Annotated in this window: 58 protein-coding genes and 2 pseudogenes (1 of these 60 running past the window's edge); 35 read left to right on the forward strand and 25 right to left on the reverse strand. The window is 70.8% G+C overall.

Annotation, left to right across the window (positions count from 1 at the left end; genetic code table 11):
• Together LE548_RS22620 and LE548_RS22625 are read right to left on the reverse strand one after the other, a co-directional pair.
• Positions 1-357: pseudogene (locus tag LE548_RS22620) on the reverse strand (amino acid transporter); the annotation flags it as partial.
• 342 nt (positions 358-699) lie between these two features.
• Positions 700-1,230 (reverse strand): universal stress protein, encoded by a 531-nt coding sequence (locus LE548_RS22625; RefSeq protein WP_225098764.1) that lies wholly within the window; start codon positions 1,228-1,230, stop codon positions 700-702.
• 639 nt (positions 1,231-1,869) lie between these two features.
• Here LE548_RS22625 and LE548_RS22630 point away from each other — a divergent pair.
• From LE548_RS22630 to LE548_RS22645, 4 genes are read left to right on the forward strand one after another with little or no spacing between them, the layout of a single operon-like run.
• On the forward strand, positions 1,870-3,165 hold the full coding sequence (locus tag LE548_RS22630) for an extracellular solute-binding protein (protein ID WP_225098765.1): 1,296 nt from the start codon (positions 1,870-1,872) through the stop codon (positions 3,163-3,165).
• An 8-nt stretch (positions 3,166-3,173) separates the two neighbouring features.
• On the forward strand, positions 3,174-4,181 hold the full coding sequence (locus LE548_RS22635; protein ID WP_225098766.1) for a carbohydrate ABC transporter permease: 1,008 nt from the start codon (positions 3,174-3,176) through the stop codon (positions 4,179-4,181).
• A complete protein-coding gene (locus LE548_RS22640) occupies positions 4,178-5,026 on the forward strand; it encodes a carbohydrate ABC transporter permease (RefSeq protein ID WP_225098767.1) in 849 nt (282 codons plus the stop codon). The genes LE548_RS22635 and LE548_RS22640 overlap by 4 nt, the downstream gene beginning before the upstream one ends.
• A gap of 42 nt (positions 5,027-5,068) precedes the next feature.
• Positions 5,069-6,112, forward strand: a complete 1,044-nt coding sequence (locus LE548_RS22645; RefSeq protein ID WP_225098768.1) for an endo-1,4-beta-xylanase — start codon at positions 5,069-5,071, stop codon at positions 6,110-6,112.
• A gap of 100 nt (positions 6,113-6,212) precedes the next feature.
• Here LE548_RS22645 and LE548_RS22650 read toward each other — a convergent pair whose 3' ends face one another.
• Positions 6,213-6,419 (reverse strand): DUF5999 family protein, encoded by a 207-nt coding sequence (locus LE548_RS22650; protein WP_071377983.1) that lies wholly within the window; start codon positions 6,417-6,419, stop codon positions 6,213-6,215.
• 287 nt (positions 6,420-6,706) lie between these two features.
• A complete protein-coding gene (locus tag LE548_RS22655; RefSeq protein ID WP_225098769.1) occupies positions 6,707-7,309 on the reverse strand; it encodes a hypothetical protein in 603 nt (200 codons plus the stop codon).
• A gap of 570 nt (positions 7,310-7,879) precedes the next feature.
• Here LE548_RS22655 and LE548_RS22660 point away from each other — a divergent pair.
• Together LE548_RS22660 and LE548_RS22665 are read left to right on the forward strand one after the other, a co-directional pair.
• A complete protein-coding gene (locus LE548_RS22660; RefSeq protein WP_225098770.1) occupies positions 7,880-9,415 on the forward strand; it encodes a glutamate--cysteine ligase in 1,536 nt (511 codons plus the stop codon).
• A 162-nt stretch (positions 9,416-9,577) separates the two neighbouring features.
• On the forward strand, positions 9,578-10,381 hold the full coding sequence (locus LE548_RS22665; protein ID WP_225098771.1) for a CPBP family intramembrane glutamic endopeptidase: 804 nt from the start codon (positions 9,578-9,580) through the stop codon (positions 10,379-10,381).
• Between the two features lie 24 nt (positions 10,382-10,405).
• Here LE548_RS22665 and LE548_RS22670 read toward each other — a convergent pair whose 3' ends face one another.
• Both LE548_RS22670 and LE548_RS22675 read right to left on the reverse strand, forming a co-directional pair.
• Entirely contained in the window at positions 10,406-11,218 is an 813-nt protein-coding gene (locus LE548_RS22670) for a PhzF family phenazine biosynthesis protein (protein WP_225098772.1), read from the reverse strand.
• Positions 11,219-11,263: 45 nt separating this feature from the next.
• On the reverse strand, positions 11,264-11,722 hold the full coding sequence (locus LE548_RS22675) for a hypothetical protein (protein WP_225098773.1): 459 nt from the start codon (positions 11,720-11,722) through the stop codon (positions 11,264-11,266).
• Between the two features lie 94 nt (positions 11,723-11,816).
• Here LE548_RS22675 and LE548_RS22680 point away from each other — a divergent pair, with 94 nt between their 5' ends.
• The gene (locus LE548_RS22680) at positions 11,817-12,173 is read left to right on the forward strand and encodes a MerR family transcriptional regulator (RefSeq protein WP_225098774.1); all 357 of its coding nucleotides are present in this window, start codon (positions 11,817-11,819) and stop codon (positions 12,171-12,173) included.
• Positions 12,174-12,181: 8 nt separating this feature from the next.
• Here LE548_RS22680 and LE548_RS22685 read toward each other — a convergent pair whose 3' ends face one another.
• A complete protein-coding gene (locus tag LE548_RS22685) occupies positions 12,182-13,618 on the reverse strand; it encodes an amidase (RefSeq protein WP_225098775.1) in 1,437 nt (478 codons plus the stop codon).
• A 116-nt stretch (positions 13,619-13,734) separates the two neighbouring features.
• On the opposite strand from LE548_RS22685, the gene LE548_RS22690 reads away from it, so the two are divergent.
• The 3 genes from LE548_RS22690 to LE548_RS22700 all read left to right on the forward strand — a co-directional run bounded on the left by LE548_RS22690 (position 13,735) and on the right by LE548_RS22700 (position 16,209).
• On the forward strand, positions 13,735-14,586 hold the full coding sequence (locus LE548_RS22690; RefSeq protein ID WP_225098776.1) for an AraC family transcriptional regulator: 852 nt from the start codon (positions 13,735-13,737) through the stop codon (positions 14,584-14,586).
• Between the two features lie 94 nt (positions 14,587-14,680).
• Positions 14,681-15,415: a class I SAM-dependent methyltransferase gene (locus LE548_RS22695; RefSeq protein ID WP_225098777.1), complete on the forward strand. Its 735-nt coding sequence runs from the start codon at positions 14,681-14,683 to the stop codon at positions 15,413-15,415.
• Positions 15,416-15,564: 149 nt separating this feature from the next.
• Entirely contained in the window at positions 15,565-16,209 is a 645-nt protein-coding gene (locus tag LE548_RS22700) for a PadR family transcriptional regulator (RefSeq protein ID WP_225098778.1), read from the forward strand.
• Between the two features lie 85 nt (positions 16,210-16,294).
• On the opposite strand, the gene LE548_RS22705 is transcribed toward LE548_RS22700, so the two are convergent.
• Positions 16,295-16,723, reverse strand: a complete 429-nt coding sequence (locus LE548_RS22705; protein WP_225098779.1) for an SRPBCC family protein — start codon at positions 16,721-16,723, stop codon at positions 16,295-16,297.
• 61 nt (positions 16,724-16,784) lie between these two features.
• Entirely contained in the window at positions 16,785-16,991 is a 207-nt protein-coding gene (locus LE548_RS22710; RefSeq protein WP_225098780.1) for a hypothetical protein, read from the reverse strand.
• A gap of 174 nt (positions 16,992-17,165) precedes the next feature.
• Here LE548_RS22710 and LE548_RS22715 point away from each other — a divergent pair, with 174 nt between their 5' ends.
• The 3 genes from LE548_RS22715 (at position 17,166) to LE548_RS22725 (ending at position 19,971) form a co-directional block, all read left to right on the forward strand.
• Positions 17,166-17,726, forward strand: a complete 561-nt coding sequence (locus LE548_RS22715; protein WP_225098781.1) for a Clp protease N-terminal domain-containing protein — start codon at positions 17,166-17,168, stop codon at positions 17,724-17,726.
• Positions 17,727-17,830: 104 nt separating this feature from the next.
• Positions 17,831-18,823: an EamA family transporter gene (locus LE548_RS22720; protein WP_263636451.1), complete on the forward strand. Its 993-nt coding sequence runs from the start codon at positions 17,831-17,833 to the stop codon at positions 18,821-18,823.
• Positions 18,824-19,017: 194 nt separating this feature from the next.
• Entirely contained in the window at positions 19,018-19,971 is a 954-nt protein-coding gene (locus LE548_RS22725) for a DMT family transporter (protein WP_225098782.1), read from the forward strand.
• 25 nt (positions 19,972-19,996) lie between these two features.
• On the opposite strand, the gene LE548_RS22730 is transcribed toward LE548_RS22725, so the two are convergent.
• Positions 19,997-20,677, reverse strand: coding sequence for a pyridoxamine 5'-phosphate oxidase family protein (locus LE548_RS22730; protein ID WP_225098783.1), 681 nt, complete (start codon positions 20,675-20,677; stop codon positions 19,997-19,999).
• 73 nt (positions 20,678-20,750) lie between these two features.
• Here LE548_RS22730 and LE548_RS22735 point away from each other — a divergent pair, with 73 nt between their 5' ends.
• On the forward strand, positions 20,751-22,082 hold the full coding sequence (locus LE548_RS22735) for an aminotransferase class I/II-fold pyridoxal phosphate-dependent enzyme (RefSeq protein WP_225098784.1): 1,332 nt from the start codon (positions 20,751-20,753) through the stop codon (positions 22,080-22,082).
• A 262-nt stretch (positions 22,083-22,344) separates the two neighbouring features.
• Here LE548_RS22735 and LE548_RS22740 read toward each other — a convergent pair whose 3' ends face one another.
• On the reverse strand, positions 22,345-23,280 hold the full coding sequence (locus LE548_RS22740; protein ID WP_225098785.1) for a DMT family transporter: 936 nt from the start codon (positions 23,278-23,280) through the stop codon (positions 22,345-22,347).
• A gap of 74 nt (positions 23,281-23,354) precedes the next feature.
• Between LE548_RS22740 and LE548_RS22745 the strand changes: the two genes are divergently transcribed.
• Positions 23,355-24,257, forward strand: a complete 903-nt coding sequence (locus LE548_RS22745; RefSeq protein ID WP_225098786.1) for a LysR family transcriptional regulator — start codon at positions 23,355-23,357, stop codon at positions 24,255-24,257.
• 5 nt (positions 24,258-24,262) lie between these two features.
• Here LE548_RS22745 and LE548_RS22750 read toward each other — a convergent pair whose 3' ends face one another.
• On the reverse strand, positions 24,263-24,733 hold the full coding sequence (locus tag LE548_RS22750) for a pyridoxamine 5'-phosphate oxidase family protein (protein WP_225098787.1): 471 nt from the start codon (positions 24,731-24,733) through the stop codon (positions 24,263-24,265).
• A gap of 84 nt (positions 24,734-24,817) precedes the next feature.
• Here LE548_RS22750 and LE548_RS22755 point away from each other — a divergent pair, with 84 nt between their 5' ends.
• A complete protein-coding gene (locus LE548_RS22755; protein WP_225098788.1) occupies positions 24,818-25,462 on the forward strand; it encodes a cysteine hydrolase in 645 nt (214 codons plus the stop codon).
• Between the two features lie 6 nt (positions 25,463-25,468).
• Here LE548_RS22755 and LE548_RS22760 read toward each other — a convergent pair whose 3' ends face one another.
• On the reverse strand, positions 25,469-25,993 hold the full coding sequence (locus LE548_RS22760) for a Rieske (2Fe-2S) protein (RefSeq protein ID WP_225098789.1): 525 nt from the start codon (positions 25,991-25,993) through the stop codon (positions 25,469-25,471).
• Between the two features lie 162 nt (positions 25,994-26,155).
• Between LE548_RS22760 and LE548_RS22765 the strand changes: the two genes are divergently transcribed.
• The 7 genes from LE548_RS22765 to LE548_RS22795 all read left to right on the forward strand — a co-directional run bounded on the left by LE548_RS22765 (position 26,156) and on the right by LE548_RS22795 (position 32,183).
• Entirely contained in the window at positions 26,156-26,932 is a 777-nt protein-coding gene (locus tag LE548_RS22765; protein WP_225098790.1) for a HipA family kinase, read from the forward strand.
• Positions 26,929-27,378, forward strand: a complete 450-nt coding sequence (locus LE548_RS22770) for a DUF3037 domain-containing protein (RefSeq protein WP_225098791.1) — start codon at positions 26,929-26,931, stop codon at positions 27,376-27,378. Before LE548_RS22765 ends, LE548_RS22770 begins: the two co-directional genes overlap by 4 nt.
• Before the next feature lie 146 nt (positions 27,379-27,524).
• Positions 27,525-28,286: a 3-oxoacyl-ACP reductase FabG gene (fabG, locus tag LE548_RS22775; RefSeq protein ID WP_225098792.1), complete on the forward strand. Its 762-nt coding sequence runs from the start codon at positions 27,525-27,527 to the stop codon at positions 28,284-28,286.
• A gap of 22 nt (positions 28,287-28,308) precedes the next feature.
• Positions 28,309-29,070 (forward strand): SDR family oxidoreductase, encoded by a 762-nt coding sequence (locus LE548_RS22780; RefSeq protein ID WP_225098793.1) that lies wholly within the window; start codon positions 28,309-28,311, stop codon positions 29,068-29,070.
• Between the two features lie 197 nt (positions 29,071-29,267).
• A complete protein-coding gene (locus LE548_RS22785; RefSeq protein ID WP_225098794.1) occupies positions 29,268-30,848 on the forward strand; it encodes an ABC transporter substrate-binding protein in 1,581 nt (526 codons plus the stop codon).
• A 98-nt stretch (positions 30,849-30,946) separates the two neighbouring features.
• Positions 30,947-31,633: a uracil-DNA glycosylase gene (ung, locus tag LE548_RS22790; protein ID WP_225098795.1), complete on the forward strand. Its 687-nt coding sequence runs from the start codon at positions 30,947-30,949 to the stop codon at positions 31,631-31,633.
• Positions 31,634-31,739: 106 nt separating this feature from the next.
• On the forward strand, positions 31,740-32,183 hold the full coding sequence (locus LE548_RS22795) for a hypothetical protein (protein WP_225098796.1): 444 nt from the start codon (positions 31,740-31,742) through the stop codon (positions 32,181-32,183).
• A 22-nt stretch (positions 32,184-32,205) separates the two neighbouring features.
• Here LE548_RS22795 and LE548_RS22800 read toward each other — a convergent pair whose 3' ends face one another.
• The 3 genes from LE548_RS22800 to LE548_RS22810 form a co-directional block, all read right to left on the reverse strand.
• Complete coding sequence (locus tag LE548_RS22800; protein ID WP_225098797.1) at positions 32,206-32,676, reverse strand: hypothetical protein; 471 nt, start codon at positions 32,674-32,676, stop codon at positions 32,206-32,208.
• A 115-nt stretch (positions 32,677-32,791) separates the two neighbouring features.
• The gene (locus LE548_RS22805; protein ID WP_225098798.1) at positions 32,792-33,304 is read right to left on the reverse strand and encodes a DinB family protein; all 513 of its coding nucleotides are present in this window, start codon (positions 33,302-33,304) and stop codon (positions 32,792-32,794) included.
• Positions 33,305-33,369: 65 nt separating this feature from the next.
• A complete protein-coding gene (locus LE548_RS22810) occupies positions 33,370-33,960 on the reverse strand; it encodes a TetR/AcrR family transcriptional regulator (RefSeq protein WP_225098799.1) in 591 nt (196 codons plus the stop codon).
• Positions 33,961-34,039: 79 nt separating this feature from the next.
• Here LE548_RS22810 and LE548_RS22815 point away from each other — a divergent pair, with 79 nt between their 5' ends.
• Together LE548_RS22815 and LE548_RS22820 are read left to right on the forward strand one after the other, a co-directional pair.
• Complete coding sequence (locus LE548_RS22815; protein WP_225098800.1) at positions 34,040-35,209, forward strand: FAD-dependent monooxygenase; 1,170 nt, start codon at positions 34,040-34,042, stop codon at positions 35,207-35,209.
• A 10-nt stretch (positions 35,210-35,219) separates the two neighbouring features.
• The gene (locus LE548_RS22820; protein WP_225098801.1) at positions 35,220-36,131 is read left to right on the forward strand and encodes a Gfo/Idh/MocA family protein; all 912 of its coding nucleotides are present in this window, start codon (positions 35,220-35,222) and stop codon (positions 36,129-36,131) included.
• Here the strand turns inward: LE548_RS22820 and lnt are convergent.
• Complete coding sequence (gene lnt, locus LE548_RS22825) at positions 36,049-37,614, reverse strand: apolipoprotein N-acyltransferase (RefSeq protein WP_225098802.1); 1,566 nt, start codon at positions 37,612-37,614, stop codon at positions 36,049-36,051. The two genes, LE548_RS22820 and lnt, sit on opposite strands and share 83 nt — an antisense overlap.
• 51 nt (positions 37,615-37,665) lie before the next feature.
• Entirely contained in the window at positions 37,666-38,151 is a 486-nt protein-coding gene (locus LE548_RS22830; RefSeq protein ID WP_225098803.1) for a nuclear transport factor 2 family protein, read from the reverse strand.
• Positions 38,152-38,192: 41 nt separating this feature from the next.
• On the opposite strand from LE548_RS22830, the gene LE548_RS46555 reads away from it, so the two are divergent.
• The 4 genes from LE548_RS46555 to LE548_RS22850 all read left to right on the forward strand — a co-directional run bounded on the left by LE548_RS46555 (position 38,193) and on the right by LE548_RS22850 (position 43,253).
• Positions 38,193-38,453, forward strand: coding sequence for a DUF4291 family protein (locus LE548_RS46555; RefSeq protein ID WP_374116159.1), 261 nt, complete (start codon positions 38,193-38,195; stop codon positions 38,451-38,453).
• 408 nt (positions 38,454-38,861) lie between these two features.
• A complete protein-coding gene (locus LE548_RS22840) occupies positions 38,862-40,259 on the forward strand; it encodes an FAD-binding oxidoreductase (protein ID WP_225098804.1) in 1,398 nt (465 codons plus the stop codon).
• A gap of 844 nt (positions 40,260-41,103) precedes the next feature.
• The gene (locus LE548_RS22845) at positions 41,104-41,325 is read left to right on the forward strand and encodes a hypothetical protein (RefSeq protein ID WP_225098805.1); all 222 of its coding nucleotides are present in this window, start codon (positions 41,104-41,106) and stop codon (positions 41,323-41,325) included.
• Between the two features lie 56 nt (positions 41,326-41,381).
• Positions 41,382-43,253 carry an HEXXH motif domain-containing protein gene (locus LE548_RS22850; protein WP_225098806.1) on the forward strand — a complete coding sequence of 624 codons (1,872 nt, stop codon included), beginning with the start codon at positions 41,382-41,384 and terminating at the stop codon, positions 43,251-43,253.
• On the opposite strand, the gene LE548_RS22855 is transcribed toward LE548_RS22850, so the two are convergent.
• Positions 43,244-44,158 (reverse strand): hypothetical protein, encoded by a 915-nt coding sequence (locus LE548_RS22855; protein WP_225098807.1) that lies wholly within the window; start codon positions 44,156-44,158, stop codon positions 43,244-43,246. The two genes, LE548_RS22850 and LE548_RS22855, sit on opposite strands and share 10 nt — an antisense overlap.
• Before the next feature lie 460 nt (positions 44,159-44,618).
• Here LE548_RS22855 and LE548_RS22860 point away from each other — a divergent pair, with 460 nt between their 5' ends.
• The 3 genes and pseudogenes from LE548_RS22860 to LE548_RS22870 all read left to right on the forward strand — a co-directional run.
• On the forward strand, positions 44,619-45,116 hold the full coding sequence (locus LE548_RS22860) for a hypothetical protein (RefSeq protein ID WP_225098808.1): 498 nt from the start codon (positions 44,619-44,621) through the stop codon (positions 45,114-45,116).
• Between the two features lie 305 nt (positions 45,117-45,421).
• The gene (locus LE548_RS22865) at positions 45,422-45,997 is read left to right on the forward strand and encodes a hypothetical protein (RefSeq protein ID WP_225098809.1); all 576 of its coding nucleotides are present in this window, start codon (positions 45,422-45,424) and stop codon (positions 45,995-45,997) included.
• A gap of 149 nt (positions 45,998-46,146) precedes the next feature.
• A pseudogene (locus LE548_RS22870) lies at positions 46,147-46,236 on the forward strand (DUF4291 family protein); the annotation flags it as partial.
• Between the two features lie 174 nt (positions 46,237-46,410).
• Here LE548_RS22870 and LE548_RS22875 read toward each other — a convergent pair.
• The 3 genes from LE548_RS22875 to LE548_RS22885 all read right to left on the reverse strand — a co-directional run bounded on the left by LE548_RS22875 (position 46,411) and on the right by LE548_RS22885 (position 48,146).
• Entirely contained in the window at positions 46,411-46,590 is a 180-nt protein-coding gene (locus LE548_RS22875; RefSeq protein ID WP_225098810.1) for a hypothetical protein, read from the reverse strand.
• A gap of 109 nt (positions 46,591-46,699) precedes the next feature.
• Positions 46,700-47,575 carry an undecaprenyl-diphosphate phosphatase gene (locus tag LE548_RS22880; RefSeq protein ID WP_225098811.1) on the reverse strand — a complete coding sequence of 292 codons (876 nt, stop codon included), beginning with the start codon at positions 47,573-47,575 and terminating at the stop codon, positions 46,700-46,702.
• 91 nt (positions 47,576-47,666) lie between these two features.
• Entirely contained in the window at positions 47,667-48,146 is a 480-nt protein-coding gene (locus LE548_RS22885) for a helix-turn-helix domain-containing protein (protein WP_225098812.1), read from the reverse strand.
• A gap of 136 nt (positions 48,147-48,282) precedes the next feature.
• On the opposite strand from LE548_RS22885, the gene LE548_RS22890 reads away from it, so the two are divergent.
• Positions 48,283-49,452, forward strand: coding sequence for a thiolase family protein (locus LE548_RS22890; RefSeq protein ID WP_225098813.1), 1,170 nt, complete (start codon positions 48,283-48,285; stop codon positions 49,450-49,452).
• Between the two features lie 3 nt (positions 49,453-49,455).
• Here LE548_RS22890 and LE548_RS22895 read toward each other — a convergent pair whose 3' ends face one another.
• Both LE548_RS22895 and LE548_RS22900 read right to left on the reverse strand, forming a co-directional pair.
• The gene (locus tag LE548_RS22895) at positions 49,456-50,172 is read right to left on the reverse strand and encodes a TVP38/TMEM64 family protein (RefSeq protein WP_225098814.1); all 717 of its coding nucleotides are present in this window, start codon (positions 50,170-50,172) and stop codon (positions 49,456-49,458) included.
• A 70-nt stretch (positions 50,173-50,242) separates the two neighbouring features.
• Positions 50,243-51,394, reverse strand: a complete 1,152-nt coding sequence (locus LE548_RS22900) for a glutathione-independent formaldehyde dehydrogenase (protein WP_225098815.1) — start codon at positions 51,392-51,394, stop codon at positions 50,243-50,245.
• A gap of 327 nt (positions 51,395-51,721) precedes the next feature.
• On the opposite strand from LE548_RS22900, the gene tuf reads away from it, so the two are divergent.
• A complete protein-coding gene (gene tuf, locus LE548_RS22905) occupies positions 51,722-52,900 on the forward strand; it encodes an elongation factor Tu (RefSeq protein WP_225098816.1) in 1,179 nt (392 codons plus the stop codon).
• Entirely contained in the window at positions 52,901-53,746 is an 846-nt protein-coding gene (locus LE548_RS22910) for a spermidine synthase (RefSeq protein WP_225098817.1), read from the forward strand.
• 147 nt (positions 53,747-53,893) lie between these two features.
• Here the strand turns inward: LE548_RS22910 and LE548_RS22915 are convergent, their stop codons facing one another.
• On the reverse strand, positions 53,894-54,494 hold the 3' portion of the coding sequence (locus LE548_RS22915) for a hypothetical protein (RefSeq protein WP_225098818.1). It continues 416 nt past the right edge of the window; only the last 601 of its 1,017 coding nucleotides appear in the window; its start codon lies beyond the right edge, outside the window; the stop codon is at positions 53,894-53,896.

Consider the following 54,494-nt stretch of genomic DNA (forward strand, 5'->3'; position numbering starts at 1 on the left):
CTGCCAGAAGGACAGCAGCCGCTCCAGCATGGCGATCGAGCCCTCGCCGTGCGGGCTCTCCTCGGCGACCCGGCGGTATACCGGAAGCGCGCCGGCCAGGGTGACGATGACGAGGATGATGGTCGCGATCGGCCCCAGCAGGCCGGCCGCGAGCGCCGCGATGCCCGGCTGGTAGCCGAGGGTGGAGAAGTAGTCGACACCGGTCAGGCACATCACCCGCCACCACCGCTGCCCCTGGTGCGGGGGCTCCGGCTCGGCGTGCGGACCCGTGTGACCTCCGTGCTTGCCCATGTCGGACAGCCCCTCCAGCATCCAGGCGCGCAAACGACTGGAAGGAGGGTTTTCGGTTGTCGCCATCGGCGTGCTCCTGTGTGCGGCTCAGCTCTTTCCGGCCATCACGCGGACGGCCGCACCAGCGTATGCGGAGAGTGATGTCTGGGCCCATGGATCTCGGCTCGGCGGGCGTCAAGCTTGCGTTAAGAATGACGCGCCGGTGATCACACCGCATCAAGAGGCGAAGGCCGTGGGCTGTGGCCTGGGACACAAACATAATGGCCGTGTGCATGAGATCGGTCCGACCGGACCATCCGGCGTGCTGTCCTGACGGCGTCCTGACGGGGACGGAACGGTTCCCTGATGCCGGTGCTGTGTCCGGCGGGCAGCCCGGCGGCACGGTGCTCGACCACGGTGTGTGACCACTCACAGCCGCCGGAGGTCCAGACGCAGATGCCATGTGTTCCGCCGGTGGACGGACACCAGCTCGGATTCGAGCGGGGACGGGGGTACGGCGAGGACCGGGCAGACCGCGTGGGCCACGCAGTGCCGGGAGACCCGGCCGGAGAAGGCGCGGTGCAGCCCGCGCCGCCCCGCGCCCACGACCAGGACGTCGTCCTCCCGGTCCGCGGTCGCCACCAGTGCGGGGCCCGGGGCGCCACGGACGACGACCCCGCACATCGGTACCCCCGGACTGTTCCCGTCGAAGATCTCGTCGAGCACCGCGGCCAGCCGCTGCCGGGCCAGCCGCTGCCACTCGTCGGCCGGCAGGCCGCCGGCGAGGGAGCGGCGCGCGGCGGCGTCACCGCCGGGCGGCTCCCAGGCCAGCACCACCCACAGCTCGGCTCCCAGCCGGCGGGCCAGCACGGTGGCCCGCCGCAGGGCCGTGACGCTGCCCAGGGAGCCGCTCACACCGACCACCACCCGCGCCGCCGCCGAGGCGTCGTAACCGGACATCGCTCCACCGATCCTCGCGTCCTGGCGGGCGCCGCGGGGGTGATGTGCGGACGTGCCCGCCTGCAAGGCCTTTGCCGTCTTCTTCCATCCCACTCCCGCGCGGGCGATTCGACCAGCCGGGCGGACGGCCCTTCTGGTGCGCACCCGGGTCGACAAGCCCGTCCGCCACTGAGATTCGGCGCCACGACCGAAACTTTCGCAATGTCCAGGGCGGCCGGCGGCCGGCGGCAGGCGGTGGATGGTGCTGCTCGGCCCCCGGCCGCGCGGATACGTCCCGGAGTTCCACGTCCTCGGCCGGGAGGCCTTCCCGGTGCCGGTGGAGCGGCCCGACGGCCGGCCCGGGTGGGACCGGTGTGCGACCGGCCCCGACACCGTGGCCTTCGCCGTCGAAACTTCCGAAGGGGCCGTTCGACCGGCCGAACTCGACGGCCGCTGTCTGTCGACCCAAGTGGCCGTGCACGACACCTTGACGCTCCTCACGCCCCTTTCTAGAGTCGCGGTTCGGAACGTTCGGGATTTTGCTCGAATGTTTCGGCCAGCCCGGGATGCGGTGAACGGTCCGGCGGGCCTTCGGTGGCCCCCGCATTCTCAGTCGGGACCCTCTCCACGGCAACTCCGAAAGTTTCGAAGGAGCGCAAGATGGGCGACCCTGCACTGTCCCGCCGCGGCTTCCTGGCGGCCTCCGTCGCCGCCGGTCTCGGGGTGACCGCGCTCAGCGGCTGCGGCGGCGACTCAAACGGAGGGTCGTCCTCGGGGACGACCACGATCGAGTGGTGGAACATCTCGACCACCGAGCCCACCAAGACCGTCTGGGCCGGCCTGGCCAAGAAGTTCGAGGCCCAGAACCCCAAGGTGAAGATCAAGATCGTCCAGCTGGAGAACGACGCCTACAAGTCGAAGATGACCGCGCTCATCGCCTCCGGGAAGCTGCCCGACATCTTCCACACCTGGGGCGGCGGCGTGCTGAAGCAGCAGGTCGACGCCGGACTGGTCGAGGACCTCACCGACCGCACCAAGCCCTGGGCCGACGGACTGCTGTCGGTCGCCAAGCAGCCGTACCTCGTCGACGGCAAGCTGTACGGCGTCCCGTTCGACATCGGCATGATCGGCTTCTGGTACAACAAGGCGCTCTTCAAGCAGGCCGGGATCAGCGAGCCCCCGGCCACCTGGAGCGCCTTCCTGGACGCCGTGAAGAAGCTGAAGTCCGCCGGGATCACCCCGCTCGCGCTGGCCGGCAAGGAGAGCTGGACCGGCATGTACTACTGGGCGTACCTCGCGATGCGCACCGCCGGGGTCGACGCCCTGCAGAAGGCCGACGACAAGAAGGACTTCAGCGACGCCGGGTTCGTGCAGGCCGGACAGCACCTGAAGGATCTCGTGGACCTCCAGCCCTTCCAGAAGGGGTTCCTCGGAGCTGCCTACTCCACTCCGACCGGGCAGGCCGCGGCCGTCGGCAACGGCAAGGCGGCCATGGAGCTCATGGGCCAGTGGGCGCCCGTCGTGGAGGCGGACGCGGGCAAGGGGCTCGGCGCGAACCTCGGCTTCTTCCCGTTCCCCGAGGTCGAGGGCGGCGCCGGCAAGATCACCGAGGTGTTCGGCGGAGGCGGCGGCCACGCCCTGCGCAAGGGCGCCCCGCAGGCGGCCGTGGACTTCCTGAAGTTCTTCGCCTCCGAGGCCACCGACCGCGAACTGGTGCAGAAGACCAAGACCCTGCCCGTCGTACCGGCGGCGGAGAGCGCCCTGACCGACCCCAACATCAAGGCTGTACAAGCCCAGTTGAAGGGCGCGACGGGCTTCCAGCTCTACCTCGACCAGGCCTACGCGCCCGCGCTCGGCCAGCAGGTCAACGACAGCGTGGCCGGGCTGATCGCCGGCTCCAAGTCCCCGCAGCAGGTCACGTCGTCGATCACCAGCACCGCGAAGCAGGAGCAGTAGGGCGCGCGATGACCTCGACCTTCCTCTCGGATCAGCAGGGCGAACGGAACGGTCCCGACGCCCTCGGGGCGGTCCCGGCGACGCATGCTGCCCGGCAGCGCAGCCGCCGGCGCGCCCTGCACTGGCTCACCGCCGTCGGCCTCCAGGTGCCCGCCCTGGCCCTGTTCGGCGTCCTGGTGCTGCTGCCGATCCTGTTCGCGCTGTACGCGTCCTTCTTCCGCTGGGGCGGCTTCGGGATGCCGTCCGACTACACCGGCACCGACAACTTCAGCCGGCTGTTCCGGGATCCCGTGTTCCTCGGCGACCTGTGGCGCATGCTGCTGCTGGTCGTGCTGTCGCTGGCGGTGCAGCTGCCGTTCGCGCTCGCCATGGCCGTGCTGCTCAACCAGAAGGTGCGCGGCCGGGCGGCATACCGGATGCTGTTCTTCGCGCCGTACGTCCTGTCCGAGGCGATCACCGGCGTGCTGTTCAGCATGATCTTCGCCCCGGACCAGGGCCTGGCCGACCATGTTCTCAAGGCCGTCGGGCTCGGCGGGCTCGGCGGTGAGTGGTTCTCCGGCACCTCCACCGTGATGGCCACGCTGTTCCTCGTCATGACGTGGAAGTACTTCGGCTTCCACATGATGCTCTACCTGGCCGGACTCCAGGCCATCCCGGCCGAGTTGACCGAGGCGGCGACCGTCGACGGCGCGAACCCCTGGCAGCGCTTCCGGCATGTCACCCTGCCGCTGCTCGCGCCCACCCTGCGGATCAGCGTCTTCCTGTCCGTGATCGGGGCGATCCAGCTGTTCGACCTGGTGTGGGTGGTCACCGCGGGCGGGCCCGACCACCACTCCGAGACGATGGCCGTGACCATGTTCCAGTACGGCTTCAAGCGCTACCAGGTCGGCTACGCCAGCGCGATCAGCGTGGTCATGTTCGCCATCAGCCTCGTCTTCGCCCTCGCCTACCAGCGGTTCGTCCTGCGCCGCGACCTGGAAGGGGCCACCACGAACATGAGGGGAGCCGGCGCATGAGCCAGGAGACACACCGCAGCGTCCGTCGCAGGGGCCGGAACCTGCCGCTGCACGTGGTGCTGATCGCCGTCGGCGCGGTGATGGCCGTACCGCTGCTGTACGCGCTGCTGTCCGGTTTCAAGTCCACCGACCAGCTCTCCCGCAACCCGGTGGGCCTGCCGCACCCCTGGGTCGTCTCCAACTACGGGGACATCCTGAAGTCAGGTTCCTTCTGGCGGCTGGTCGGCAACAGCACGCTGATCGCGGTCGGTACGACGGTCATCGTCGTCGCGGTCTCCGCGCTCGCCGCGTTCTCCTTCGCGCGCTTCGCCTTCCGTGGCCGGGAGCTGCTGTTCACGCTGTTCACGATGGGGCTGATGTTCCCGTTCGCGGTGGCCGCGCTGCCGCTGTTCCTGCTGCTGCGCTCGATGGGCCTGCTGGACAACCCGCTGGGCGTGATCCTGCCGCAGGCCGCGTTCGGACTGCCGATGACCATCATCATCCTGCGTGGCTTCTTCCGGCAGATCCCCGGTGAACTGGAGGAGGCGGCCACGCTCGACGGCTGCGGACCGCTCGGCTTCTTCTGGCGGGTGCTGCTGCCGATGGCCCGGCCCGCGCTCGGCACGGTCTCGGTCCTGGCCGTCGTCACCAGCTGGAACAACTTCTTCCTGCCGCTGCTGGTGTTCACCGACAACACCTGGTGGACCATCCCGATCGGCGTGCAGCAGTTCCAGGGCCAGTACTCCGCCGACACCGCGCGCGTCTTCGCCTATCTCGTGCTTGCGATGGTCCCCGCCCTCGCCTTCTACTCCGTCGCCGAACGCCAGCTCGTCGGCGGCCTCACCGCCGGCGCCACCAAGGGCTGAGCACACCTTTTTCGCAGAGATCCGACAGACAGGAGCCGCACCATGCCCCACGTACGTCTGAGACTCACCGGCGCCCTCGCGGCCGTCCTCGTGGCCGCCGGCCTCGCCACCGGTCCCGCCGCCCAGGCGAGCCCGAAGCAGCCGACACTGGCGAACCTCGCCGAGCGCCATGGCCGCTACTTCGGCAGCGCCACCGACAACCCCGAGCTGACCGACAGCGCCTACACCAAGATCCTCGGCAGCGAGTTCAACATGATCACGCCCGGCAACGGCATGAAGTGGTACGCCACCGAGCCCCAGCAGGGCGTCTTCGACTGGACCAACGGCGACCAGATCGTGAACCTGGCCCGCAAGAACCACCAGAAGGTCCGCGCCCACACCCTGGTCTGGCACAGCCAGCTGCCCGACTGGCTCACCTCCAAGCAATGGACGGCCACCGAACTGCGGGCCGTGCTGAAGAAGCACATCACCACCGAGGTACGGCACTACCGGGGCAAGGTGTACTCCTGGGACGTCGTCAACGAGGCCTTCAACGAGGACGGCACGTACCGCCAGACGATCTGGTACAAGACCCTCGGCCCCGGCTTCATCGCCGACGCCCTGCGCTGGGCCCACCAGGCCGACCCGCACGCCAAGCTCTACCTCAACGACTACAACATCGAGGCGACCGGCCCGAAGAGCGACGCCTACTACGCGCTCGCCAAGAAGCTCAAGGCCCAGGGCGTCCCGCTCGACGGCATCGGCTTCCAGACCCATCTGGCCCTCCAGTACGGCTATCCCAGCACCCTGAAGGACAACCTCGGCCGCTTCTCCGCCCTGGGCCTGGACACCGCGCTCACCGAGGTCGACATACGGATGCAGCTGCCCGCCACCGACGACAAGCTGGCCGAGCAGGCGAGCTGGTACCGGCAGCTGACAGAGGCCTGCCTGGCCGTGCGCCGGTGCGTCGGCATCACCATCTGGGACTACACGGACAAGTACTCGTGGATCCCGGCCGTCTTCCCGGGCGAGGGTGCCGCCCTGCCGTGGGACGAGCAGCTGAACCCCAAGCCGGCGTACCAGGCGCTGCGGGAGGCGCTGCGCTAGCGTCCGGCCACGGTCGGTAGCCACCCCTGGACATGCATCGGGGCCGGTGCGCACCTCACGGGGTGCGGCCGGCCCCTCGGGTCGTTCGCGGGCGCTCCGCTCAGGCGGCGGTCATCACGTGCTCCGCACCCAGCGGGCGGTGCGGAGCGATGATCCGGCCGTCGGGCAGCAGCTCACCGGTGTCCTCGAAGAGCAGGACGCCGTTGCACAGCAGACTCCAGCCCTGTTCCGGGTGGTGCGCCACGAGACGGGCGGATTCCCGGTCGGCGGATTCGGCTGTCGGACACGGCGGCTGGTGCTGGCACATGGGTGGGATCTCTCGCTCTGTCGTGGTCATGGCCGTCCCCCGTGGTGATAAGTCGGTCGGAACCCAGTCTTGCCCTCCGGGCGTCATTCCGCAGGGATTTCGCGGCACCGCTTCTCACAGGTTCATGACGCGTCACCCGCGCGGACGGTTCAGTCCAAGTCACTGTCCCTTTGGGTGGTTCGCAGTGGCCGGATAGGGCTAGTCCGTGCAGGCCAGGCCCCTGACGCGGGCGTACCCCGCCGCCCGGAGCGGACAGCGGGGTACGAGGGTCGTGCGGACTCAGGGGGTCAGGCGGCGGGCGAGTCGAGCACGGGCGGGCCGAGCACCGGCAGCGGTGTCGCGCGATGGGTCAGCACCGGCAGCAGCTCGGCAACCCGGTACGGGCGGTGCGCCGGGATGCCGGGCGGGGTCGGGGCCAGCGGCACCAGCAGATCGGTGCCGGCCGGGTGCCCCTCGGCGCCGTCCGCGGTGGTGTCGCCGTGCAGCCACAGCGTGAGCATGTACAGCCCGGGGACGGACAACAGCCGCGCCTGGTACGGCTGTTGCAGCGCCTCGGCCTGGCGCAGCGCACGCTCGGTGGAGGGGACGTAGGGGCCCTCGAAGAAGTGCGAGAAGGCCCAGCCGTCGGGTGTGAGTATCGTGTCGGCCGCGGCCACCGCCTTGTCGCCGCAGCGGATCAGGAAACGCCAGCCGGCCAGCCGGGTCGCGGACAGGCCCTGTGCGGTGATCCGGTCCAGCACATGCACGGGCAGCGGAAGTTCGGGTGTCGCCGGGCCCTGCGCGGCGCGCAGGGAGGGGGTGGGGGCCTCGCGGACCGCGGTGGGGGAACCGAGGGCGGTGAGAACGGAGCGCAGTGCGGGCGCGGGGGCAGGGGGCACGTGCAGCGGCATGTGGGTCGCCTCTCTCATTCGACAGGCGCGGCGGCGCGAGGAGGGTGGGGCGGACGGCGCTGTCAGCTCACGGAAAGGCCGGAAGGGTGGTGGCCCGGTTCGGTGAACGTGGGTGCGGCTCGGTCTGCCTCCCGTGACCGCGACGGCAGGAACATGGCAGGAACCACGACCGAGGGCGTCAACCTTCTGCCTTGTGGGCGAAGTTTATATGACGCGTGTTCGGCCGTTGTTTCGTCTATCCCATTCCGGTGAGGTGCGCAAGACGGGAATACGCCGTCGATTTGCGGGACTTCTCCCGATTCTCGGACCGGTGTCCCGCCGCTGACCTCGGAATACGCGCCGGTATCGGTCGGCCGAATGTCGTCGGCGTTTTTCACGAGACGCTCAGGGTACCCGCAGTGGCGGGATGAAGCTTGCCCCGTGAAAATGCCGCTGGGAACAATCCGACAGAGTAGCGCGCGCCGGGCCCGCGCGGTGCGTTATCGATCGCTTCCGCTGGGCATCATCCCCCCTGCACCCGGGAGCCCGGCGGCCGTAACGTCGGTCCGCCCACCGAGGAGGGACACTTCGATGGGGGAGAAGGTCGTGGCGGGGCAGTACGACCTGTCCGATCGCCAGCGCTATCGCGAAAAGCTCCAGAAGTGCCTCACGGGACTGGAGCGGCTGCTGGTGGAGAAGCGGTTCGACCGCCCCAAGAACCTCATGGGCGTCGAGATCGAATTGAATCTCGCCGGTACCGACGGCATGCCGAAAATGCTCAACGGCCAGGTGCTGGAGCGCATCGCGAGCCGCGATTTCCAAACAGAACTCGCCAGATTCAATCTGGAAGTCAACATAGCCCCACACCGGCTGGGTGGCCGGGTATTCGACCGGCTCGCCGAGGAACTGCGCACCTCGCTCGCCTACGCCGACCGCAAGGCCCGTGAGGTGGACGCCGGCATCGTCATGATCGGCATCCTGCCGACGCTCGGCCCGGACGACCTGATCTCCGCCAACCTCTCCGAGGTCGACCGGTATGCCCTGCTCAACGACCAGATCGTGGCCGCGCGCGGCGAGGACTTCCGGCTCGACATCGAGGGCGTGGAACATCTCGTCCGGACGGCCAAGTCGATCGTTCCCGAGGCCGCCTGCACCTCCGTACAGCTGCACCTGCAGGTCACCCCGGCACGGTTCGCCGACGTGTGGAACGCGGCGCAGGTGGTGTGCGCCCCGCAGATCGCCGTCGGCGCCAATTCACCGTTCCTGTTCGGGCACGAGCTGTGGCGCGAGTCCCGCCCCCCGCTGTTCCTGCAGTCCACCGACACCCGCCCGCCCGAACTCCAGGCACAGGGCGTACGGCCGCGTACCTGGTTCGGCGAGCGCTGGATCAGCTCCGCGCACGAACTCTTCGCCGAGAACCTCCGCTTCTTCCCGGCCCTGCTGCCGATCTGCGACGACGAGGACCCGCTGGCGGTCGTCGCCGCCGGGGGCACGCCCAGCCTGGCCGAACTCGTGCTGCACAACGGCACGATCTACCGCTGGAACCGGCCGGTGTACGGCATCGCCGACGGCGTACCGCACCTCAGGGTGGAGAACAGAGTGCTGCCGGCCGGACCGACCGTCACCGATGTGATCGCCAACGCGGCCTTCTACTACGGCCTGGTGCGCACCCTCGCCGACGAGAGCCGGCCGGTGTGGACCCGGCTTCCGTTCGCCGCGGCCGAGGCCAACTTCGACGCCGCGTGCCGGTACGGCATCGACGCGCGCTTCGTGTGGCCCCGGCGCGGGCGCTACGGCGGCACGGGCGAGGTCGAAGCCGTCACTCTGGTCCGCGACGAGCTGCTGCCGCTCGCCTCGGCCGGGCTGGACGCGTGGGGCGTGGAACCCGCCGACCGGGACTTCTACCTGGGCGTCATCGAGGAGCGCTGCCGACGCCGGGCGAACGGGGCGTCCTGGCAGGCGGCCACCTTCCACCGGGCCCTGGAACAGGGGCTGACCCGAGAGGGCGCACTGGCCGCCACGACGCGCCGCTATGCCGAGCTGATGCACGCGGGGGATGCGGTACACCTGTGGCCGGTGGGGCTGCCGGAACAGGTCGCTCCGCTGGGTCTGGCCGACGTGGGCTGAGGGGTCGCTCCGCCGGGCCGGGCCGACAGGGGCTTCGTGGTGTGCGAAGTGCTCGGCGTCGTACCGGTACGTCATCCTCATATCTCCTTCTGCGATCCTTGCCGGACGACCGGTGGGCCCGAGGGGTCCGTGCGGCGGTCTGTGCGGCGGTGGGAGGCAGGAGTGCAGGTGGAGGCTGAGTCGGTGGGCGATTCCGGGGTGCGCGAGCGCGACCCGCGGCGGATCCTGCGGGACGAGACGCTGCTCGTCCTCGCGCTGTCGCTGGGCGCGAGCGGGGTCTCCGCGCTGATCAGCTTCATCGGCTCGGTGACCAAACCGGGCGGTCTCAAGGACCAGGCGGCCACCATGAACGCCTCGGCCGCCCCGGGCCGCCCCTGGCTCGACCTCGCCTGGCAGCTCTTCGGCATCGCGACCGCCCTGGTCCCGGTGGCCCTCGTCGCCCATCTGCTCCTGCGCGAGGGCGGCAGTCTGCGCACGCTGGGCTTCGACCGCACCCGCCCCTGGCCCGACCTGGCCCGGGGTGCCGGCATCGCGGCGGTGATCGGCAGCACCGGCATCGCGTTCTACCTCGCCGCCCGCGGCCTCGGCTTCAACCTCACGGTCGTCCCCGAGGCCCTGCCGAGCGTGTGGTGGAAGTACCCCGTGCTGATCCTGTCCGCCGTGCAGAACGCGGTCCTCGAAGAGGTCATCGTCGTCGGTTATCTGCTGCGCAGGCTCGGCCGGCTGGGCTGGACCCCGGGGACCGCGCTGGTGGCCAGCGCGGTCCTGCGCGGCTCGTACCACCTCTACCAGGGCATCGGCGGCTTCATCGGCAACATGGTCATGGGCGTGGTCTTCGTGTACCTGTACCGCCGCTGGGGGCGGGTCGGTCCGCTGGTCGTCGCGCACTCCCTGCTCGACATCGGCGCGTTCGTCGGCTACGCCCTCCTCGCGCACAAGGTGGGCTGGGTGCCGACGCCCGGATGACCCGCTGACCGGCGGACCGGCCGCTCAGGCCCGCAGCTCGCCCTCGATCACCGTCACCGCGCGCCCGGTGAGCAGGGTGCGCTCGCCACGCAGCCCGGTGCGGACCAGTCCGCTGCGGCGGGAGGCCTGAAGCCCCGTGAGGTCGTCGCGGCCGAGCCGGGCGGACCAGTGCGGGGCGAGCGCGGTGTGGGCGGAGCCGGTGACCGGATCCTCGTCGATGCCGAGGTTCGGGAAAAAGCAGCGGGAGACGAAGTCGTAGCCGCGGGCGGGGTCCTCGGCACGGGCGGTGGCGATGACGCCCCGCGAGGAGTACGCGGCCAGGGCCTTGTGGTCCGGGACGAGCCCCAGCACCGTCTTCTCGTCGGCCAGCTCCACCAGCAGGTCGCCGACGTTCTCGCCGGTGTCGAAGGCCGCCACCGGTTCGGCGCCGAGCGCCTCGGCGACCCCGGCCGGGACCTCGACCCGGGTGAGCGGGGAGGTCGGGAAGTCGAGGGTGATCGAGCCGTCCTCGGCGGGCGTGGCGATGAGCACCCCGCTGCGGGTGGCGAACCGCACCGGGCCCTCGTGGACGCCCGTGGAGTGCAGGACGTGGGCCGCGGCGAGCGTGGCGTGCCCGCACATCGCGACCTCGGCGACGGGCGTGAACCAGCGCAGCGCCCAGTCCGCCTCGCCGCCCTCCGGCAGCCGGTGCGCGAAGGCCGTCTCGGCGTGGTTGACCTCCATCGCGACGTTCTGCAGCCAGTCGTCGTCGGGGAAGGCGTCGTTCAGGAGGAGGACTCCGGCCGGGTTGCCGGCGAAGGGGCGGTCGGTGAAGGCGTCCACGATTCGCATGCGCATGACGCCGACGCTAGCGGCCGCTCCGGGCCCCGGCCCAAGGCCAATTCACGAGTCCTGGCACGTTTCCCGGACACGTTTCCGGATGCCTTCTCGGACGCCGGCGGCACGCGGCCGCGCCCACGGGGCGAGCTGGGCCGCGCCGAACGAGATCTCCAGCACCAGGAACGGCCAGAGCACCTCCGGCCCGCCGTGCGCCAGCGCGTACGCCTGCCACAACGCGAACAGCGCGCGGGCGGCGCCGTCGAGGAGGCCGTACAGCGGAAGCGGTCGTACGACACGCAGGACGGACCAGACCACGACGACCGAGCCCATCAGGTTGGCGTACAGGGTCTGCATCGGGGTGAGCGCGGGCATGGTGCCGAGGCCCGCCGCGTCGCCCGCGGCCGACAGCAGACGGTGCAGCAGCGCGTACGTCCACGGAGTCGCGAAGCCGGCGGTGACGATCAGGTCGTACCAGCCGCTCGCACGGACGAGGCGTGCATAGGCGGGGGAGGCGGGGGTCATCGGGGGCTCCTCGGGAGGGGCTTCGCTCGGGCGCCGCCCACGCTAAACAGCGGAGTACGCTCCAAGGTCAAGTCGGCCACGGGGCGGGGAAGTCATGCGGATCGGTGAACTGGCGGCGCGTACCGGGGTGTCCAAGGACACGCTGCGCTTCTACGAGAAGATCGGGCTGCTCGACGGCGACCGGCTGCCCAACGGCTACCGCGACTTCCCGCCGGAGACGGTGACCTGGCTGCACTACGTCCGCACCGCCCAGGCGCTCGGCTTCACCCTGGCCGAGATCGGCCGGCACGGGGCGGAGCTGCGGGACGCGCCGGACAGCGCCGAGGCGCTGTCCGCTCTGTTCGAGGACAAGATCCGCGTCATCGACGCCCGCATGGCCGAACTGGCCGCGCTCCGCGCGGACCTCACCGCCCGCGCCGGCACCGGCTGCCCCCTGCGGGCGGCACACTGACCACACGCTCAGCCGACGGGCGGGCGGCGGTCGCTCCAGGGGTGGGCGAGTTCGAGGGTGCGAGACACCTGGAGCAGGAGGTCTTCCCGCCACGGTGCGGCGACGATCTGGATGCCGACGGGCAGGCCGGTGCCGTCGTCGTGGTGGAGGGGGAGGGAGATCGCCGGCTGGCCTGTCACGTTGAACACGGACGTGAACACCCCCATCGGGTAGCTGTTCAGCAACGCCCTCAAGGGATCGTCCTCGGTGCCTGCCCGCCAGGCACCGACGAGCGGCGGAAGGCAGGCCATCGTCGGCGTGATCAGGAGGTCGAAGCCGGCGAGGAAGCCTTCGACGATGCGTCGCGACAACTGCTGGGTCTTCCGCACCCCTTCCGCGTACGTCCACGAGTCGATCGCTCGTGCCGCCGCACGCAGGGCGAGACTGTGCGGCTCGACACGGTCCGGCTCCGCGAGCGCGATCCCGGCACCGCCGACGTTCCACAGGGTCGTGAACGCCGCCACCAGCTCGTCGGCCGGCGGCAGCGGAAGCGGGGTGTCGACGAGGTGCTGGCCGGCCGATTCGAGCGTCCGCAGAGCGATGTCGACGGCTGCCGTACACGCCGGGTGCACGGCCAACCCGTCGATCGGGGAGTCGGTGAGCGCACCGATCCGCAGCCCGGTCGGCAGGTCCGTCTCCAGCGCGGCGGCGAAGGAGGTGCGCGGCGTCGGCGGTGACCACCACGCGGCCGGGTCGTGACGCGCCAGCACATCGAGGGCCGCCGCGGTGTCCGCCACCGAGCGGGTGAGCACGCCACTGGTGCCGAGGCCCTCCACCTCCACGGTGGCATTGGTGACCAGGCCGCGGGTGGGCTTCAGGCCGACGAGGCCGTTGCACGACGCGGGGATCCGGATCGACCCGCCGCCGTCCTCCGCGTGGGCGAGGGGTGCCATCCCGGCGGCGACGGCAGCGCCTGCTCCGCTCGACGATCCGCCGGGCGTACGGTCCGGGTCCCACGGGTTGCGTGAGATGCCCAGGGCGTCGCTCTCGGTGAAGGGCAGGCTGCCGAACTCGGAGGTGGTGGTCTTGCCGAGCAGGACGAAGCCCGCGTCCACGAACCGTCGCACGACCGGGTCCGATACCCGGGCCGGTTCCGGCGCGGCGCCGGCGGAGCCATGGGTGGTGGGCCATCCGGCCACGTCGACAAGGTCCTTGACCGGCAACGGGACGCCGTGGAACGGCGGGAGGTCCGCGGCCGACGTGGCCCGCGCCACGGCGTCGGCCGCGTCGGCCGCGGCTTTGCGGACCTCGTCGTCGGCCCGGTGGCAGAAGGCGTTCAGCCGGGGGTCGAGCCGGTCCATCCGCTCCAGGAAACAGTCGGCCACCTCGACCGGGCTCACCTCCTTGCGGCGGATCGCCGCGGCGAGTTCGACAGCGGGCGTGAACGGGTCGATCGGCGAGCGCATCACGATGGTCCTTTCCGGAAGCGGGACTTGGGGGACCCGCGGGAGCTTGCGGGAGCCGTCAGTGTCGTCCCGTCCCGGACGTCGCGTCTTGGACGAATGTCGCGTAGCTTGGCGCCATGCGATCCGCCGGGCCGGCCCACGACGCCGCGTCGGTGTGGGACATCGCCACCCCGTCGCGACGCGGCCGGCTGCCGGGGGTCGGCATGGCCGGATTCCGCGCCCGCACGACCGACCTCGTCGACCTGGGCGTGGTCCCGTACCCGGCGGTCACGGTGGCCGTCGACCTGGGCGAAGGACCGCTCGTCGTCGATGACTTCAGCGGCCGGCAACAGAGGGGCAGCGTCGTCGTGGGGCTCGCGTCCGGCGGTGTCCGGGGGCGCGGCCGGGACATCGAGTGCCTGCAGGTGCGGCTGTCGCCGCCGGTCGCGTACGCGGTGCTGGGCGCCGGGGCGGAGCCGGGTGCCACGGTGGTCCCGCTCGACGACCTCTGGGGCCGCGACGCCGCGCGCACCCAGGAGCGACTGCGCGCCGCCAGGTCATGGGACGACCGGTTCGCGATAGCGGAGGCCGCGCTCGTTCGACGGTACGCGGCAGGCCCGGCGGTCGAGCCCGAGGTCGCCTTCGTGTGGGGGCGGATGGTGGCGAACCTGGGAGGGGTTCGAGTCGAGCGGCTGGCAGCGGAGGTCGGCTGGAGCCGTAAGCGTCTGTGGTCCCGGTTCCGCGCCCAGATCGGTCTCCATCCCAAGCGTGCCGCCCAGCTCGTCCGTTTCGACCACGCGGCCCACCGGCTGGCCGCGGGTCACAGTGCCGCACGCGTGGCTGCGGAGATCGGCTATGCCGACCAGTCCCACCTCCACCGGGACGTCGTGGCCTTCACCGGTGTGACACCCACGGCCGTCGCGGCCGCGCCGTGGCTCGCGGTCGACGACGTCGCGTGGGCGGCCCCCGCATATTTGTCCACGTCCTGATCCAGGGCCCGTACGTGGCAGGCGCGGCCGGTGGCGTGGCCCCGGGGAACATTTCTACAAGACGCCCGGCGGGGGAGCTCGTGACACTGCGAGCATGTCCAAAGACCTGAATGACTCCCCGGTGCCGCTCCTTCAGCGGCCGCGGTACGGCGTCGACGCCCCGGCGTTCCTGGCGGTGGTCGGCGCCGCCGGCCTGGCCTGCTGCCTGGCCGCCGGCCGGTGGCGGCCGGGACGCAACGCGATGCTGACGGCGGGCACGGCGCTGCTCGCCCACACCGGCGTCTACCTGCACACCACGCTGCACGGCAAGCTGCGGATCTGGAGGCGGGAGCTGGACCGGGCCGGCTTGAAGGGTGACGAGCAGCTGCTGGACCTGGGCTGCGGCCGAGGCGCGGTACTGATCGAGGCGGCCAGGCGGCTGCCGAGGGGACGCGCGGTGGGCGTGGACCTGTGGTCCGGAAAGGACCAGAGCGGGAACCGGCCCGAGGTCACCCTCGCCAACGCGGCCGCGGCAGGGGTTGCCGACCGCGTGGACGTCCACACGGCCGACATGACCGCGTTGCCGTTCCCGGACGCCTCCTTCGAGGTCGTGACGAGCGCGCTGGCGATCCACAACATCCCGTCGCCCGAAGGGCGCTACCGCGCGGTGGACGAGGCCATGCGGGTGCTGCGGCCGGGCGGGCAGCTGCTCGTCGCCGACTTCCGGCCCATGGCCGGCAAGTACGCCGCCCACCTCGGCCAGGGCACACTGCGCGGACTCGGCCCCGGGTACTGGTACGGCGGCCCGTGGCTCGGCGTCACCCTGCTGCATGCCGTCAAGGAGCACTGAGCACGCCGCACCGGGCTGGGTATCTCGCCAGGACGCCGGCATCGCCGGGAAGGGGATTGTCATGCGATCGGTTCCGATATATCGTTGAGGCATCGCGAACGATACGCGATGCAGACGTGACAGATCATCGATGGAATGGAGTGATCGCAATGCGCAGCCACGGATACGAGCACGGGCATCGGCACGAGGGCCACGGTCACCGGGGTTTCGGGGGCTTTGAGGGCTTCGAGGGTCGTCGGGCCGCCTTCGGGCCCTTCGGGCCGGGTGGGCCGGGTGGGCCGGGGTTCGGCCCCGGCGGCCCCGGTTTCGGGCCCGGCCCCTGGGGGCCCCGGGGACGGGGCGGCCCGAGGGGCCGGGCGCGGCGCGGTGACGTACGGGCCTCGATCCTGGCCCTGCTCAAGGACCGGCCGATGCACGGCTATGAGATGATCCAGGAGATCGCCGAACGCAGCGGCGGCGCGTGGAAGCCCAGCCCCGGCTCGGTCTACCCCACGCTCCAGCTGCTGGAGGACGAGGGCCTGATCGCCAGTGAGAGCGAGGGCGGCAAGAAGCTGTTCGCGCTCACCGAGGACGGGCGTACCGCCGCCGACGAGGGTCCGGACGCCCCCTGGGAGGAGGCCTCGCGCGGGGTCGACTGGGAGGCCCTCAGTGAGATCCGGCAGGCCGGCTTCGGGCTCATGGAGGCCTTCAGCCAGGTCTGGAAGACCGGCAGCAAGGAACAGCGCGAGAAGGCGCTGGGCGTCATCAACGAAGCCCGAAAGAAGCTGTATCTGATCCTCGCCGACGAGCACTGACGAGCACTGACGAGGACCGGCGGCCTCCCCGCCGTGTGGAAGGCGCCCCGCGGACCGTCCGCGGGGCGCCTTCGCGTGTCCGCCGTCAGGCCACCAGTCCGGCCAGCTTGCGCAGTGACTCGTTCAGCGCGGCCGTCGCCGAGTCCTTGAGCTTGCCCGCCATGAGGGAGACGGCGGCGCCCGTGAACTCGCCGTCGATACGGACCGCTGTGACCTCGCCCTCCGGGGTGAGCGTGTACCGCGTGGCGACGCTCACGGCCATGGGTCCCTTGCCGCGGATGGCGAACACCCGGGCCGGCTCCAGCTCCTCGATGGTCCACTCGACCTCCGCCGGAAAGCCCATCAGCTTCATGTTCTCCTGAAAGGTCCCGCCCACCGCCAGGGTCTCCGGGCCGCCCTTGGGGAAACTGGTGTGGGTCGCGTTCCACTCCCCGTACGCCGACCAGTCGGTGAGTTTCGCCCACACCTTCTCGGCCGGTGCCTGGATGCGTGCCTCGGCGCTGACTTCGGCCATGCGACCACCCCTTCATGTCGGGCTACGGTGTCGCGGAACGTAGCCGCAGGGGCGGCAATGTTCAATACTGATGAACCGTCAGAGATGTTCCGGCTGAACCGTCGTACACGTACTGCTTGCCGTCGACCGCCGGCAGCGCTGCAAGCCGGCACTCGCCCACGCTCTTCATATGCATGGTGGACGTGCAGGGAAGCGCGACGGTTGCTCGCGCGGCGCACGGCAGGGCGGGCGCGCGCCCCTCGGGCCGCATCGGCGGGATCTCCGCCATGTCGGCCGAATCTCCTCCGCAAGGATGAGATTCCGATCGGCGACGTCCACTCTGTGTGGGACGCGAAGATGGTTCCCCTCGCGGATGACGCGGGGCGTTGTGGCTGATGGGGTAAGGGTTGTGCAACCCCGTACTGCCCGCGGGACCACCCATGACGGGGTCGTCCCGCATCACATGGACGACGATGCCGTGCTCGGCGCCGAGCTGGCGGCGGTGGTCGCCGGTGCCCGCCGGAGGGCTCTCCGGGACGGGGACCGGCAGATCGACACCGCTCATCTGCTGCACTCGCTCCTGGAGCACGACCCCGAGGTCCGCGCCGCCGTCGGTGCCCCGGCGCGGCTCGCCCGGCTGCTCGGCTATCTCGTGCAGCGCAGCATCGGCTACGGGCTGCGCTGGCAGGGCAGCGTGGAGGACTCCGGCGCCCTCGCCGTCGTGACCGCTCCGACCGTTCCCGGTGTACGGGACGCCCCGGACGCGTCCGGCGCACGGGATGCCCGGGACACCCCCGCCTGGTCGCCCGCCGCGACCGCCGCCGTGGCCGACGCCCATGAGCGCGCCCGGCGGCGCGGCGAGCCCCGTCCGACCGGCACCGACCTGCTCGCCGCCCTCACCGTGGACCCCGGTAGCCGTGCGGTCGAGGTCCTCGAACGCGCCGGCATCCCCGCCCACGCCCTCGGCGCCCGGATCGAGTCTGGCCCCGAGGAGTACGCGGGCGAGAGCGGCGTGAACTGCTGACCCACGTTCTGGCGGCCCGGTCGGCATGCCGCCGTCCACCCCATGAGACAGGTGTCAAAGTGGGTGACGCTCATGTCGTCGCCTGTCATCATGTGCCGGTGCAGATGTCTGAGAGCAGTCAGGGCAGCCGCGGCAAGGGCGCCGGGCTCGGGCTTGCGCTCGCGTCGGCGCTCGCCTTCGGCGGGTCCGGCGTGGCCGCAAAACCGCTGATCGAGGCGGGGCTCGACCCGCTCCACGTGGTGTGGCTGCGGGTGACCGGCGCCGCCCTGGTCATGCTGCCGTTCGCCGTACGCCACCGGTCCCTGCTGCGCCGCCGTCCGGCACTGCTCGCCGGGTTCGGACTGCTCGCCGTGGCCGGTGTCCAGGCCTGCTACTTCGCCGCGCTCTCCCGGATCCCGGTGGGCGTGGCGCTGCTCATCGAGTACCTGGCCCCGGCCCTGGTGCTGGGCTGGGTGCGGTTCGTCCAGCGGCGGCCCGTGAGCCGTGCCGCCGCGCTCGGCGTGATCCTCGCGGCCGGCGGCCTCGCCTGTGTGGTGGAGGTCTGGTCGGGGCTGAGCTTCGATGCGCTCGGCCTGCTGCTCGCGCTCGGCGCCGCCTGCTGCCAGGTCGGCTACTTCGTCCTCGCCGACCACGGCGGGGACGCGGGCGAGGAGGCCCCGGACCCGCTCGGCGTCACCGCCTACGGCCTGCTCGTCGGCACCGCCGTCCTCACCGTGGTGGCCCGCCCCTGGAGCATGCGGTGGTCGGTGCTGACCGGCTCCGCGGACCTGAACGGCACCGCCCTACCGGCCGCCGCCCTGCTGGCCTGGATCGTGCTCGTCGCCACGGTCGTCGCGTACGTCACCGGGGTGCTCTCGGTACGGCGGCTGTCGCCGCAGGTCGCCGGGGTCGTCGCCTGCCTGGAGGCGGTCATCGCGACCGTGCTGGCCTGGGTGCTGCTCGGCGAGCACCTCTCGGCGCCGCAGATCATCGGCGGCGCGGTCGTTCTCGTCGGCGCGTTCATCGCCCAGTCCGCCACCCCCGCCCAGGGTGCCGCGGAGCCGGTGGCCGCCGGTCGCCCTGGGCGGGAGTTGTCCGAACACCGCGCGTCCGCCTAAGGTGCCGGTCATGCCGTCCACGCTCGTTCTTCCGCCCCCGGCCGCCTGAGGCGGGCCTCCGGAACACCCGCCCGGCGCTTTTCGTGGCGTCGGGCCGGACGGTGCTGCCCGCAGATGAAGTCCGCGCGCCCCGCTGAAGCGGGTCGCCCCCGAACTTCCGCACCCCATTGGTGCGTTTCTGCGGAGAATCTCTCTTGTCGACGAACGCGAACGCTGTGTCCGGCCTGCCCGTCGGGCGTGGCCTGCTCTATCTGATCGCCACCGGTGCCGCATGGGGCACCGCCGGTGCCGCCGCCTCCCTGGTCTACCGGACCAGCGACATGGGCGCCCTCGGCCTGTCGTTCTGGCGCTGTGCACTGGGGCTCCTGCTGCTGCTCGCCGGACGCGGGCTGCGCCCGAAGACCCGCCCGGCCCCGGTCGAACCGCTGCCCCGCAGGGTGGCGCGTGTCCTCGCCACGGGTCTCGGCCTCGCGGTGTTCCAGACCGCCTACTTCGCGGCCGTGGAGTCGACCGGGCTCGCCGTGGCCACCGTCGTCACCCTCGGCGCGGGCCCGGTGCTCATCGCGCTCGGCGCCCGGTTCCTGCTCGGGGAGCGGCTCGGCGCCGGCGGTGTGCTGGCGGTCGCCGGGGCCGTCGGCGGGCTGGCCGTGCTGACCTTCGGCGGCTCGGCCGCGACCGTCCGGCCCACCGGTGTGCTATTGGCGCTGCTGTCGGCCGCGGGCTACGCCGTCATGACCCTGCTGACCCGCTGGTGGGGGAGGGGCGGCGGCGCCGACGCCTCCGACACCACGGTCTGGGCCTTCGCGGTGACCGGCCTGTGCCTGCTGCCGTTCGCCCTGCACGAGGGGCTGCTCCCGCACACCGCCCATCCGGCCCGGCTGCTGTGGCTCGTTGTGTACATCGCGGCCGTACCCACCGCGCTCGCGTACGCCCTGTACTTCGCGGGAGCGGCCGTCGTACGGTCCGCCGTCGTCTCCGTGATCATGCTGCTGGAGCCGGTGACCGCGGCCGTACTCGCCGTCGTCCTGCTCGGTGAGCGGCTCACGGCGACCACCGTGGCCGGCACCCTGCTCATGCTGGCGGCGGTCGCGGGCCTGGCCGTGGGCGAGGCCCGCGGGGCCGGCCGGCGGGATCCGGTCCCGGTGTGACCGAGGTGTCCTTCGGCTCCGTGTCCTACAGCACCTTGAGGTAGTCGGGCAGTTCGACGCCGGCCGCGAGGTCGGCGTTGGGCAGCGGTGTGCCGTACCCCTTGCGGAGCGGGACGACCCCGGCCCAGTGCGGCAGGGCGAGGTCCTCGGGCTCGTCGTTCGCGCCGCCGGTGCGGAGCTTGGCCGAGACTTCGTCCAGGTCCAGCCGGATCACCGAAGTGGCGGCCAGCTCCTTCTTGTTCGCGGGCCGGGAGTCGGCGGCGCGGCCCGGTACGACGTGGTCCACCAGCGCGTCCAGGGCGAGGCGCTGCTCCTCGGGGTCGGTGACCTGGTGGGCGATGCCGTGCACCACCACGGAGCGGTAGTTGATCGAGTGGTGGAAGGCGGAGCGTGCCAGCACCAGCCCGTCGACGTGGGTCACCGTCAGGCACACCGGCAGGCCCGGGTCGGCCGCGCCGGTCATCCGCAGCGGACGGGAACCGGTGGACCCGTGGACGTACAGCCGCTCGCCGACCCGGCCGTACAGCGTCGGCAGCACCACCGGGGCTCCGTCCCGGACAAAGCCGAGGTGGCAGACGTACCCCTCGTCGAGTATCGCGTGCACCAGTTCCCTGTCGTACGACGCCCGGTCCGCGGAGCGCGTGGGCACGGTGCGGTCGGTCGGGGTGTAGGCGGCGGCCCGGGCTTCCTCGGTCGTCCCCTGCATGACGGTCCCTCCATGGTGAGCGGTTCGGCGAGCGGCGTTGCCCCAGGTATTGCACTAGTGCATAATGCTCTTTGTGCTAGGAGAGTATCGGATCGAAGGGCGTGGCGCAGCAGAGATTGCCGCCGACGTGGAGCGCGCGGTCGGTGCCGGTGAGCTGGCACCGGGCCAACCTCTGCCGCCCATGCGGGAGTTGGCGGTTCGGCTGGGCGTGAATCCCAATACGGTCGCGGCCGCCTATCGCATCCTGCGGGAGCGGGGGGTGATCGAGACGGCCGGTCGGCGGGGCAGCCGCGTCCGCTCCAAGCCGGCCACCACCGGCCGCGAGGAACTGCGTGTGGAGGTCCCCGAAGGGGGCCGCGACCTGGCCTCCGGCAACCCGGACCCGGCCCTGCTGCCCCGGCTCGCCCCCGCCCTCGCCGCAGCGGCGAGGGAAGGCGACCAGCGGCCCGTCCGTTACGGCGACGACCCCGTCGACGCGGACCTCGTCCGCCTCGCCCGCGCCGAACTCGACGCCGACGGCGTGCCCGAGGGCCCGCTGACCGTGACGTCGGGCTCCCTCGACGCCATCGAACGCGTCCTGTCCGTCCACCTCAGACCGGGCGACGCGGTCGCCGTCGAGGACCCGGGCTGGGGCAGCGTCCTCGACCTGGTTCCCGCGCTGGGCCTGCGCACTCTCCCGGTGGGCGTGGACGACGACGGCCCCCGCCCCGAAGACCTGCGCCAGGCCCTGGAGTCCGGCGTCCGCGCCCTGATCGTCACCGACCGGGCCCAGAACCCGACCGGCGCCTCGGTGACGGCCACACGCGCGCGTGCCCTGCGTGCGGTGCTGCGCGACCACCCCGGGACCCTGCTGATCGAGGACGACCACGGCCACGGCATCGTCGACGTCCCCCTGAACCCCCTCGCGGGCGTCACCCACCACTGGGCCCTCGTCCGCTCCGCCTCCAAGACCTACGGCCCCGACCTGCGCGTGGCCGTCCTCGCCGGCGACCCGCTCACCGTCGACCGGGTACGCGGCCGCCAGCGCCTCGGCCCCGGCTGGGTGAGCCTGCTGCTGCAGCGCGCCGTCGCCCGCCTGTGGCAGGAGCACGCGGTGGACCGGGCGGCGGTGGCGCGGTCGTACGGCTCACGTCGGGACGCACTGCTCGACGCGCTGGCCGACCGGGGTGTCCTCGGCCGCGGCCGCACGGGCATGAACGTCTGGATCCCGGTCCGCGACGAGACGGGCGCGGTGGCCCGCCTCCTCCAGCGGGGCGTGGCGGTCGCCCCGGGAGCCCGCTTCCGTCTGAACAGCCCCCCGGCCATCCGCATCACGGTCTCCGCGCTCACGGAGCAGGACATCGGCCCCTTGGCGGAGGCGGTGGCGGCAGCGGTACGACCGTCTCCGGGCCGCGTGTACGGCTAGGAGGTGTCGTTTGGATCACCCCGGCGTCGCGGGCTCTGGCACGCACTCCCCCAGAGGGGGTGCCCCCAGCGGCGTTGTCGTCGGTCGCCGACTCCCCGACGCTCGAATGGGGCTCGCGCGGGGGCCCCATCGCGTCGCCCGCAGCGGCAGCGGCTGATGTCATGGTCTCCTCCGCCTTGCGGCTGCACACACCAGAGCCCGCTCGGGTCGGCCGGTCCGCACCGTTCGTCACGGCCGGCCTGATCCGAACGACACCCCCTGGCTAGGCCTTCGGCCGCAACTGCGTCAGCGCGGCGCCCGCCAGCACGATCACGGCTCCCACCGGCGTGGACCACCGCAACGACTCCCCGAGGAGCGCCACTCCCGCGGCAGTCGCGATCACCGGAATGAAGTAGGTGACCATCTGTGCGGTCGTAGGGCCGACTTCGGCGACCAGTCCGTACTGGATCAGCACCGCGAGCCCCGTCCCCAGGGCCCCCAGAGCGGCGATCGCGAGCAGCGGCACCAGGGACACATGCGTCGGGAAACCGGCGAACAGCGGTGTCACCACAGCCAGCTGGGCCGTCGCCAGGAGCAGCTGCGCGCCGGTCATGGAGAGGTGTGAGTTGCCCGTCCCCGCCAGCGTCCGCCGCACATAGATCCAGCCGATCGGATAGCTCAGCGAGGCGAGCAGCGCCATCGCCGTACCCGTGGCGTCCAGGCCGTGGAAGCCCTGCCACGCGCCGAGCACGGTCAGCACCCCGAGGAAGCCCAGGCCGAGGCCGGCCACCCGGACCCGGGTCGGCCGGTCCTCGGAGAGGGCGACCAGGGACAGGGCCATGCCCCACAGGGGCGAGGTCGCGTTGCAGATGCCGGCCAGCGTGGACGGGATCGTCAGCTCCGAGTACGCGAAGAGGGAGAAGGGGAGGGCGTTGAGGAAGAAGGCCGCGACCGCCATGTGGCCCCAGAGACGGGCCCCGCGCGGCAGGCGCTCCCGCTTGACCGCCATCGCCGCGCCCAGCACCGCCGTACCGAACACCAGACGCCCGAGCGTGACCTGGAAGGGCGCGTAGCCCTCCGTTCCTACCTTGATCAACAGGAAGCTGAAGCCCCAGATCAGGGACAGCCCACCGAAGCGGAGCCGCCAGTCGAGGCGGGGGCGGGTCCGGGCGGAGACGGGGGCGGGGGACTGGGTTCGGGATGGGGTCACCGTGCTCATGGACTCAACGATGCTGGAGACAACCTCGTAGCACAATCGAGATTTCTCACCCGGTACCTCTTAGAATCACTTACATGTTGAACTTGGAGCGCCTGCGCACCCTGGACGCCCTCGCCCGGCACGGCTCGGTCAGCGCGGCGGCCGAGGCGCTGCACGTCACGACGTCCGCCGTCTCCCAGCAGCTGGGCAAACTGGAGCGGGAGGTCGGCCAGCAGCTCCTGGCCAAGAACGGCAGGGGCGTGCGGCTCACGGACGCCGGCCGGCTGCTGTCGGAGCACGCGGCGCGGATCCTCTCCCAGGTCGAGCTCGCCGAGTCCGATCTGGAGGCGCATCGCGGGCAGGTCGTCGGCGAGCTACGGCTGTCGGCGTTCCCCACCGCCGCCCGCGGGCTCTTCCCGGCCGCGCTCGGCACGCTGCGGGCCCAGCACCCGGGGCTGCGCGTGCGCTCCAGCGAGCTGGAACCGGAGCAGGGCATCGCCGGTGTCGTGCGCGGCGACCTCGATCTCGCGGTGGTCCTGGACTGGTACAACAAGCCGATGCCACTGCCCGACGGCCTGGTCAAGGCTCCCCTGCTGGACGACCCGGCCGATGTCGCCATGCCGGTGGCGCACCGGCTGGCCGGCCGGGACGAGGTGGACCTCGCCGAGTTCGCCGAGGACGAGTGGATCACCTGGGGCGAGGGCGAGTTCTGCCACGAGTGGCTCATGTTCACGCTGCGGTCCAAGGGCGTCGAGCCGATCGTCGGCCACCGCGCCGGCGAGACTCACACCCAACTCGGCCTGGTCGCCTCGGGGTTGGGCGTGTGCATCGCACCGCTGCTGGGCCGCCACCCGGTGCCCGCCGGCGTGGTTCTGGTCCCGCTGGTCCAGCGCGTGCGCCGGCATGTGTACGTCGTCTGGCGCGCGGACGCCGACCGCAGACCCTCGATCCGTGCGGCGGTCGAGGCGCTGCGGGAGGCGGCTCGGTCGGTGGACTGAGCCCGCTACACGCCGCCCAGCTTCCGGAAGTCCCAGGAGACGATCTTCTCCGGGGTCAGCCGGACCCAGGCGTGCCGGCCGTCGTGCGGCATCTCGTCCAGGCCGAAGTTCTTCCGCGCGAACAGCGTCTCGGCCGTGTCGAGTTCGGCGCACAGCTCGCCGATGCGCGGTGCCTCGCCCACGAACTCCACCCGGCCGGACAGCTCGACCCCGCACAGCTGGTCGTACTCCTCGCCCGAGTCGACCACGACGGCCACGCGCGGATCGCGGCACAGCTGGGTCCAGCGCCGGCTGCGCACCACCGAGTACAGCCACAGCGAAGTGCCGTCCCAGGCGAACCACAGCGCGCTGACATGCGGTGCCCCGCCGGCCGAGACGGTCGCGACCCGGCAGGTGCGCTGGGTGGTCAGGAACTCGTCCAGCTCGCCGGGTGTCATCATGATCTTGCGGCCCCGGCGCTGCTCGGTCGCGGTCATGCGGTCCCCTCTTCTCCCATGTCGTGTCGGCGAACTATCGTGTCCCGGCGATCCTCTGACATCGCGTCAGAAAAGGAAACAGGTATGCCGTCGTACGCACAGCTCAGGGAACTCCTCGACCCCGCGAGCACCGTCCTGCTCACCGTGGAGTGCCAGCAGGGGGTCGTCGGCCCGGACAGCGCGCTGCCCGAACTCGCCCGCGAGGCCCGCTCCTCCGGTGCCTTGCGCAATGTCGCCCGGCTGGTCGCCGCCGCGCACGAGGGCGGGGTCCAGGTGATCCACGCGATCGCCGAGCGCCGCCCGGACGGCCGGGGCGCGAGCCGCAACGCCCGCCTCTTCCGGGCCGCCGAGCGGCTTGCCGTACGGCAGTTGGCGGGCAGCACGGCCGTCCGGGTCGCGCCGCCGATCGAGGTGGCCGAGGAGGACCTCGTCGTACGGCGGCTGCACGGACTGTCCCCGGTCCACGGCACCGAGGTCGACGCGCTGCTGCGCAATCTCGGCTGCCGCACGCTGGTCGTCACCGGGGTCTCCGCCAACGTGGCGATACCCAACGCGGTGTTCGACGCGGTCAACCTCGGCTACACGGTCGTGGTCCCGGCCGACGCCGTCGCCGGGGTGCCCGCCGAGTACACCCCCGCGATGATCCGGCACACCCTCGCGCTGGTCGCGACGATCGCGACCACCGACGAGGTGCTCGGCTGCCTCGAACGGCCGCGCGGACGCGGCTGAGGCGGGTCAGGCCAGGGTGATGTTCCCGCCGGAGACGGCGATGTTCTTGGCGGGCAGCGGCTGGGTCGCCGGACCCTGCTTCACACTGCCGTCCGCGGCGGAGAAGTGGCTCTGGTGGCACGGGCAGACGATCACGCCGTTCGCCACGCTGCCCACCGTGCACCCCTGGTGGGTGCACGTGGCCGAGAACGCCTTGTACGTACCCGCCGTCGGCTGGGTCACGACCACGCCCTGGTCCTTGAAGATCTTGCCGCCCCCCTCCGGGATGTCGGCGGTCTTGGCGAGCGCGGTGCCGCCGCTGTTCCCGGACGCCCCGGAGGACGCGGTCGACCCGCCGGAGCCGGCCGCCCCCGTCGTACCGGTGGTGCCGGTCGACCCGGAGGAACCGGCCCCGCTGCTGCCCGTGCCGGACGAGTTGTCGTCGCTCGAACCGCAGGCGGTCAGCGCGGCGGCGAGCCCCGCCGCTCCGGCCGCCGCCACGACCGTACGGCGGGCCGGGCCGGCTGTGGACTGGGGCGATGCGGTGCTCATGTGAATTTCCCTTCCGCGGGGCTTCTCGTGATCCGTCCAGGGGTACGGCGCTCGGGCACCGCCCGTTCAGACGGGCACCCAGATCCTTGCCGCCGGGGCATGAGAGGGCCGTAAGCCAGAGCTGTCGGCGAGCTGTCGGCCCCGCGCCAGTAACCTGGGGCGATGCTCAAGGAAGTCACCGCGACCCGCTACATCACGCCGCTGCGTGAGGGGGGCTCGCTGCCGGGGCTCGTCGAGGCCGACGACTTCGGGACCTATGTCATCAAGTTCACCGGCGCCGGACAGGGCCGCAAGACCCTGGTCGCCGAGGTGGTGTGCGGCGAACTCGCCCGGCGCCTCGGCTTCCGGATGCCCGGGCTGGTCACCGTCCGGCTGGACTCCGTCCTCGGACTCGGCGAGCCCGAGCAGCAGGTGCAGGAGCTGCTCAGGTCCAGCGGCGGCACCAACCTCGGCATGGACTTCCTCTCCGGCGCGCTCGGCTACGACCCGCTCGCCTTCCCGGTGAGCCCCGAGGAGGCGGGCCGCATCGTCTGGTTCGACGCGCTGATCAACAACGTGGACCGGTCCTGGCGCAACCCCAACCTCCTGGTGCACGGCGGCGAGCTGTGGCTCATCGACCACGGCGCCACGATGATCTGGCACCACAACTGGCCCGCCGCCGAAGCCTCCGCCGCCCGCCCCTACGACGCCTCCGACCACGCCCTCGCCCGGTTCGCGCCGGACGTCGCCGCCGCCGCGGCCGGCCTCGCGCCCCGGATCACCGAGGACCTGCTCGCCGAGGTCACTGCCGAGATCCCCGACGCCTGGCTCGCCGACGAGCCCGGCTTCGACACCCCGGACGACCTGCGCCGGGCCTACGCACGGCCGCTGCTCGCGCGGGCGGCCGTCGTCCACGAACGCATCACCGGCATCGGCTCCGGCTTCGAGGGGACCAAGTGAGCGAGACCCACATCCACATGGCCGGACATGTCACCGAGCGGCACATCACCCGGGCGGGCCAGGGCGGTGACCGGGACGTCTTCGAGTACGCGCTGCTGCGGGTCGTACCGCGCATCGAGCGCGGCGAGTGCATCAACGCGGGCGTGCTCGTCTACAGCCGGGCCAAGGCCTACGTCGGCGCCCGCACCCACCTGGACGAGGCCCGGCTGCTCGCCCTGGACCCCGCGGCCGACGTGACCGGGATCCGGGCCGCGCTCGGCGCGATCGAGCGGCACTGCGCGGGCGGCGCGGAGGCCGGGCAGGCGGCCCGGGACGACGCCGGGCGCCGCTTCCGCTGGCTGATCGCGCCCCGCTCCACCGTCGTCCAGCCCGGTCCGGTGCACACCGGCCTGACCACCGACCCGGCGGCCGAGACGGAGCGCTTGCTGGACCTCTTGGTGAGGTAATGGATCACATGCACCCGTGTGCCGTTGACACCGGGTGCCAGGGCTTCTAGCGTCACCTGTGCTGAAGGTACTAAGCGGTCGCTCACCGCATAAGGGGCTCTCTCACCGAAGGCCCCGCAAGGTTCTCTCAAGGGCGAGGAGAAGCAATGTCCACCACTGAACAGCGGGTCGCGGTCGTCACCGGCGCGGCACGCGGCATCGGCGCCGCCACCGCCGTACGGCTGGCCGCCGAAGGCCGCGCCGTCGCCGTGATCGACCTCGACGAGGCCGCCTGCAAGGACACTGTCGAGAAGATCACCGCCGTCGGCGGCAAGGCGATCGCGGTCGGCGCGGACGTCTCCGACGAGGCGCAGGTCGAGGCGGCCGTCGCCCGGATCGTCGAGGAGCTGGGCGCCCCGACGATCCTGGTCAACAACGCGGGCGTGCTCCGTGACAACCTGCTGTTCAAGATGAGCGTCTCCGACTGGGACACCGTCATGAACGTCCACCTTCGCGGCTCCTTCCTGATGACCAAGGCCGTCCAGAAGCACATGGTCGACGCCGGCTTCGGCCGCGTGGTCAACCTCTCCTCCTCCTCGGCGCTCGGCAACCGCGGCCAGGCCAACTACTCCGCCGCCAAGGCCGGCCTGCAGGGCTTCACCAAGACCCTCGCCATCGAGCTCGGCAAGTTCGGCATCACCGCCAACGCCGTCGCCCCCGGCTTCATCGCCACCGAGATGACCAAGGCCACCGCCGACCGCGTCAACATGGACTTCGAGGACTTCAAGAAGGCCGCCGCGGGCGCGATCCCCGTGCAGCGCGTCGGCGAGCCCGAGGACATCGCCAACGCCATCGCCTTCTTCACCGGCGAGGCCGCCGGCTTCGTCTCCGGCCAGGTGCTGTACGTCGCCGGCGGACCGCTCGACTAGGGAATCCTGGGGAAACACCGACATGACTGAACTTCCGGAGCTGTCCGGCAAGGTCGCCCTCGTCACCGGCGCGAGCCGCGGCATCGGCTACGGCGTCGCCGAGGCGCTGGTCGCCCGCGGTGACCGCGTGTGCATCACCGGCCGCAACGAGGATGCCCTGAAGGAGGCCGTCGAGCTGCTCGGCGCCGAGCGGGTCATCGGCGTCGCCGGCAAGGCGCACGACCTCGACCACCAGACCGAGGCCGTCGCGCGCACCATGGAGGCCTTCGGACGCGTCGACTTCCTGGTCAACAACGCGGGCACCAACCCGGTCTTCGGGCCCATCGCGGACCTCGACCTGAACGTCGCCCGCAAGGTCTTCGAGACCAACGTGATCTCCGCGCTCGGCTTCGCCCAGAAGACCTGGCACGCCTGGCAGAAGGAGAACGGCGGCTCGATCGTCAACATCGCCTCGGTCGCGGGCCTCGCACCCTCGCCGTTCATCGGCGCCTACGGCGTCAGCAAGGCCGCGATGATCAACCTGACCCAGCAGCTGGCGCACGAGTTCGCGCCGAAGGTACGGGTCAACGCGATCGCCCCGGCCGTCGTCAAGACCAAGTTCGCGCAGGCCCTGTACGAGAACCGGGAGGAGGAGGCGGCCGCCGCCTACCCGCTCGGCCGGCTCGGCGTGCCCTCCGACATCGGCGGGGCCGCGGCCTTCCTCACCTCCGCGCAGTCCGACTGGATCACCGGTCAGACGCTCGTCGTGGACGGCGGAATCTTCCTCAACGCCGGCGTGGGCTGAGCAACCTCCGGGCGCCGATTTTCGGACGGATCGGCGCCCGGAACGCCGTACGGAATCCGCACAGCGAACTGACAACGTCGTCATCGGTTCGTCATCGATTTTTCGATCAAGAACCCTTGTTCCAGGGGTGGTTCAGAGGATCGAACGCTGCGGTATGGTCTGCCGACCCTTGGTACGGCGGATCGAGGAGCGTGCGCGTGTTCTACCGGAACCGATTCCTGCGTTCAGGCGCGGCGATCGCGTCCCTGTCCCTGGCGGCCTGTGGGTGCGGGCTGCTGTCCGACGGCAGCGGTGACGGCAAGGGGCCGATCGTCGTCGGGACCACCAGCGCGCCGAGCACCCTGGACCCGGCCGGCGCCTGGGACGGCTCCTGGGAGCTGTACCGGAACATCTTCCAGACGCTTCTCGCCTATCCCAACGGCGCCACCACCCCCCAGCCCGATGCCGCCAAGAGCTGCTCCTTCACGGACTCCACCAGCCGCACCTACCGCTGTGAGCTGCGCCCGGGCCTGAAGTTCGCCGACGGCGACGCGCTCACCGCCGGTGCCGTCAAGTACTCCATCGACCGCATCCGCACGATCGACGCCCCCGGCGGCCCCGCCGGGCTGCTCGGCAGCCTGGAGCGGGTGCAGGCGCTCGGCGACCGCGAGGTCGTCTTCCACCTCAACCAGCCCGACGCGACCTTCCCGTTCGTGCTGGCCACCCCCGCCATGTCGATCGTCGACCCGAACGACTACCCTGCCCGCTCCCTGCGCAAGGACACCAAGGTCAACGGCTCCGGGCCGTACCAGCTGCGGTCCTACGACGAGGACAAGCAGGCCGTGCTGACGCGCAACGACAACTACGACGGCTTCGCGGAGCGGCAGAACGACGCGGTGACCATCCGCTACTTCCAGGACTCGGCCGGCATGGTCAAGGCCCTGCGGGACAAGCAGATCGACGTCACCTACCGGGGCCTGGCCGCCGACGACATCCTCGCCCTCCAGCAGCACGGGAACGCGAACCTGCAACTGGTCGACGGCGCCGGCACGGACATCAGCTACCTGGTGTTCAACCCCCAGGACCCCTGGGCCAAGGAGCCCGCCGTCCGCAAGGCCGTCGCCCAGATCGTCGACCGGGGCGCCATCGCGCACAAGGTCTACAAGGACACGGTCGACCCGCTGTACTCGATGGTCCCCAAGGGCCTGACCGGTCACGCCACCGGCTTCTTCGACGACTTCGGCGACCCGAGCGTGCCCAAGGCCCGCAAGATCCTCACCGACGCGGGCATCCACCAGCCCGTCCCGCTCACTTTTTGGTACACCACCGACCGCTACGGCTCCGAGACGGCCCTGATGTTCCAGGAGCTGAAGCGGCAGCTGGAGTCCTCCGGGCTGTTCACCATCACGCTGAAGAGCCGCCCCTGGAAGACCTACGTGGTCGGATACCAGAAGGGCGAGTACCCGGTGTTCGGCCGCGGCTGGTTCCCGGACTTCCCCGACGCCGACAACTTCATCGCCCCCTTCGTCGGCGACCACAACGCCCTCGGCACGCCCTACCCGTCCAAGGAGATCACCGACAAGCTGCTGCCGCACTCGCGTGCCCAGAGCGACCGCGCCCAGACGGTCAAGGACATGGAGGCGGCCCAGCAGATCCTCGTGGACGACGCCCGGCTGATCCCGCTGTGGCAGGGCCGGCAGTACGTCGCGGCCAGCGAGGACATCTCCGGCGGCGAGCAGGCCCTCGACCCGTCGACGATCATGATGATGTGGACGCTGCACCGCAAGACCAGCTGGTGAAGCGGGCTTCGGGTGCCGGTTGTCAGTGGTCGCCTGTAGGTTCTGGGACCAGGAAGTGACCGCACGCCGTAGTTGATAGACATCGTGAGGACGTTGACGTGACCGACATCGCCATGCTGCCCGAGTCCTGGCGCGGGGTTCTGGGCGACGAACTGCAGCAGCCCTACTTCAAGGAGCTGACCGAGTTCGTCGAGGAGGAGCGGGCGAAGGGCCCCGTCTACCCGCCGCGCGAGGAGGTCTTCGCCGCGCTGGAGGCCACGCCGTACGACAAGGTCAAGGTCCTCGTCCTGGGCCAGGACCCGTATCACGGCGAGGGCCAGGGCCACGGCCTGTGCTTCTCGGTCCGTCCGGGCGTGAAGACCCCGCCGTCGCTGCGCAACATCTACAAGGAGATGAATGCGGAGCTGGGCCTGCCGGTCCCGGACAACGGCTATCTGATGCCCTGGGCCCAGCAGGGTGTGCTGCTGCTCAACGCGGTCCTCACCGTCCGGCAGGGTGAGGCGAACTCGCACAAGGGCAAGGGCTGGGAGAAGTTCACGGACGCGGTCATCCGCGCGGTCGCCGACCGCCCCGACCCGGCGGTCTTCGTCCTGTGGGGCAACTATGCGCAGAAGAAGCTCCCGCTGATCGACGAGAAGCGGCATGTGGTGGTCAAGGGCGCGCACCCCTCGCCGCTGTCCGCGAAGAAGTTCTTCGGCTCCCGCCCGTTCACGCAGATCAACGAGGGGATCGCGCGGCAGGGCCACGAGCCGGTCGACTGGACCATCCCGAACCTGAAGGGCTGACGGCCGCGTGGGCGGCCCCGTGTCGTACGGGGCCGCCTGCCCGGGATTGCCGGTGCCGCCGGTTAGCGTCGGGACCGGACACTGGCACCAGTACCCGGAGGACGCGGTGGCGGAGCGGCAGGAGCAGGTGGCACGGGATGACGTGCTGACGCGGATCGGCCAGGTCGTGATGCTGCACCATGCCGGTGACCGGGAGGAGGCCCGCAGCCGCCTTCTCGATCTGTGGGCCGAGGTCCAGGAGGCGGGGGATCCGCTGCACCGGTGCACGCTGGCCCACTACCTGGCCGACACGCAGGATGATCCGGCGGACGAACTCGCCTGGGATCTGCGGGCGTTGTCGGCGGCGGAAGAGCTTGCCGACGGGCCTGGTGGTTTCCTTCCGTCGCTGCATCTCAATCTGGCCGCGGACTATGTGAAGCTCGATCGCGCCGAGGCCGCCCGCAGCCATTTGCGCTCCGCTCTGCGGGCCGCGGGTTCCCTGGCCGACGACGAGTACGGCAAGGGGGTGCGGGCCGCCATCCGGCGACTGGAGTTGCAGCTGGGGGAGTAGCGCTTCGCCTGAGCGGCGCTCGTCAGTGGCCGTACGTCTGCTCGCAGATCTCCGACTCCGGGCTGTCGCTCTTCCAGCCGCCGTACCTTCTGCCCAGGGCGCAGACGTCCGGGGCCTTGGGGACCGGGTTCGGCAGGGCCGGGGCGGCGGTGTGCGGGTGGCGGTGGTGGCGCTCGTGGTGGTGCGGGTGTGCGGGCGTGGCTGCCCGGGGCCGGGTCGGGGCGGCCGGAGGGGCCTCGGTCCGGTGCGTGGAGACCGGCGGCTTCGTGTCCTTCGGGCGGTCGGACGAGCCGACCATCTCCAGGGCCTGCTGCGCCGGTGCCTGGACCGCTCGGGGCTCCGTGCTGCCCTCCGGCCGGGGTGCCGTCGGCAGAGTGGGGGCCGTGTCCGGCGGCGGTGCCGGCGTCGCCGGGCGCTGAACCGTCATACAGCCGGAGAGGGCGGAGACGGCCACGGTGACCAGGAGCGCTGCGGTGGTGGTCGTTCGATGCACCCGGGCAACTCTGCTGGATCGGCGCCCGAGTTGGCACCGGGGAGCCCGGGTCGATGCCCCCGCACGGGTGATCTCGTGCCCCGTTCGGAGGGCTCCGGTGTGCCGGAGGTGACGTTCAGTCGCCGGTGGCGCCGTCGATCCGTTCGCGGATGAGGTCGGCGTGGCCGTTGTGCCGGGCGTACTCCTCGATCATGTGGGTGTAGATCCAGCGCAGGTTGAACGGCCTGTCCGTGAACCTGCTCTTCCCCTGGGACAGATCGTCGAGCGCGAAGCCGGCCGCGTTGCGCCGGGCGATCCCGATCTCCGTCTGCCAGGTCGCGTACGCCTCCTGCCAGGTGTCGGTCCCGGTGACATGGAAGTCGCCGTCGTGGTCCTCTTCGGTGTAGTAGATCGGGCCCGGGTCGTCGCCCGTCAGCACCTTGCGGAACCAGGCCCGTTCCACCTCCGCCATGTGGCGTACCAGCCCCATGAGGGACAGTTCGGAGGGCGGCACGGACGCGGTGCGCAGCTGCTCGTCGGTCAGCCCCTCGCACTTGGCGGCCAGCGTCTGGCGGTGGTAGTCCAGCCAGCCGTCCAGCATGGCGCGTTCACCGGCGTCCTGGTCAGGCTCTCTGCGTTCGGTCGTCATGCCCCGTATCCTCGCCTGGTTTCATGCCTTCCCACCAGGGATTTTCCGGTCCCCGCCCTGGGCTTTCACCGGCCCAGCAGGCCCGTCAGCAGTTCGCGCAGACCCATGCGGATCTCCGCCAGGCCGGGCTCCTCGGCGCCGAACGAGCCCGCCGCGCACGAGAACATCAGCCCGTCCGCCCAGGCGACGAGGGACAGGACGTGCCGGGCCGGGTCGGGGGAGCCCGCGGCGGTGAGCAGGGCGGCCAGCTGCTCCTTGAAGACGGCACCCGTGCGGTCGTAGAAGGCGCGCAGTTCGGGGCGGCGGGTGGCCTCCAGGGCGAGTTCGTAGCGGGCGATCAGCAGCGCCCGGCCCTGGGTCAGCGACCGGTGCACCGCGAGGGCCAGCCCGTCGGCCAGCGCGTCGAGTCCGGCGCCCGGCTGAGGCATCTCCGCCAGGGACAGCACCCGGGCCTCGCGCTCGGCGTGCCGCCGAACCGCGAGTTCCAGCAGCGCCTGCCGGGTGCGGGCGACGTTCGACGTCGAGCCGAGCGGCAGCCCGGCCGCCTCGTCCACCGCCCGGTGCGTCAGCCCGCGCATCCCGCGCTCGGCGAGCAGGGCGAGGGCCGCGTCGGCGACGCGATCGGCGCGGGAGAGGTGCGGGGTGCGTACGGACATGAGGTGACCCTATCCGGCTCACTACGGCCGTAGTACGGTGGACGCTAACTACACTTGTAGTGAACCTTCTGGAGGAGTCATGGCACAGCCGGCACGCGCCCTCGTCATCGGCGGCGGAATCGGAGGCCTGGCCGCGGCGGCCGCCCTGCACGGCAGGGGCTGGGACGTGACCGTGCTGGAGCGGGCCCGCTCGCTGGAACCGGTCGGCGCGGCCATCTCGCTCGCCCCGAACGCCCTGCGCGCCCTGGACGTGCTCGGCATCGGCGACGAGATCCGCGACCTCGCCGCCTGGCAGGGCGACGGTGGCCTGCGCACTCCGGGCGGGCGCTGGCTGTCCCGGGCCGACGCCGAGGCCGCAGCCGCCCGCTTCGGCGGTCCGGTGGTCCTGCTGCCCCGGGCCACCCTGGTCGGCCGGCTCGCCGCCCTGCTCCCGCCGGGCGTCGTACGCACCGCGTCCGCCGCCACCCTCGTCGAACCCGGCGACAGCCGGCGGCCTGCCCGGGTGAGCACCGGGACGCAGGAGCTGGAGGCCGAGCTGGTGGTCGGCGCGGACGGCATCAACTCCCGTGTCCGCACTGCCCTGTTCCCGCGCCACCCCGGCCCGGTGTACGCCGGGTTCACCACCTGGCGGGTCATGATCCCGGTCCCCGGCGCGCAGTTCGCCTCGCATGAGACCTGGGGCCGAGGCCGGATCTGGGGCACGCACCCGCTCAAGGACGGCCGCGTGTACGCGTACGCGGCGGCCGTGACGCCCGCCGGTGGACGGGCGCCCGACGACGAGAAGGCCGAACTCCTGCGTCTGTTCGGCGACTGGCACGATCCCATCCCCGCCGTCCTCGCCGCCACCCGCCCCGAGGACGTGCTCCGGCACGACGTGCACCACATCACCACGCCCCTGCCGGCCTACCACTCGGGCCGGGTCGCCCTGCTCGGCGACGCCGCCCACGCCATGCCGCCGACCCTCGGCCAGGGCGGCAACCAGGCCGTCGAGGACGCCGTCGTCCTCGGGCACCGTGCCGACGACCTGCCCGCCTACACCGCCGCCCGCCTCCCGCGCACCACCGCGATCGCCCGCCAGGCCGTCAAGGTCGCCCGCGTGAACATGGCCGAAAGCCGCGCCGCCGTCGCCGTACGCAACACCGTGATCACGGCCCTGTCGAAGACGGGACCCGCGCTCTTCCTGCGCGGCTTCGACGGCATCGCCGACTGGCGGCCGCCGTATGCTGCCGGAGAGACGGTCAAGCGGTAGGGGAGCGCACGTGAAGGTCGGCTGCATCGGACTCGGGGACATCGCGCAGAAGGCGTACCTGCCGGTGCTGGCCACCCAGCCCGGGATCGATCTCCACCTCCAGACCCGGACGTCCACCACCCTCGACCGGGTGGCGGACAGCCTGCACCTGCCGGCCGGGCGGCGGCACACCACGCTCGACTCCCTGCTCGCCGCAGGCCTCGACGCGGCCTTCGTGCACGCGCCGACCGCTGTCCATCCCGAGATCGTCACCCGGCTGCTGGAGGCGGGCGTACCGACGTACGTCGACAAGCCGCTCGCGTACGAACTCGCCGACTCCGAACGGCTGGTGGGCCTCGCCGAGGACCGCGGGACCTCCCTCTTCGTGGGCTTCAACCGCCGCTACGCCCCCGGGTACGCGCTGTGCCGGGACCATCCGCGCGAGCTGATCCTCATGCAGAAGAACCGGATCGGGCTGCCCGAGGAACCGCGCACGATGATCCTGGACGACTTCATCCATGTCGTCGACACCCTGCGCTTCCTGGTGCCGGGCCCGGTCGACGACGTGACGGTGCGTGCCCGCACCGAGGGCGGACTGGTGCACCACGTGGTGCTCCAGCTCGCCGGGGACGGCTTCACCGCGCTCGGCGTGATGAACCGGCTCAGCGGCTCCACCGAGGAGATCCTGGAGGTCTCCGGGCAGGACACCAAGCGCCAGGTGCTCAACCTCGCCGAGGTGATCGACCACAAGGGCCAGCCGACCGTGCGCCGGCGCGGCGACTGGGTGCCGGTGGCCCGGCAGCGCGGCATCGAGCAGGCGGTCCTCGCCTTCCTCGACGCCGTGCGCGCCGGAAAGGTGCTCAGCGCCCGGGACGCGCTGGCCACCCATGAACTGTGCGAGCGGGTGGTACGAGAGGTGCGGGACCGCTCCGGCGGAGCCTGAGCGTCTTCAGCGCCTCCGCCGCACCGAGCACCGCCAGTACCAGCAGCGCGCCGTCCACCGGCCAGTCGCCGTAGCGGACGTACGGCGTGATGCCGTGCGCCAGCGGTACGCCGTACACCTGGACGGCACTCGCGTCGGTGCCGAGCCACGGTCCGAGCCGCTGCCCGTCCGGCCCGTACACGGCGGAGACACCGGTGAGGGTCGCGTGCACCATCGGGCGGCCGGTCTCGGCGGCCCGCAGCGCGCCCAGCGAGGCATGCTGCTCCGGCGCCCAGCTGCCCTGGAAGGTGGAGGTGGCGGACTGGCTGAGCAGAAGGTCCGCGCCGTCCTCGGCGAGATGCCGGCTCATGTCCGGGAACGCGGTCTCGAAGCAGATCAGCGGGCCGATCCGCAGCCCGTGGCCGACGTTCATCACGACCTGCTCGGTGCCGCGCCTGCGGTCCTCGCCGGCCGCCCTGCCGACCGAGGTGGCCCAGCCCAGCAGCGAGCGGGCCGGTATGTACTCGCCGAAGGGAACCAGCCGCATCTTGTCGTACCGGTCGCCCGTCGGGCCGTTCGGGCCGATCAGCACCGAACTCTTGTAGATGCCGGGCCGGTCGGAACGGCGGGCATCCACGTTGACCAGCACATCGGCGCCGACCGCGCGGGACAGCGCGGTGACCCGCCGGGCCAGATCGGGCCGGTCGCCGAGATCGAAGCCGACGCTGGACTCGCCCCATACGACCAGATCGACGTGCTGCCCCGCGAGCTGCCGGGTCAGCTGCTCCTCGCGGGCGAACCGCCTGTCGCCGCCGTCCATGATCCCCGGCTGTACGACGGCGATCCGCACCCGCCCGTCCACGTGCGGGCGCGGCGCCCATGCCCACGCGGCCGAGGTCGCGGCGGCCGTGGCGACCAGCGAGGCCACGGCCGGCACCCGCGACTCGCGCACCGAGACCAGCACGGCCGCCGCCACGTTCACGACCACGATCAGGAAGCTGAGCAGCCAGCTCCCGCCGACCGAGGCCAGCCGCAGCGCGGGGGAGACCTGCCACTGGCTGGCGCCCAGCATGCCCCACGGCCCGCCGAGGCCCTGCCAGGACCGCACCAGCTCCACCATCAGCCAGGCCGACGGCAGCACCAGCAGCGCGGCGGCACCCCGGCCCGGCGTGGGCCGCCCGCCGAGGAAGCGGCGCACCAGCCAGCCCCACGGCGCCCAGAGCACACCCAGCAGGGCGGCGATCAGGAAGATGAACACGTGCAGGCTCGGCAGCAGCCAGTGATGCACGGCCAGCAGGAAGCCGAAGCCGCCGATCCAGCCGTCGTACGCGGCGCGGCGCCCGCTCGGGGCCGAGCGGGCCAGCAGGATCCAGGGGACCAGGGCGACGTAGGCGAACCACCACAGGGAGGGGGCGGGGAAGGCCAGGACGGGCAGGGCACCGGCGAGGGCGGCGACGGTGGAGCGCCGCCAGGGCGAGGTGAGCCAGTGGTCGATCGTCCTCATGTGGACCCTCCCTACCCTGCCTGCACCTTCAGTGTGCGCTTCGGGAGCGATCTAGGACAGGGGGCCTGGTGCGCCTCCCCCGGCCGACATGTGACGCCACTTCTCCTCGACCGTCACCTGGTGCAGGTGCCAGCCCTCCGGTGTCCTCAGCAGCGCGAAGTCGTACCTGCCGCCGCACACCAGATCCGGTGCCCCGGGAGTGTCGTCGGTCCTGAGGCGCATCGGGTTGAAGTAGTCCGCCCGGACCCGGGCCGTGTCTCCCGTGTCGTGGTCCAGGAGGCCGAAGTGGACCCGGCGGTTGACGATCAGGTGCTGGCGCATGGGGAACAGGGCCAGATTCTCGGCCAGCCAGGCGGCGATCTCGGGGGCGGGGCCCTCGATGCCGCCGGACGAGCGGTAGTCGGCGCGACCGTCCGGGGTGAACAGCCGTCGGTACGCCGCCCAGTCGCCGTCGTCCACCGCCACGGCGTACGCGGTGATCACCTCGTCCACGGCCAGCCGGTCGATCACGGTCGCGAGCTCCGCGCGCTGTGTCATCGGCACAGTGTTGGGCATCGGGGGTGAAGAACCAAGAGGGCGTGCCGGGTTATTCGGTGGTGCGGACCCGGCGTACGGGCGAACCTGTCCCCGTTCACGATCAGTCCGACGACGGATCCCAGGGCACCGAGCCGACGTTCCGTGTCCGCGCCCGCTACACGGATTCCACCGTCACCGTCCATCAGGCCTACCGCCCCGAGATCGGCGGCTCGGCGGCCCGCACCGGACGCTTCCCGCCCTCCTGGAAGCGGGACCGGATGACCGGGGTCATGAAGCCGCGTTCACAGACTCCTTCCGTCTGAGTAGACGCGGGCCGCCTGGTCGAGTACACGATGCCGAGGCCTGCGTTTTCCATGCGCGCGGTAGGTGACGAACGGGCGTCTCGGTTGAGGAGGGTTCCATCGCGCTCAAGGCGCGGCCCGGGGAGCCGTCGGACGTACACCGGGACGCCGCGGGAGGAGGCGAGCGCCGCCGTCCCGAAGCCGACTGCCGCTGGTCGTGGCGCTGATCGAGGGTATGAGCGGCACGGCGCGCCAGGGCTGATGCAGGGGGCCGCCGGCCGATGTGCCGGACGTGGTCGGCAGGCGGACAATGGTGGGATCACCCTGCCGTCTCTTACGACAGGCACATACGGATCCGCGTCTCACGCCCCCGCATCCTGCCCGGACGTCGCGTTCGTACGTGCTGCGCGTGAACAGGGGTGTTCGACCATGGGTGGTAGCAACGGACCGGCTCTTGAGAGCCTGCGAGAAGCGCTGAGGGGACCCGTCCTCGCTCCGGGAGACCCCGGCTATGACGAGGCCCGCAGCATCTACAACGCCATGATCGACCGGCGTCCGGCGGCGATCGCCGGGTGCGTCGACGTGGCGGACGTGCGGACCGTGCTCTCCTTCGCCCAGGACACCGGGCTGGAGCTGGCGGTGCGCGGCGGCGGACACAGCGGTCCGGGGCTGTGCGTGGTCGACGACGCGCTGATGCTCGACCTGACGCCGATGCGCTGGGTGGATGTCGATCCGGAGACGAGGACCGCGCGCGTGGGCGGCGGCAGCCGGCTGGGCGACCTCGACCACGCGACGCACACTTTCGGCCTGGCCACTCCGGCCGGGATCGTGTCGACCACCGGAGTCGGCGGTCTCACCCTCGGTGGCGGGCACGGGTATCTGACCCGCAGGTACGGCCTGACCATCGACAACCTGCTGTCCGCCGACGTGGTCCTCGCCGACGGCACGTTCGTCACCGCGTCGGAGAACGACCACCCGGACCTGTTCTGGGCACTGCGTGGCGGCGGCGGCAACTTCGGCGTGGTCACGTCGTTCACCTTCCGGCTGCACCGCGTGGAAACCGTCGGCGTCGCGGTGACCGTCTGGCCCCTGGACCGTACCCGCGAAGTGCTCCAGTGGTACCGGGAGTTCCTGCCCGCCGCACCTGAGGAGCTCAGCGGTTTCTTCGCCCTGCTGACGGTACCGCCCGAGCCGCCCTTCCCCGAGCCCATCCATGGGCGGAAGGTGTGCGGCGTGGTGTGGTGCTACACAGGGGACCTGGAAGGGGACCGCCTGGAGAGGACGTTCACTGTCGTGAACGCGCCCGGGCCGCCGGTGTTCCACTTCGCCGCCCCCATGCCCTACCTTGCCCTGCAGAGCATGTTCGACGGGCTGATGCCTAAGGGGCTGCAGTGGTACTGGCGCGGCGACCTCTTCGACGCCGTCCCTGACGGCGCCATCGCCGTACACGAGAAGTACGGACACAACCTCCCCACCGGCCTGTCCGTGATGCACCTGTACCCGATCGACGGGGCCACCCGTCGTGTCAACGTCGGTGACACGGCCTGGGCCTACCGGCATGCCACCTGGTCCGGCGTCATCGCGGGCATCGACCCCGAGCCCGCCAACGCCGGCCTGGTCCGCCAGTGGTGCGTGGACTACTGGAGCGATCTGCACCCGTATTCTTTGGGCGGCGCCTACATCAACTTCCTCGGCGAGGAGGAGGGCGCCGACCGGGTCCGGGGTACGTATCGCGGACACTACGACCGGCTTGCAGCGATCAAGCGCACTTACGACCCCGACAACTTCTTCCACGCCAACCAGAACATCCCACCCGCCACCTCGTGAGCGGCCTGACCGCGAGCAGCTGGGCCTGGCGGTGGAGCGCTGGCGAGAACGCCTTCCGGCTGAGCGCATGCTTCGCCTCCACCGCGACAACGCCGAGCAAGTACGCGCCTGGCTACCTGCGGCCGAGGAACCCTCGCCCTGACAGGCCCCCAGGTGACGGGAGACCGTCGAGCGGAGCCGCGCCTGGATGGATGACGCGGGTGAGATCTCGACCGCGACGCCGAAGACCTCCTTGACGGCCCGCTGCGCGTCCTTCGCCACGTCGCGCACACGCGTGGGCGCGGTCGGCCAGGTCCGCTGGTACGGAAGGAGCGCAACAACCGTATGTGCCCCCGACACTTGAGTGCCTGCTGGAGTTTCGTGGGTACCCTGAAGCTGCTGCACACAGGGGGCCTGTTCCCTTACTGAAAAGGTCAAAAGGTCTGTGAGCGCTGCTTGACCTGGGTCATCAAGCCGTGTTCACAACCTTCCCATGCGTGAAGACGATGGCAACGGGCAGGCGGCGCACAGGTCCGGCGAGTCCTCCGAGCTCGGGATGCAGCTGGCATGCAGGGCGCCGCAGAGATACCGACAGCCCGTGCGGGGGTGCGTCGGCGGCGCGAAACTTCTCGCGTGGACGATGACGAGTAGACCGGAGTGGAGCGTCAGGGGCCACGCAGTCTGGTACTTGAGCGAACGGTGTCCCGGCCGGGGCTCGTACTCTTGGGTTTCGCCATCTCGGCTGTCGCCCTGGCAGACGGCATGAAGCGGCAGGGTTTTGGTAGATCACAGCATCAGTCATACTGCGAACACCGCACGGTGCACTCAGCCTTGTTCACTGGACGCGTAGGAGAGTGGGATCTTCATGAGCGCACAGCTGAACTCATCGCACGTTGCAGACCTCGACACAGTGCTCTCGGCTGTACTTGATCTGGGGGCGTGTGGCCTGTCGGAGCTGCGCAACCTCGCCGGCGCCGAGATCGATCGCGCGCTCGCACATGTCATTGCGCAGGCCGACCGCACACCCGCAATCAGCCTTGGAGGGGGTGAAGGCGGCGGCGGCGGGACCGCGGCGCGGTGTGACTGAGCGAGACGGGTGGCCGTGGTGAGGTCCGCAGTTGGTCCGACCGTGCCGACAGCCGCATGAGCGGCGCGCAGCGATGGGCGCCGCACGAGATCGCCGGCGCTGAGATCGATGCCCTTGCGCGTGGCTGCACTGGGGCGGACGTTGCTCTACTTCTGCGGCGGGCCGAGCGTAGCCGTACGCTGCTCATGCTACGAGCTCTGCTGGACGAGGCGGAGCGCTACAAGGGTGTCACTGACCCCCTGCCGCCCCCGAGCGCAGCATGGGAGCTCCTCGATCGCGTTCAGCAGACGTCACCAGCAGACCTGAATGCGGTACTCACCTATCCCTACGTGAGTAACTGGGCAGGGCACGCCCTGCGCCGGCTGCGAGGCCGCGTCAGCGACGCCAGTCCACCGTGGGTACATCTCGGGCATTTGCACAGCGTTGCCGCCGCAGCATCGATCCGTGCCGGGCTGGATGTACGGCTCCGGGTGCCGGTACGAGACGGTTCGGTGGCCCTGCCCTCCCTCGGTCTTGCCCATCTGCCAAGGGTGGCAGCTACTTCGGCGGCCGAGGATACACAGATGCCGGTGGCCGAGGTGTGCACGGCGTCGGGACGCACGGAGATCCGCTGGGGCGAGGCGGTCGTCAGACTGCCAGACAACTTGGCTGACGACGCGCCAGGATGGTCAGGACTCCGTCGGCTTGCCTTTACCTCGGGCCAGCACACGCTCTCCGTGCTGATCGACGACCTCGACCTCTACCGGGGCCTGTACGGCCCCAGCGAACCCGGCCGCATCGAGGCTGCTGAGCTGCGCGCATGGCAACGCGCACTGGAGGAGGCCTGGATGCTCGTCTGCCGCCATCTCCCGCAGCAAGTTGAGGCCATGTCCTCAGTGCTTGACGTCCTCGTACCCGTGCCCGCCCCCGGCAGATTTCAGATCGCGAGCGCTTCGAGCGGGGAGGCCTTCGGCGGGGTAGTCATGTCACGGCCCGAGAGTCCTGCAATGCTCGCCGCCACTCTGGTCCACGAGTCCCAGCACATCCTGCTGGGCGGTCTCCTCCATCTCGTGGCACTTCACGACAACGATCCAGAGCCGCGTTTCTACGCCCCCTGGCGCGACGATCCGCGTCCGGTCGGCGGACTACTGCAGGGCGTTTACGCGTTCTTTGGAGTGACCCGATTTTGGCGCGCTCTGTATCGTGCCCAAGTTGAAGGGCTGCACCGTACCGCCGCATTCGAATTCGCGCGATGGCGCGCCGCGACCTGTCAGGCGCTCGATTCGCTGAACAACGACCGTGCCCTCACCGGAGTAGGAAGACGGGTTCTGAAGCAGATCGAGACCGAACTCAGGCCCTGGCGGGAGGAGTGTGTTCCGGCGGACATCGCAGCAGCCGCCAAGAAGCTGGGAAATGACCACGAGGTCACCTGGCGACTGCATCATCTGCAGCCCGATCTGCGGACAGTGGCCCAGGTGGCGCAGGCCTGGCTCGCCGACACTCGGTCCGGGGCGGGACCCACGCGCGGTCAGGACGGCCTCGGGCCGGACAAACTCGCCTCCGAACCTACCGCCTTTGGGCCGCGCACTCGCGCAGAACTGATCAACTGTCAGGTCAGCGCATCCGATTCGTGTGTCGGATACGCAGAGTTGGAAGCCAAGGCGAGCCCAGCGGACCGGGCCTTCGTCGCTGGTGATTATGCCGATGCCTGGAACGCCTACCGCGCGGAGATCGCCAAGTCTCCGGATTCCCCGACTTCCTGGGTCGGCTTCGCTCTCGCCTGGGCGTCCCTCGCCCCGACTCCCGGAGCTGAGCTGTTGCTCCGGCGTCCGGCCCTTGTGCGCGCAGTGCACCGTCAATTGCATGCTCGGGGCCATCGACCGGAGCCGAACGAAGTTGCCAGCTGGATTGCTACCCAATGGCCGCACGCCATCTCCAGTCACGACTGACCGCGCACAGCTATGGCATAGGAGTAACCGACCTTGGCATTAGTGGTCACCCAACGCACCTCGTCGGACATCTGGCAGTGTGCAGACTGCACCTGGGATTCGACCAGGTCCGGCATCTCCGTACTGAGCAGAGTTGCCTTCACCCTATGTTCAGCAAAGGGGGAGCAGGAAATCCTCAGTCCGTTCTCTCCTTTGATTACCACCCTCAGTTCGTCCGTCACGTGCGGAACTTCCGCGTAACATTTCTCCTCCCGGTCGATGTAAGTAAAGGCCCCACGCAGTGCAACTTCCACGTCGAATGAACAGCGCGTGCGGCCGGAGTCGAGCGAAACCGGTATTCGTACGGCCCCTACTTCGACCACGCGGTCATTCGCGCCGGAACCGTCGACCGGTACTTTCCTGTGGAGCTTCACGAAAGACACGGCCGGGTCGGCATCCACGCCATCGACACACACGCGCCGCACCTGGATGCTTTCCCACTCCGGAGCCCCGGGGACTACTTCGGCAGTCATAGCGAAGGAAATCCATGGCACGAATGCAGAGGTGGGCGATTCGACATCACACGTGATGGACAGGAGAGCGTCTCCGTCGGGACGCACGACAAAGGTGTCATGTCGTCGGCGAAACCGCACGAGCTGGGGCATGTAATCCTCAAGGTTCCGTAGATGCGCCAGTTCTCGCACGTTCTTCCGGATGGAGTCGGCCAGTATCCACAGCGCCACCGCGCCGGAGGCTATGGAGGTCGCGATCAGCACCCAAGTCAGGACGAGGAAGAGTTCCCCCTGCGTTGCTTGGGATCTCAGGCCAACCAGGGTGCCCGCGATGGTGAGCGCTACCGAGAGGACGGCCGAGACAAAGGCGGCGAGTGCCGCACTGACCCCCTCGGACCGATGCGAACCGGCCATCCAGTCCTCCCGCCGAGCCGCGGTTCCCAACCTTTGTCATTCTCTGGGAACCAGCCCTCGTCCTCAAGAGCGCGTAGGAGAAACCCAGTGACGTCAGCGGGCGATCCGCTCACTGAATGCGTATCGGTCTCGGACGACATTTCATCGATCTCACCGGCAGGCCGGGCGGGTTGAGCAGAGCGGGTCAGTCCCTAGTGGCAGTCGTAGTCGACGGAGCCGAGATAAGGACTATGAACACGGCTTGACGCGGATCATCAAGCCTCGTCCACAGACTCCAGGGACATGTTGCGGCACGGCCGCCCCGGGGTGCTGTGTCAGAGAGGTGACCTGCGGGCGAGCGATGGGCCTACCGCCGTCGGGCCACATGCAGCAGCCGCGTATGAAGGAGCCTGCCGGCCAGTGATAGGACTGGGGGACTTTGGTCACAGAGCGATGGCTTGTTGGTGCTGAGGAGGCAGGCATGTTCGATGAGGCCGGTGAGGACGAGCTTCTGCTCGCCGCGATGATGCAACTCGGTGCGAAGGGCGGCTCGATAGGAGCCGCCGCTGGAGGGGCGGCCACCGGAGTTCACGGATTGGGCAGAGCTGGGGCGCGGGGCGGTGCTCGTGGAGCCGCGCGAGGCTTCAAATGGACGAAGAAGGACGTCAGTACCACTGTTGTCGAGTTGTCCGGGGCAGTGACGGCAGTGTCCCAGCTGGTCCACAAGACTCTGGCCGATGCGGGGAATCTGATAGGCGCTGAGACCCGGGACGACGGGGGCATCGCCGTGCGAGCGATGGTCGGCGTAGGGATGGGGGGCCTGAACCCCACGGTCGTGACGGCTGTTGTGGCCGCAGGTCCGGAAGGCGTCGCGGTGGTGGAGCTCCGCGCCGCAGGTCGTGAAGGGCTCATCAAGCGGCACCCTGCCGACAATGCTCTGGCGAAGATCACCGGTCATCTCAAAGCTGCCTCGCAGTAACGGCGGCCGCGTGGACGCAGCCCAGGGGGCGCCGCAACCTGGGCCCGGCTCTCCACGCGGCGTAACGCATCCGGGCCGGCCCGCCGCTGGTTGTCTGCCACTGTGAGCGAACCTCGACGTAGCTCAAAAGCGCGGTTCGCGGACTCCCGGACTCAAGGGGGCCTGGGTTGCCCGTGGCCCGTATCAACACAGTTGGGTGAACCCGCCAGAGTATGGATCATGGATGCGTGACGAAGCGGACGAAGGACGGACCTCCGGTCGAGCAGCCAGTTCCTGAGCCGGAGCTTTCCCCGTACCAGCAGGCGATGAGGCAAAGGCTCCTCGCCGCGCCGGTGGTGGAGGCCCCCGAGCCCTGGCGGCGCATCGCGTACGCCCCGGTCGGTGGACTGCTCGGGATCGGCTTCGCCTCGCACCCCGGCACCGGCCAGGACTTGGTGATGGTCGTCTCGCACGACGGTCACGGGCTCTTCGACGCCGTCACGGGGGAGAAGATCGCGCGGGATCGTGACCCGGACGCCGAGGACGGAAACCGTGACGCGGATCCCGCTCTGTGGTGTCCTGGGTTGGGACCGGTCGCCGGAAACAGGGTGCGCGTCGCCGGGCTTTTCGGAGGAGGACTGCACACCGCCGGCGGAGACGGTTGGAAGCTGGAGGTCGTTGCCCCGGCCTGGCCGAACGAGCGTGTCCTGCTCTCTCGCGACGGCGGTCTGCCGCACTCCGGTCCGCACGGGGAGCGCTGGTGGCACATCTTCCACTCCGACTACTCCGAGCTCCGTGCCGCCGGGTTCTCGCCCTCCGGGCAGACCCTTGCCGTGGCGACGAGCAGCGATCTGTCCCTGTGGACTCGCGGCGCCGGCCACAACCGCAGCAGTGGCGACTGACGATCGGCTGGGACCTGGGAGTTGAGGTCGTCGGTCTGCTGATCCTCGCTGGCCGCCAGGCGCGAGGTGCCAGGTATGGCCCGTCGCGTTGCCCCGCGGTCGGCTACGGGGATGTGGCCCACCTCCACAAAGGGTTTCGTGAGCAAGGCTTGACCTGGATCAAGCCGCCCTTCCTGTGGATGATGTACCGCTGCGGCTGGGGCACCAGGGAGGGCCAGGAGACCGTCCTCGCCGTCGAGACCGACGAGAGGCATCGAGGACGTGACCCCGCCGGCCACGGAGGTCCACGGGCTGGTGCGGGCGGGCGAACCGGAGCGGGCCCGCTGCTGCCGCCGGAGCGGCCGTACCCCCCTGGCCGGCGAAATGCTGGCGCATCTGCTTGCCCAGGGCGTCCACGGGGCGGCGGGTGCCGCTCAGGCCGCCTCGATGACCTCCCCGCGGATCGCCGCGGCCCACTGGACCACCAACAGCTCGTATTCGGCGCGCTCCTGGGCGGACAGGGTGCCGCCCGCGCGCAGCCAGAGCGCCCGGATCTGCTCGTTCACCTCGGCGGCAGACCGCACGGAACCAGGGGTCGGGAGTTCGGGGGACATGCGGACAGCCTAGGGGCAAGCACTGACACTGCGCTACCGGGCGGCTACGCAGAACGTATGGGCTTGGTCACCGTCGGCAGGATCGTCTCCGGTGCCCGAACTGCCGCTGTCAGCTTGCCGGTTCGGCCGCGTGCGGGCTCAGTACGTCGGCCGAGACCAGGGCGACGATGACGACGCCGAGGGCCACGCGGTACCAGACGAACGGCATGAAGCTCCGGTGGGAGATCCACTTCATGAACCATGCGATCACCGCGTATCCCGAGGCGAAGGCGATGGCCGTCGCGAACAGGGTCGGGCCCCAGGACACATGGCCCCCGCCGACCGAGTCCTTCACCTCGAACGCGCCCGAGGCCAGCACCGCCGGGACGGCCAACAGGAAGGAGTAGCGGGCCGCGGCCTCCCGGCGGTAGCCCATGAACAGGCCGCCGCTGATGGTCGCGCCGGAGCGGGAGACGCCGGGGATCAGGGCGCAGGCCTGGCACAGGCCGAAGATCAGGCCGTCCCTGATGCCCAGGTTCTCCAGGGACTTGCGCTGCTTGGGCACCCGGTGCCGGCCGCCGGTCTCGTCCCGGGCGGCCAGCCGGTCGGCGATGCCGATGGCCAGGCCGACGACGATGAGCATCGTCGCGGTGATCCGCAGATCGCGGAACGGGCCCTCGATCTGGTCCTTGAGCGTCACGCCCAGCACGCCGATGGGTAGGGAGCCGACGATCACCAGCCAGCCCGTCCGCGCGTCGTGGTCCCGGCGCGCCGCCTTGCTGAAGAGCGACCGGAACCAGGCGGCGAGGATGCGGCCGATGTCCTTGCGGAAGTAGATCAGCACCGCTGCCTCGGTGCCGATCTGGGTGATCGCCGTGAAGGCCGCGCCGGGGTCCTCCCAGCCGGAGAAGGCCGCGGTCAGCCGCAGATGCGCGCTGGAGGAGACGGGCAGGAATTCGGTCAGCCCCTGGACGAGTCCGAGGATGAGGGATTCGAACCAAGACATGGAGGTAATGCGTCCAGTGCTGTCGGGTAAAGAAGTGATCAAATGACGAGGGCAGCGTAGCGGGCCCACGCGACAGCAGGGACGTGGGGGGTCATGCCACGGCCGGGCCCTTGAGCGTCCAGCCCGGGGCCTGGGGGTGGGCCGTGAGGTCCTCGTGGTGGACCTCCTCGCCACAGGCCTGGCAGGTGACGACCGGGACCAGCGCGTGGCCGCAGCTGTGCTCGACGACCATGGGCAGGTCCGTGCCCTGGCGCAGGTGACGGTCGCCCCATTCCTTCAGCGTCATCAGGACCGGCTCCAGCTCCAGGCCCGCCGCCGTCGCCCGGTACTCGAAGCGCTGCGGCCGCTCGCTGTAGACGCGCTTGGTGAGGATCCCGGCGTCCACGAGCCGCCGCAGCCGGGCGGCCAGGATGTCGCGCGGGGCGCCGATGTTGCGCACGAGCTGGTCGAAGCGGCCGTTGCCCAGGCAGACCTCCCGCAGGACGAGCAGGGAGTACTTCTCGCCGACCAGCGCGAGGGCGTCGGCGATGGAGCACGGGCGGGCGTCTTGCGTGGTCTTCCGGGCGGCCATGAGGACCAGTCTAGAGGAGGGTTTGATTTTCCAACCCTGCGAGCTATGGTGAGTTTGGATTTCCTACTCACTGGTAGCTGCCGTAGCCCGCGGAAAGCGGTCCACGGACAGCCAGGCGGCCAAGGAGGCCCGCGCCATGCGCGACGCAGTGATCGTCGAAGCGGTACGCACCCCCATCGGCAAGGGCAAGCCGAACGGCTCCCTCGCCCACGTCCACCCCGTGCAGCTCCTCGCCCACACCCTGCGCACCCTGGTCGAGCGCTCCGGCGTCGACCCGGCCCTCATCGACGACGTCATCGGCGGCACCGTCGACCAGGTCGGCGAGCAGGCCATGAACACCACCCGGTACGCCGTCCTCGCGGCCGGGTTCCCAGAGTCGGTCCCGGCGACCACCGTGGACCGCCAGTGCGGCTCCTCCCAGCAGGCCGTGCACTTCGCCGCGCAGGGCGTGATCTCCGGCGCCTACGACCTCGTCGTCGCCTGCGGGGTGGAGTCGATGAGCCGGGTGCCGATGTGGTCCAACGTGCCTGAGGGAAAAGACCCGTTCGGGCCCGGCGTCGCCGAGCGCTACCCGGAGGGCCTGGTCCCGCAGGGCATCAGCGCCGAGCTGATCGCCGCCAAGTGGTCCCTCACGCGGTCGCAGATGGACGAGTTCGCCGTCTCCTCGCACCACAAGGCGGCCCAGGCATGGGCGAACGGCCTGTTCGACGCCGAGATAGCCCCGCTCGACGGCGTCAGCCGCGACGAGTGCGTACGGCCCGGCAGCACCCCGGAGATCCTCGCCGGCCTCAAGCCCGCCTACCACGACCCCGGCTTCGCCGAGCGCTTCCCGCAGATCGAGTGGAACATCACCGCGGGCAACGCGAGCCCCGTCAACGACGGTGCCTCCGCCGTCCTGATCACCTCCGGCGAGACCGCGGCCCGCCTCGGCCTGCGCCCGCTGGCCCGCCTGCACAGCTTCGCCGTCACCGGCTCCGACCCGCTGCTGATGCTCACCGGGGTCGTCCCGGCCACCGAGAAGGTGCTGCGCAAGGCCGGGCTGAGCATCGACGACATCGACCTCTTCGAGGTCAACGAGGCCTTCGCCAGCGTCGTACTGGCCTGGCAGCAGGAGACCGGCGCCGACCTGGCCCGGGTCAACGTGCACGGCGGCGCCATCGCCCTCGGCCACCCGCTCGGCGCCAGCGGCACCCGCCTGACCACCACCCTGGTGCACGCGATGCGCGGTCGCGGCGCTCGCTTCGGCCTGCAGACCATGTGCGAGGCGGGCGGACTCGCCAACGCCATGATCCTCGAAGGAGTCTGACCTCTACCGGCCGCGCAGGTGGTGCCGCTTGCGCCAGGCCACCACCGTGCCCAGCAGCGCCGGTACGGCGATACCGGCCATCGCGATCAGGAAGGCGGGGGAGGTGGGCGCCGAGGCGCGGGCACCGGCGACCGCGTAGGCGGCGGTGTTCGGAATCGACCCGATGGCCGTGGCCAGCAGGAACGGCCACCAGCCCATGCGGGAGACGGCCGCGCAGTAGTTCGCCGCCCAGAACGGCACCCCGGGGAACAGCCGGGCCGCCAGCATCGACCGGAAGCCGTGCCGGCTCAGCTGCCCGTCGGCCGCCGTCAGCCAGCGGCCCCGCAGCAGCGGACGCAGCGCGCCCTGCCCGAGGAGCCGGCCGAGCCCGAAGGCCACCCCGGCCCCGAGCACCGTGCCCGCCAGCGCCGTCGCCAGCCCCAGCTGGGAGCCGAACAGCGCGCCCGCCGCCAGGTTCAGCAGCGGCCGCGGCACGAACGCCACGGTGCACAGCCCGTACGCCGCCCCGAACACCAGGGCGGCCGCGGCCCCGCCGAGCTGCGGCGGCCAGCCGTGGGTCAGCAGCCGCTGCGGCTCGAACACCAGCACCGCCGCGCCGGCCCCCGCCAGCAGGGCGAGCAGCAGCGACAGCCGGGCGTACGGGGACAACAGCGCGCGGGTGCAGCGGGCGGCGAGTCCCGGAGAGGCCATGGCGGTGCCAGAGCGGTGGGCATCGAGCATCCGGTGACATTAACCGACACACGCGTGTGATCGCCGTCAGGGGTCTCCCCGCAGTGGGAGACCCCTTCGCTCACGCGGCGAGCGCGTGACCAGGGTGCAGGACCACCTTGGTGTAGCCCTCGATCCGCTTGTCGAACTTCTCGTACGCCTGCGGCGCCTGGTCCAGCGGCAGCTCGTGGGAGACCACGAAGCTCGGCTGGGCCCGCCCGGCGATGATCAGGTCGCGCAGCTGGCGGTTGTACCGCTTGACGTTGCACTGGCCGGTGCCCATCTGCTGGCCCTTCTCGAACATCTTGCCGATGGAGACGAGCAGTTGGCCGTGCCTGGCGTGATCGTCGGGTCCGCCCGGGTCGGACGGCACGTACAGGCCCGGCACGCCGAGCATGCCGGTGGGCCGGACCGTCTCGACGAGCTCGTTGAGGACGATCGCGGGCTCCTCGTGGCTGGCGTCGTGCGCCTGGGCCTGGTAGCCGACGGCGTCGACGCCCTTGTCGGTGCCCTCGCCTCCGGTCTGTTCCTTGATCTGTGCCGCCGGGTCGCCCTTGGTGAAGTCGACGGGGATGGCGCCGATCTCCTCGGCCTTGGCGAGCCGCTCGGGCACCCGGTCCACGGAGAAGACCTTCGAGGCACCGCGCAGCAGCGCCGAGTAGGCGGCCATCAGGCCCACCGGTCCGGCGCCGTAGACGGCCACGCTCTCACCGGGGGACACCTGGGCGAGTTCGCAGCCGTGGTAGCCGGTCGGGAAGATGTCGGCCAGCAGCACGAAGTCGGTCTCGAACTCCTCGCCCGGCGGCAGCTTCAGGCAGTTGAAATCGGCGAACGGCACCCGCAGCAGCTCGGCCTGGCCGCCCTTGTACGGGCCCATCGCCACATAGCCGTAGGCCCCGCCGGCGAATCCGGGGTTGACCGTCAGGCAGAAGCCGGTCTTCCCGGCGAGACAGTTCTTGCAGAATCCGCAGGCGACGTTGAAGGGCATCACGACCCGGTCGCCCTTGGCCAGGGAGGTCACACCGGCGCCGACCTCCTCGATGATGCCGAGGTTCTCGTGTCCGAAGACGATGCCCGCCTCGGCTGCCGTGCGGCCCTCGTACATGTGCAGGTCCGAGCCGCATATGGCGGACGACGTGACCCGTACGAGCACATCGTTGGGGTGCTGGATCCCAGGATCCTCGACGTCCTTCACCTGCACGCTGAAGGGTTCTTCGTAGACGACGGCTTTCATCTGTGTCACCTCCGCGCCGAGCGCTGCCCGTACCTCCAGGCAACGCCCGTACGAAGGGGCACGCAACCGGCGCCCGCCGCGAAAATCGTTCGACGCCGGGCACCGCGTCGGCGATGATCGACGCCATGTTCCGGTACGCCTTCCTCCTCGCAGCATCCGCCGTCGCGGATGCGCCGAAGGCTGCCGTCCCGCTCCTCGTGGCCGCTGTCGACGGCGCCCGAAGCTGACCCTCTCCGGAACGTCCGGCGGACCCCGCAGGGGGAGGGTCGGCCAGTCCCCGGGGTCCGGATTTCTCCCTTCACGGCTGAGAGGCTTCGAGGTACAGCCATGTCCAAAACGGCCTACGTGCGCACCAAGCCGCACCTGAACATCGGCACCATGGGTCATGTCGACCACGGCAAGACCACCCTGACCGCCGCCATCACCAAGGTCCTCGCCGAGCGCGGCACCGGCACGTTCGTCCCGTTCGACCGGATCGACCGGGCCCCGGAGGAGGCCGCCCGCGGGATCACCATCAACATCGCGCACGTCGAGTACGAGACCGACACCCGGCACTACGCCCACGTGGACATGCCGGGCCACGCCGACTACATCAAGAACATGGTCACCGGCGCCGCGCAGCTCGACGGGGCGATCCTCGTCGTCTCCGCGCTCGACGGGATCATGCCGCAGACCGCCGAGCACGTGCTGCTCGCCCGGCAGGTGGGCGTGGACCACATCGTCGTCGCGCTCAACAAGGCGGACGGCACGCAGGACGAGGAGTTGATCGACCTGGTCGAGCTGGAGGTCCGCGACCTGCTCACGGCGCAGGGCTATCCCGGGGACGCCGTGCCGGTCGTACGGGTCTCCGGGCTCCGGGCGCTGGCGGGCGACCCGCGCTGGACGGCGTCGATCGAGGCGCTGCTCGACGCGGTGGACACCTACGTGCCCATGCCCGAGCGGTATCTGGACGCGCCGTTCCTGCTGCCCGTGGAGAACGTGCTCACCATCACCGGCCGGGGCACGGTGGTCACCGGCGCGGTGGAGCGGGGCACGCTCCGCCTGGGGGACCGGGTGTCCGTGCTGGGTGCCGACATCGAGACCGTCGTCACCGGGCTGGAGACCTTCGGCAAGCCGATGGCGGAGGCCCAGGCCGGGGACAACGTGGCGGTCCTGCTGCGGGGCGTGCCCCGGGATGCCGTCCGGCGCGGGCACGTCGTGGCGGCTCCGGGGAGCGTCGTGCCGGCCCGGCGGTTCTCGGCGCGGGTGTATCTGCTGTCGGGACGCGAGGGCGGTCGTACGACGCCGGTCGCGAGCGGGTACCGGCCGCAGTTCTACATCCGTACGGCGGACGTGGTCGGGGACGTCGACCTCGGCGAGGCCGGGGCCGCCCGGCCCGGAGACACCGTGGAGATGTGTGTCGAGCTGGGACGGGAGGTTCCCCTGGAGCCCGGTCTGGGGTTCGCCATCCGTGAGGGCGGGCGGACCGTGGGGGCGGGGACGGTGACCGATGTCCACAATGGATGAGTGAACGAATCGATACCCGTGCTCCGCACCACCGACCACGGCACCGCCAAGCTCATGCCCGATGTCGACCGTGCGCGGGCCTGGCTGCTCACGGTCGACGGGGCGCCGCAGTCGTACGTCGATCTCGATGATCCGGCGCATCTGGAGTTCGAGTACGCGCGGCGGCTCGGGTATGTGCTGGATGCCGTGGCCGAGGCCGGGCGGGCGCTGGACGTGGTGCATCTGGGCGGGGGCGCGCTGACGCTGCCGCGGTATGTGGCGGCCACCCGGCCCGGCTCACGGCAGGACGTCGTCGAGGCCGACGCGGGGTTGCTGGACCTGGTCGCCGAGCATCTGCCGTTGCCGGCCGGCTCGGGTGTCGCGCTGCACGCGGCCGACGCCCGGGCCTGGCTGGAGGGGGCGCCGGACGATCACGCGGACGTGCTGATCGCCGACGTCTTCGGCGGCTCCCGGGTGCCCGCCCATCTCACCACGCTGGCCTACGCCCGTGCGGCCGAGCGGGTGCTGCGGGCGGACGGTGTGTATCTGGCCAACCTGGCCGACCAGGCGCCGTTCGCCTTCCTGCGGTCCCAACTGGCCACGTTCGCCGAGTATTTCGAGGAGCTGGTGCTGATCGCCGAGCCCGGTGTGCTGCGCGGGCGGCGGTTCGGCAACGCGGTGCTGGCCGCCTCGCACCGGCCCCTGGACATCGCCGCCCTGGCCCGGCGCTGCGCGGCGGACGCGTTTCCGGCGCGGGTCGAACACGGGGCGGGGGTGCGGGAGTTCATCGATGGCGCGCGGGCGGTCGAGGAGGCGGACGCCGTGCCGTCGCCCGAGCCCCCGGCCGGGGCGTTCGGCATCGGCTGACGCCGTGGACCGGGGCCGCCGGTCCGGCGAAGTCGGCCTTTCCGGGCACCCGTTGCAGGTTCGCTTCGAGGAGGGCGAGCGTGACGCGGGGTCAGGGGAGTCGGCGCCCTTGCCCCACGTGACGTGGGGCAAGGGCCGAAGCGGTGGTCATGAGTGCGACGGGGTCCCGTGGAGCCGGATCGTGCTCATGATCTCCATGACCGTCTTGTCCGGCACTTCCCCGGTGACTCCCGTGGCGCCGTAGAAGTCCCAGGAGACGTAGTCGTCCTGAGAGTTCTTGAAGCCGAAGGTGACGGCCTTGCCGTCGCTGGCGCACTTCGACTTGCCCTTCTGCGGGCTGTTGTGCGACCGGGCCCAGGCGTAACTGCCGGCGATGCCCGAGTTCGTTGTGAACTGCGTGGCCTTCTTGTCGTAGGTGATGCTCTTCTTGTCCGGCTGGGTGTAGCCGCCGTAGACCCACCAGGCCGGTGTGTTGACCGCGACCTGGTCCGCGCTGCCGGCACCGCTGGCGCCCTTGGAGCCCACGGCCGCCAGCGAGGTGTCCTCCAGGCGGCCGTCGTGGTTGTCGTCCGCCGAGCACCACTTGGGCTGGTCCTCGGCGGTGCCCGACATCACGATGATCGGCTTGGTGCCGTCGCCCTTGTTGTCCGTGAACCCGATCTCCATGTCGGGGGACTGCACCGTCCAGTTCGCGGGCACGTCGTAGGCGATGCCCCACTTGGGGTTCACCACGACCTTCCAGCCGGCG

It is taken from the genome of Streptomyces sp. CoH27 (assembly GCF_020181035.1).
GTDB classification, from domain to species: Bacteria; Actinomycetota; Actinomycetes; order Streptomycetales; family Streptomycetaceae; genus Streptomyces; species Streptomyces camelliae.

Excerpts from the sequence above, each read along its gene's own strand:
- LE548_RS22625 (WP_225098764.1), bottom strand. The coding sequence starts at position 1,230 with ATGTCCGGTTACGACGCCTCGGCGGCGGCGCGGGTGGTGGTCGGTGTG.
- LE548_RS22630 (WP_225098765.1), top strand. The coding sequence starts at position 1,870 with ATGGGCGACCCTGCACTGTCCCGCCGCGGCTTCCTGGCGGCCTCCGTC.
- LE548_RS22635 (WP_225098766.1), top strand. The coding sequence starts at position 3,174 with ATGACCTCGACCTTCCTCTCGGATCAGCAGGGCGAACGGAACGGTCCC.
- LE548_RS22640 (WP_225098767.1), top strand. The coding sequence starts at position 4,178 with ATGAGCCAGGAGACACACCGCAGCGTCCGTCGCAGGGGCCGGAACCTG.
- LE548_RS22645 (WP_225098768.1), top strand. The coding sequence starts at position 5,069 with ATGCCCCACGTACGTCTGAGACTCACCGGCGCCCTCGCGGCCGTCCTC.
- LE548_RS22650 (WP_071377983.1), bottom strand. The coding sequence starts at position 6,419 with ATGTGCCAGCACCAGCCGCCGTGTCCGACAGCCGAATCCGCCGACCGG.
- LE548_RS22655 (WP_225098769.1), bottom strand. The coding sequence starts at position 7,309 with ATGCCGCTGCACGTGCCCCCTGCCCCCGCGCCCGCACTGCGCTCCGTT.
- LE548_RS22660 (WP_225098770.1), top strand. The coding sequence starts at position 7,880 with ATGGGGGAGAAGGTCGTGGCGGGGCAGTACGACCTGTCCGATCGCCAG.
- LE548_RS22670 (WP_225098772.1), bottom strand. The coding sequence starts at position 11,218 with ATGCGCATGCGAATCGTGGACGCCTTCACCGACCGCCCCTTCGCCGGC.
- LE548_RS22675 (WP_225098773.1), bottom strand. The coding sequence starts at position 11,722 with ATGACCCCCGCCTCCCCCGCCTATGCACGCCTCGTCCGTGCGAGCGGC.
- LE548_RS22680 (WP_225098774.1), top strand. The coding sequence starts at position 11,817 with ATGCGGATCGGTGAACTGGCGGCGCGTACCGGGGTGTCCAAGGACACG.
- LE548_RS22685 (WP_225098775.1), bottom strand. The coding sequence starts at position 13,618 with ATGCGCTCGCCGATCGACCCGTTCACGCCCGCTGTCGAACTCGCCGCG.
- LE548_RS22690 (WP_225098776.1), top strand. The coding sequence starts at position 13,735 with ATGCGATCCGCCGGGCCGGCCCACGACGCCGCGTCGGTGTGGGACATC.
- LE548_RS22695 (WP_225098777.1), top strand. The coding sequence starts at position 14,681 with ATGTCCAAAGACCTGAATGACTCCCCGGTGCCGCTCCTTCAGCGGCCG.
- LE548_RS22700 (WP_225098778.1), top strand. The coding sequence starts at position 15,565 with ATGCGCAGCCACGGATACGAGCACGGGCATCGGCACGAGGGCCACGGT.
- LE548_RS22705 (WP_225098779.1), bottom strand. The coding sequence starts at position 16,723 with ATGGCCGAAGTCAGCGCCGAGGCACGCATCCAGGCACCGGCCGAGAAG.
- LE548_RS22710 (WP_225098780.1), bottom strand. The coding sequence starts at position 16,991 with ATGGCGGAGATCCCGCCGATGCGGCCCGAGGGGCGCGCGCCCGCCCTG.
- LE548_RS22715 (WP_225098781.1), top strand. The coding sequence starts at position 17,166 with ATGGACGACGATGCCGTGCTCGGCGCCGAGCTGGCGGCGGTGGTCGCC.
- LE548_RS22720 (WP_263636451.1), top strand. The coding sequence starts at position 17,831 with ATGTCTGAGAGCAGTCAGGGCAGCCGCGGCAAGGGCGCCGGGCTCGGG.
- LE548_RS22730 (WP_225098783.1), bottom strand. The coding sequence starts at position 20,677 with ATGCAGGGGACGACCGAGGAAGCCCGGGCCGCCGCCTACACCCCGACC.
- LE548_RS22740 (WP_225098785.1), bottom strand. The coding sequence starts at position 23,280 with ATGAGCACGGTGACCCCATCCCGAACCCAGTCCCCCGCCCCCGTCTCC.
- LE548_RS22745 (WP_225098786.1), top strand. The coding sequence starts at position 23,355 with ATGTTGAACTTGGAGCGCCTGCGCACCCTGGACGCCCTCGCCCGGCAC.
- LE548_RS22750 (WP_225098787.1), bottom strand. The coding sequence starts at position 24,733 with ATGACCGCGACCGAGCAGCGCCGGGGCCGCAAGATCATGATGACACCC.
- LE548_RS22755 (WP_225098788.1), top strand. The coding sequence starts at position 24,818 with ATGCCGTCGTACGCACAGCTCAGGGAACTCCTCGACCCCGCGAGCACC.
- LE548_RS22760 (WP_225098789.1), bottom strand. The coding sequence starts at position 25,993 with ATGAGCACCGCATCGCCCCAGTCCACAGCCGGCCCGGCCCGCCGTACG.
- LE548_RS22765 (WP_225098790.1), top strand. The coding sequence starts at position 26,156 with ATGCTCAAGGAAGTCACCGCGACCCGCTACATCACGCCGCTGCGTGAG.
- fabG (WP_225098792.1), top strand. The coding sequence starts at position 27,525 with ATGTCCACCACTGAACAGCGGGTCGCGGTCGTCACCGGCGCGGCACGC.
- LE548_RS22780 (WP_225098793.1), top strand. The coding sequence starts at position 28,309 with ATGACTGAACTTCCGGAGCTGTCCGGCAAGGTCGCCCTCGTCACCGGC.
- LE548_RS22805 (WP_225098798.1), bottom strand. The coding sequence starts at position 33,304 with ATGACGACCGAACGCAGAGAGCCTGACCAGGACGCCGGTGAACGCGCC.
- LE548_RS22810 (WP_225098799.1), bottom strand. The coding sequence starts at position 33,960 with ATGTCCGTACGCACCCCGCACCTCTCCCGCGCCGATCGCGTCGCCGAC.
- LE548_RS22815 (WP_225098800.1), top strand. The coding sequence starts at position 34,040 with ATGGCACAGCCGGCACGCGCCCTCGTCATCGGCGGCGGAATCGGAGGC.
- lnt (WP_225098802.1), bottom strand. The coding sequence starts at position 37,614 with ATGAGGACGATCGACCACTGGCTCACCTCGCCCTGGCGGCGCTCCACC.
- LE548_RS22830 (WP_225098803.1), bottom strand. The coding sequence starts at position 38,151 with ATGACACAGCGCGCGGAGCTCGCGACCGTGATCGACCGGCTGGCCGTG.
- LE548_RS22840 (WP_225098804.1), top strand. The coding sequence starts at position 38,862 with ATGGGTGGTAGCAACGGACCGGCTCTTGAGAGCCTGCGAGAAGCGCTG.
- LE548_RS22845 (WP_225098805.1), top strand. The coding sequence starts at position 41,104 with ATGAGCGCACAGCTGAACTCATCGCACGTTGCAGACCTCGACACAGTG.
- LE548_RS22850 (WP_225098806.1), top strand. The coding sequence starts at position 41,382 with ATGAGCGGCGCGCAGCGATGGGCGCCGCACGAGATCGCCGGCGCTGAG.
- LE548_RS22855 (WP_225098807.1), bottom strand. The coding sequence starts at position 44,158 with ATGGCCGGTTCGCATCGGTCCGAGGGGGTCAGTGCGGCACTCGCCGCC.
- LE548_RS22860 (WP_225098808.1), top strand. The coding sequence starts at position 44,619 with ATGTTCGATGAGGCCGGTGAGGACGAGCTTCTGCTCGCCGCGATGATG.
- LE548_RS22865 (WP_225098809.1), top strand. The coding sequence starts at position 45,422 with ATGAGGCAAAGGCTCCTCGCCGCGCCGGTGGTGGAGGCCCCCGAGCCC.
- LE548_RS22875 (WP_225098810.1), bottom strand. The coding sequence starts at position 46,590 with ATGTCCCCCGAACTCCCGACCCCTGGTTCCGTGCGGTCTGCCGCCGAG.
- LE548_RS22880 (WP_225098811.1), bottom strand. The coding sequence starts at position 47,575 with ATGTCTTGGTTCGAATCCCTCATCCTCGGACTCGTCCAGGGGCTGACC.
- LE548_RS22885 (WP_225098812.1), bottom strand. The coding sequence starts at position 48,146 with ATGGCCGCCCGGAAGACCACGCAAGACGCCCGCCCGTGCTCCATCGCC.
- LE548_RS22890 (WP_225098813.1), top strand. The coding sequence starts at position 48,283 with ATGCGCGACGCAGTGATCGTCGAAGCGGTACGCACCCCCATCGGCAAG.
- LE548_RS22895 (WP_225098814.1), bottom strand. The coding sequence starts at position 50,172 with ATGCTCGATGCCCACCGCTCTGGCACCGCCATGGCCTCTCCGGGACTC.
- LE548_RS22900 (WP_225098815.1), bottom strand. The coding sequence starts at position 51,394 with ATGAAAGCCGTCGTCTACGAAGAACCCTTCAGCGTGCAGGTGAAGGAC.
- tuf (WP_225098816.1), top strand. The coding sequence starts at position 51,722 with ATGTCCAAAACGGCCTACGTGCGCACCAAGCCGCACCTGAACATCGGC.